This window comes from Neisseria polysaccharea (genome assembly GCF_963392925.1).
Taxonomy (GTDB): Bacteria; Pseudomonadota; Gammaproteobacteria; order Burkholderiales; family Neisseriaceae; genus Neisseria; species Neisseria polysaccharea.
Map to the genome: position 1 here is coordinate 171664 of NZ_CAUJNZ010000001.1, position 56480 is coordinate 228143.

Here is a 56480-nt window from a genome sequence, read left to right on the forward strand (position 1 = left end):
GGAAAACACGCTGAGCATCGGCAAAGACGGGGCGAAAGTCAATATCGCAAGCGGTGCAAACGGTCTGACCCTCGCCGGCACGAAAAACGCCGACGACGGCTCGACATCGGTCTATCTGAACGGTATCAAGCCGACCCTGACCGACACCTTGGCAGGCGGTACGACCGCCCATATCGTCGGCAACATTGATGCCACCGCCTATCGCCGCGCCGCCAGCGTTCAAGACGTGTTAAACAGCGGCTGGAACATCCGGGGCGCGAAACAGGCGGGCGGCAAGGTCGAAAACGTCGATTTCGTCCGCACCTACGACACCGTGGACTTTGTCAGCGGCAATAAGGCGACGACGGATGTTACCGTTGTTGCCAAAGAAGGCGGCAAAGGCGCAGTCGTTACCATTACCGCCATAAACGAAGCCGGCAGCATTACGACAGCGGACGGCAAGGTTGTCGTCGGCACAAACGGAAAGGCAGACACAGACTCTAAAGCAGGGGACAAAGTGGCAAAAACCGGCGATGTGGCAAACGCCATCAATCAGTCGGGATGGAAAACCAATGCGACCAAAATCAACGGCGCGGCGGTAACCGACGCAAACAAAACCCAATTAATCAACCCGGGCGATGCCGTCAATTACGAAAACGGCAACGGCACGGTTGCCAATGTGGAAGTTACGCAAGGTAAGGACGGCAACCCCGATACCGTCAGCGTGAAATACGATGTCAAAGCCGATGGCACGACCATCAAAGTGGGCGACGACGGCAAAGTTACAGCTGTAACGGGCGAAACCGAAGCCGTAACCGCCGATGCAAACGGCAAGAAAAAAGGGCAGCTTAAAGCCAAAGACGGCGACGGAAGCAAGCTCGCCACGGTGGAAAGCGTCGCCAATGCCGTCAACAGCGCGAAATGGTATGCGAAGGCGGACAACGACCAAACCGCCACTGTCAGCGATAAGGGTAAAACCACCAACGACGATGGCGCAGAGATGGGCGCGGGCGACGCGTTGACGCTGACGGCAGGCAAAAACCTGCGCGTCAAACGTGACGGTAAAAACTTCACGTTTGCCACCGTCGAAAAACCGGAATTTGAAGGCGTAACTCTGAAAAAAGGCGGCAACACCGTCAATATCGCGCCGACTGCAAACGGTTTGGACTTAAGCAAACAACCCGCTGCGGCAGGTGGTGCGGCTCAACCGGTGAGTATTACAGGCGTAACTAGCGGTTTAGCGACTTATCCTCAAGTTGGCAACAAAGATACGCCACAAACAGGCTTGGTTGATTTAAGCAAACCGGCTACAGGCACTCCGACAGTGGGCGACAATACCGCCGCCACCGTGGGCGACTTGCGCGGTATGGGCTGGGTGCTTTCTGCCGATAAGAAAACAGACAATCTCGCTGAGACTTACAACGCGCAGGTAAAAAATGCCGAAGAAGTGAAATTCGTGGGTGCGTCGGGCGTTATCGTTTCCGGTAAAACAGAGGGCAATGTCCGCACCATTACAGTGGGCGTGGATCACCAGCTTGCGACGAACAATTCGGTCAAACCCGTGGAATATACCAAGAAAGACGGAACAAAAGTCTATCCGAAAACCGTAACCAATGGCGGCAAGACGGAAACCAAGTTTTATCCGAATGCCGACGGTACGGGAGACGAAGTGCCGGCAGGCGACGTAATCGTTTCGGTCAACGGCGCGAACGGCACGACATCTCCGACCACTTTGTCGAATGTCAAATCAAACCTCCCTGAAACACGCAACACGGCGGATGCCGGCAATCCGGCAAGCAAATCGCAATCCGCCCCGACAATCGGTACGGCGGACGGCAATGTGAATGCGAACAACGCCGCCACTGTGGGCGACATCTTAAACAGCGGCTGGAACCTGAAGGGCAACGGAAACGCGGTTGATTTTGTCAGGGCGTATGACACCGTGAACTTTGTAAACGGCAAGGGAACGACGGTCAGCATCGAAACCGACGGCAAGGAAAGCCGGGTGAAGGTGGATGTGGATACGGGTGTAATCACTGCGGAAACCAAAGACGGTAAAGCTACGGGTAAAGTTGCAGGTCCGGTTGCTAATGCTGCGGATTTATCGAAAGCAATCAAAGATGCTCAAGATGAATTGGCGAAAGCAGTAGATGAACAGGCTAAGAAAACGGCTCAAACTAAACTTGATACGGCAAATAAAGCGGCAGATGAGGCAGGTTTGAACAAAGTGGCAACCGCCCAAAATGTTGCAGATATGATTAACAACTCCGGCTTTACGCTGAAGACTTCCGCCACTGCCGCCGCCGACAATCTGACTGCCGACAATACCCTGAAGAACGACGGGGAAGTCATCAATCCGGGTAAAACCGTTGAAATGGTTGCAGGTAAAAATCTGACTGTGAAACAGGATGCGGGCGGCAAAGTCACTTATGCGACCAAAGACGACGTTGAGTTTGCAACCGTGAAAATCGGTAAAGATGAAGACGGCAAAAAACCGGTCAGCCTGACGACGGAAGCAGCTAAAGAAGCATCCAATAACGATGTGGCAAACAAACCGGCAACGGCACTGAAAATCTCTTCAGACGGCAAACCGGCCCAACTTGTCGGCGTGGCATCGGTGTTGAATACAAGCAAGGTAACTACCAAACCGGACGGCGATAAAAAGGCGGACGGTACGTCGGCAGAGTCGAAAACGGAAAAACTGATCGACTTGGCAGGTACAGATGCCGCACCAGTCAATAAAAATGCTGCCGCAACCGTAGGCGACCTGCAAAGTATGGGCTGGGTGGTATCGACCAAAGACGGCAACGGCTACACCGATGTCGTGAAGAACGCTAACGAAGTGGACTTCAAAGGAGGCAACGGTATTGAAGTTACCGGCACAACCACCGATAAAGGTGTGCGCGAAATCACCGTCTCCATCAAAGAAGGCGAAGTAACCAACTACGTTACCGTAACCAAAGCAGACGGTAAGAAAGTCGATGCAGTCAAGATCGGCGATACGCTGTACGAACGCGATAAAGACGGCAAACCGAAACGTGACGAGTCAAACAATTTGATAACCGTTACACCGGCGGCAGGCGATACCGTTGAAAACAAAGGTTCGGGTTTTGTAACCGGCAATACCGTGGCGAACGCAATCAACAAATCCGGCTGGAACGTCGGATTGGCAAAAAAAGCCGATGCGGATGCGGCATTCGGCGACAGCAAATACGCGCAAGATGCGGGCAAGCCGGAAAAAGTGAATCCTGACGACAATGTACACTTTGCCAACGGCAACAATACCGTCGTTAAAGCGGCAACGGTTGAGAAAGTCAACAAAGATGGTAAGACCGTAACCAACACCTACATCAGAGTAGATGCCGAGTTGCCGATAAGCCAGATTTCCGCTGTCGATGAAAACGGCAATAAAGTGGTTAAAGATGCAGACGGCAACTGGTATCTCAGCAAAGCCGACGGTACTGCCGACAAGACCCAGCCTAAAGTCGATCCGGCGAAAGTCCGCCAGTCTGCCAGCATGGATCCTGAGAACAAGGGCGACCGTTATACGCCGCTTGCGAAACGTTCCGACGATACCGCGCTGACTGCCGATCAGAAAGACGCATTGTCCAAGCAGCAGAACCAATATGCCAAAGATGCTGCCGACAAGATTGCCAAAGAGCTGAAAGGTCAGCCTCAAGCCGTTGTCGAAGCTGCTCAAAAAGCCGCAGCAGAAGTCGCACGGGTTGAAGCGAAAGACAAATACCTGAAAGACAACGGTTTGGATAAAGGCATCGGCGGCACGGTCATTACCAATGTTGCTTGGGGTCAGAAACCGGACGATGCCGTAAACGTCGATCAGCTGCAAAACAGCGGTTGGAATTTGGATTCCAAAGTAGTTAAAGGTTCTTCGGGCAAAGTCATCAGCGGCAATGTTTCGCCGAGCAAGGTAAAGATGGATGAAACCGTCAACATTGATGCCGGCAACAACATCGAGATTACCCGCAACGGTAAGAATATCGGCATCGCCACTTCGATGACTCCGCAGTTTTCCAGCGTTTCGCTCGGTGCGGGGGCGGATGCGCCGACTTTGAGCGTGGATGGGGACGCATTGAATGTCGGCAGTAAGAAGGACAACAAACCCGTTCGCATTACCAATGTCGCCCCGGGCGTTAAAGAGGGGGATGTTACAAACGTTGCACAACTTAAAGGCGTGGCGCAAAACTTGAACAACCGCATCGACAATGTGGACGGCAACGCGCGTGCGGGCATCGCCCAAGCGATTGCAACCGCAGGTTTGGTTCAGGCGTATTTGCCCGGCAAGAGTATGATGGCGATCGGCGGCGGCACTTATCGCGGCGAAGCAGGTTATGCCATCGGCTACTCCAGTATTTCCGACGGCGGAAATTGGATTATCAAAGGCACGGCTTCCGGCAATTCGCGCGGCCATTTCGGTGCTTCCGCATCTGTCGGTTATCAGTGGTAAGGGCTTTTTCGCCTGTCTGCTGTTTGGGATAGGCGGAAAATCTGAAGGGAAGGGCGGCGATTTGCCGCCCTTTTTATTTGGGTGTGCCGCATTTTCAACCTATGCCGTCTGAAAGGGTCTTCAGACGGCATAGGTTTGTATGGGACAAAAGGATCGGCCTGCTTTATCGGAATTTCCCTGACGGCTGAGTTCCGCTTTGAAGGACGGGAAGGTTTGGTTTATTGGCTTCTTTCTAATTCGGGCAAGATGCTGGATGTGTTTCATTGTATTTCCTTTTCGGTTGAAACCCCGCCCTTTAGAGCGGTAGAATCAGACTTGATTTGGGAGTGTGTAACCCCTTCCAAATCAGGACGACACATAGGGCGACGCTTTATGTGTCGTCCTGTGTGTTGAAACATATGCAATCCTATGCCGAAATATTCTCAAACCATCTTTCAGTATTGGTGTTCCACGGAGAACCCTTCGGTCGGTTTTGGACATTCCTATTTCTGAAGTAAAAAAGCCGATAAAACATCTGTATTGGAGCAGGAAATCTGGCGTCCATTCCGTGTTGTTGAGCAGGGCAGTTCCATAAAAAATGCCGTCTGAAAGGCTTTCAGACGGCATTGCTTTAAAACGGCAGGTTAGAAGCGGTAGTTCAAACCGAAGACAAACTCTCTGCCGCGTTCGTAGAACGGTACACGCCCGTCGCCGTCGGGGAAGCGTTGGCTGTGTGAACGGTATTTTTTGTTGCCGATATTATTGACGGCAAAGTTGACGTTCATATTGCCTTTGCCTAAAGGCTGCCGGTTGGCATAAATGTCATGTACGCCGTAGCCTCTTTTAAGGGATTTGACTGTACCTTTTTTATTAACATATTGTTTTATTAGGAATTTATTATATCCTTACAATATTGTTTTTCTATAACCTTTAAAAAGGATGCAATATGCTTTTGATAAGTTAAAGTCGGGAAGCTGTTTTCAAATTTTATAGTGGATTAACAAAAACCAGTACGGCGTTGCCTCGCCTTAGCTCAAAGAGAACGATTCTCTAAGGTGCTGAAGCACCAAGTGGATCGGTTCCGTACTATCCGTACTGTCTGCAGCTTCGTCGCCTTGTCCTGATTTTTGTTAATCCGCTATATTGTGAGAAGCTGGATGACGGATGAGGGAAAAATAAATGCCGTCTGAATCTTCAGACGGCATCGGGAGATGATTTTCAGTTCTCGGCTTCCGGTTCGGTTACACTGGAAATTACAGAAGCGTCGGAGAGTTCGGATTCGGATTCGTCTTCGGCAACACGTTCCAGCGATACCAAGGTTTCGCCTTCATCCAAGTTAATCAGTTTCACGCCTGCTGCGGCGCGGCCGGTTTCGCGGATTTGTTCGACTTTGGTGCGGATAAGCACGCCGCCGCTGGTAATCAGCATCAAATCGTCGGTTTCGCCGACCAAGGTTGCAGCGACCAAATCGCCGTTTCGTTCGCCGGTATTGATGGCGATATTGCCTTGTCCGCCTTTGTTTTTGCGGCTGTAATCGGCAATCGGGGTGCGTTTTCCGTATCCGTTGGCGGTGGCGGTTAAAACTTGCAAACCGCTTTCTTCGGTTTCAGGAGCGAAGGTAATCAGGCTGACGATTTTGCCGTCGGCGGGAAGGCGCATACCGCGCAAACCGCCGCTGCCGCGGCCGGACGGGCGAACACCGTGTTTGCCGCTCGGCAGGGCGTTTTCGCTGTCAGCGGTTTCGTCTTCGATGCCGTCTGAAACCTCGGTTTCGATGTCGGCATCTTCCGCTTCGTCGTTGCCGGATTTTTCCCAGTATTCGTTGAAGCGGATGGCTTTGCCCAAGTTGGAGAACAGCATGATGTCGTCCGCACCGCCGGTTTGCGCGGCGCCGACGAGGTAGTCGCCTTCTTTGAGAGCGATGGCTTTAATGCCTTGGGCGCGGACGTTTTTAAAGGCGGAAAGTTGGACTTTTTTCACCATTCCCTGCGCGGTGGCGAAGAAGACGTATTGGTCTTCGGGAAACTCGCGTACTGCCAAAATCGCGCTGACTTTTTCGCCTTCTTCCAACTGGATGACGTTGTTTATCGGACGGCCGCGGCTGTTGCGTCCGCCTTCGGGCAGCTTGTAAACCTTAATCCAGTGGCACTTGCCCAAATTGGTAAAGCACATCAAATAATCATGCGTGTTGGCAACAAACAGGGTTTCGATAAAGTCTTCGTCTTTGGTGGCGGCAGCCTGTTTGCCGCGTCCGCCGCGACGCTGCGCCTGATAGTCGGTGGTCGGCTGGATTTTGATATAGCCACCATGTGTCAGGGTAACGACCATTTCGCGTTGCGGAATCAGGTCTTCATCGGCAATGTCGCCGCCGAACGGGTTGATTTCGCTGCGGCGTTCGTCGCCGAAATTGGTTTTGGTTTCTTCCAATTCTTCGCGGATGATTTGGGTGATGCGTTCCGGTTTCGCCAAAATGTCCAAATAGTCGATGATTTTTGCCATAATGTTTTTGTAGTCGCCGACGATTTCTTCTTGGTCGAGACCGGTCAGGTTGCGCAGGCTCATGCGCAGGATGGCGTCGGCTTGGATTTCGCTCAGATAATAGCCTTGTTCCTGTAAGCCGAGATTGGCGGGCAAACCTTCGGGACGCGCCATGCGCAGGTCGAGGTCGGTACGGCTCAACATGTCTTCCACCAAGCCGCTGCGCCATGCGCGGGACAGCAGTTTTTCTTTGGCTTCAGGCGCGTCAGCGGATTCTTTAATCAACCGAATCATCTCGTCGATATTGGACAAGGCGACGGCTTTACCTTCGGCGATATGGCCTTCATGACGTGCTTTTTTCAGGCGGAACAGGGTGCGGCGGGTAACGACTTCGCGACGGTGGCGCAGGAATTCCGCCAAAATCTGTTTCAGGTTCAGCAGGCGCGGCTGACCGTCCACCAAGGCAACCATGTTGATACCGAAGCTGTCTTGAAGCTGGGTGAGTTTGTAGAGTTGGTTTAAAACGACTTCGGCGTTTTCGTTGCGTTTCAATTCGATAACGACGCGCATACCGGATTTGTCGGATTCGTCGCGCAGGTCGGATACGCCTTCCAAGGTTTTTTCGCGCACCAGTTCGCCGATTTTTTCCACCAGCTTGGCTTTGTTCACCTGATACGGGATTTCGTCGATGATGATGGCTTCGCGTTCGCCGTTTTTGCCTATGGGTTCGATATGGGTCTTACCGCGCATAACAACGCGACCGCGGCCTGTTTTATAGCCTTCGCGCACCCCGCTCAAGCCGTAGATGGTTGCCCCAGTCGGGAAATCGGGGGCTTGCAGGATGTTGATCAATTCGTCGATTTCGGTTTCGGGTTCGTCCAAAAGACGCAGACAGGCGTTGATGGTGTCGGTGAGGTTGTGCGGCGGGATGTTGGTCGCCATACCGACGGCGATACCGGACGAGCCGTTGACCAACAGCGCGGGGAAGCGGGTCGGCAACACCAGCGGCTCGTGTTCGCTGCCGTCGTAGTTCGGGCCGAAATTGACGGTTTCTTCTTCGATGTCCGCCAGCATTTCGTGGGCGATTTTCGCCATGCGGATTTCGGTATAACGCATCGCTGCTGCGCCGTCGCCGTCAACCGAGCCGAAGTTGCCCTGACCGTCAATCAGTACATAACGCATCGAAAAATCCTGCGCCATGCGTACGATGGTGTCGTAAACCGCGGAATCGCCGTGGGGGTGGTATTTACCGATGACGTCGCCGACGATGCGCGCCGATTTTTTGTAGGCGGCATTCCAGTTGTTTTTCAGCTCGTGCATGGCGTACAGCACGCGGCGGTGTACGGGTTTGAGACCGTCGCGCACGTCCGGCAGTGCGCGCCCGACAATGACGCTCATGGCGTAGTCGAGATAGCTTTTTCGCATCTCGTCTTCAAGGCTGACGGGCAGGGTTTCGAGGGCGAATTTGTGGTCGTTTCGGATGGTTGCGTCGGTCATGGTTTCAATGTTTCGTATGGCAAAAAATTGTTGCTTATTTTAGCATATTTCAACATGAAACGGTGCGGCGGCCGGATATGCCGTCTGAAAGGCACGGGCAAAATGCGGCGAGAAGCGTCCGGCTTCCACAAATTTGTACAGGCGGCATTTCAGACGGCATCGGGGCATAATCCTTTCCATAGGAAAACGGGACGGAGGGGAAGATGTGGTAGCCGCCTTCGCCTTGCTTCTTTTTGTCTCTTACGCATATTGCTCCATTAATGCCACGATAGGCATTAGCTCCGGTTCTGAATCTGAGCGATAGCTGTCTATAACTGTTTCGTTTCCATTAAAAAAATGAACATTAGCACCACTATCAAGCATAGCTTTCAAAACATCTAATCGTTCGGGCATATAGCCTATCATTGCTAGAGGAATCATATTGTCTTCATCGGCTATATTCGGATTTGCTCCTGCCTCCAGCAACGCTAATGCTGCATCGCCGTTTCTGGCACGCATGGCGTAATGTAGTGGAGTCATGCCGTATATATCTTGGGCATTGACTGCTACGCCTTTGTCCAGATAGAACCGGACGGTTTCTAGCGTTGAAGGACTGTGAGGATTCATATTAATGCGGTGCAGATAGCTCCATTTTTCAGACGGCGTGATTTTCAAAGGATCAAACTGGCCGCTGTCTGCCGTTTTTTGCAGAAATTTGATATCGCCTAGTCTGTTCGCTCGAACAACCTGCATGCCGACATCATTTTTATAAGGATCTAGTCTCATTTTATTTTCCTGTCGTTAAAAATTTTTCCATATCATCTCTAATATCTTCTAAGTCATCAATACCTGGTTTCTCATAGCGATGACTCAAATTATCCTTAGCATTTTCCAGCTTAAAGATACTCGACCGCGCATTAACATAATCGTTCAATTGTTGTGATGGCGTATCGTGCCGATGACGGTGATTGGTGGGACGTATTGGCGTTTTTCGATTTGGAGGAACAGGTGGGTGAAGACGGTATATTTTCGGATGGGAATGCGAGGAGGAAAAACGGGCGGATTGAAAAAGTTTGATGTGCAGGTATGTGTGCTTTCGGGACGGTCTTTGCCGAAGCTGATGCCGATTTTGGCATGCCGTCCGAAGAAAGCTTTTCTGCCGGTAAAGGATAGAATGGGGGCAATGCCGAAACGCTGGCGCACGTCATTAAAAAACGGATGCAGGCGGAGGTTCGGCATTGCCTCCCGCAAAAATGTTATTTTTTTGATGTTCCTCCACGGCTTTTGTCTGTTGTGGGCGGGTAGCCGCTATGTTCGGACGGCATGGCGGACGAAACGGTTATGCCGTCTGAAACACGGTGCGGATTATAATGCCGAGGAAATTTCGTTGCGGAGTTTGTCGAGAAACCTGCCTTGGCGGACTTGTTGTGCGGCGGTGTCGTAATCTTGTCGGGCAAACGACTGTTTCAGACCGCAGAACAGTTTTTCTTGTTCGGCGCGGATTTCGTTGTCGAGATTTTTCAAGGATTCAAGGTCTTTGCCCGCCCGTGCCTCCATCAGCGTTTCGCGCCATTCCATTTGCTGCATAAGGAATTCGGGGGCGAAAGAGGTATGCTCCGGCGCGTCGGCATTGATGCCCGATGTTTTCAGCAGGTAGGCGGCGCGGTCGATGGGGTTTTTCAAGGTGCGGTAGGCATCGTTGATGGTGGAAGACATCATCACTGCCTGCTTTTGCTCAAAGGCGGAAGCTGAAGCGAATTTATCGGGATGGAAACGGGCGGCCAAGGCGCGGTAGGTTTGTTCCAAGTTTTCGGTGTCGATATCGAAAGCGGGTTCAATCTGGAAGAGGGTGAAATATTGGGACATAGTAGAATGATAAATGTAAGATTTTGGCAGAAAACTGTTTTTGCCTTATAATCTGCCGCTTCTTAAACGAAAGGACTGAATATGGGCGGCAAAGTGCAGCACAATAAAGGCAAAATACGCGACAATGCTTTAAAAGCCTTAGTGAAATCCGATTTGTTCCGGCACAAGGTGGAACGGAAAAGGAAAGGCAAAGGCAGCTACAACAGGCAGGAAGCGAAAAAATGGCGGGACGGTTTTGATACTGTCCCGCCGTTTTTATGCCTTAAACGTGGAAGCTCTCGCCGCAGCCGCAGGAGTCTTTGACATTGGGGTTTTCAAATTTGAAACCTTCCTGCAAACCTTCTTTGGTGTAATCGACTTGTGTGCCGTCCAGATAAACCAGGCTTTTCGGGTCGATATAAATGCGTGCGCCGTGTCCTTCAAAAATCAGGTCGTCGCCGTCGGCTTCATCGACAAATTCAAGGTTGTACGCCATCCCCGAGCAGCCGCTGGTTTTCACACCCAAGCGTACGCCCAAGCCTTTGCCGCGTTTGGCGAGATAGTCATTGATGTGTTTTGCGGCATTCTCGGTAAGGGTAATCATATTTCTTCCTTGTTGTACCGCCTCAGACGAACCCGAAGCGGCGGGCGGTTCGGACGGCATTGTGGGACGATGCCGTTTGAAGGGCTTTATCTGTTTTCCTGACGTTTGCGGTAGTCGGCAACGGCCGCTTTTACCGCATCTTCAGCCAAGATGGAGCAGTGGATTTTTACCGGCGGCAATTCCAACTCTTCGGCGATTTCGCTGTTTTTGATTGCCAGCGCGTCATCCAGGCTTTTGCCTTTAACCCACTCGGTAATCAGGCTGGACGAAGCGATGGCGGAACCGCAGCCGTAAGTTTTGAATTTCGCATCTTCGATGATGCCTTCATCGTTCACTTTGATTTGCAGGCGCATCACGTCGCCGCAGGCCGGTGCGCCGACCATGCCGGTGCCGACAGATTCGTCGTTTTTGTCGAAAGTACCGACGTTGCGGGGATTTTCGTAGTGGTCGATTACTTTATCGCTGTATGCCATGATGTGGTTTCCTTAATGTTTTGATGATTTAAGTGGTTTGTTTGCCGGTTTTCAGACGGCCTGAGTTAGATTTTGCACGCGCCGCCTTCACAGCCGTCGTCGTTTTCCGAATCGACGCCGCCTTCCACGGTAACGCCGTCGAAATCGTCAAGCAGGTTGTCGAGGTTGTCCAAATCTAAATCTTGTTCGTTCATATTTTTCTCTTGATTGCTTTGTTTTTGGAATGCCGTCTGAAGGTTCGGACGGCATGTTGGTACGCTTTAATGCGCCGCCCATTCAATCGAGTTCAAATCGATACCCTCTTTAAACATTTCCCACAGCGGAGACAGTTCGCGCAGTTTACCGATTTTGGATTTAATCAGTTCTGCTGCGAATTGGACTTCTTCTTCGGTGGTCATGCGGCCGAAGGTGATGCGTAGGGATGAGTGCGCTAATTCGTCGTTGCGGCCGAGTGCGCGTAAAACGTAGCTTGGTTCGAGACTGGCGGAAGTACAGGCGGAGCCGCTGGATACGGCGAGTTCTTTCACTGCCATAATCAGGCTTTCGCCTTCGACGAAGTTGAAGCTGACGTTCAGGTTGTTCGGAGCGCGGTGTTCGAGGTCGCCGTTGATATAGACTTCTTCGATGCCTTCGATACCTTTGAGGAAGATGTCGCGCAGTTTGCGGTAGTGCGCCATATCTTGTTCGAGTTCTTCTTTGGCGATGCGGAAGGCTTCGCCCATACCGACGATTTGGTGGGTCGGCAATGTGCCGCTGCGGAAGCCACGTTCGTGACCGCCGCCGTGCATTTGGGCTTCGAGGCGGACGCGGGGTTTGCGGCGGACGTACAGCGCGCCGATGCCTTTGGGGCCGTACACTTTGTGCGCGGACATCGAGAGCAGGTCGATTTTGGCGGCTTCGACATCGGCAGGCACTTTGCCGCAGGCTTGGGCGGCATCGACGTGGAAGACGATTTTGCGTTTGCGGCAGATTTCGCCGATGGCGGGAATGTCTTGCACCACGCCGATTTCGTTGTTTACCCACATTACGGAAATCAGGATGGTGTCGTCGCGGATGGCGGCTTTGAGTTCTTCCAAATCAATCAAACCGTTTTCTTGAACGCCGAGGTAGGTTACTTCAAAACCTTGGCGTTCGAGTTCGCGCATTGTATCTAAAACGGCTTTGTGTTCGGTTTTGACGGTGATGAGGTGTTTGCCTTTGGTTTTGTAGAAGTTTGCCGCGCCTTTGATGGCGAGGTTGTCGGACTCGGTCGCGCCGCTGGTGAAGATGATTTCTTTAGGGTCGGCATTAATCAGGGCGGCGATGTCGGCACGGGCTTTTTCGACGGCCTCTTCTGCTTCCCAGCCGAATGCGTGGCTGTTGGAGGCGGGGTTGCCGAAGGTTTCGGTTAGATAGGGAATCATTTTTTCGGCAACGCGTTTGTCAACGGGGGTGGTGGCGGCGTAGTCGAGGTAAACGGGGGTTTTGACGGTCATGGTTTGCTCTTTCTTTTTCGGGTGTTATTTAATGGATGTGTGTAAATTGGACGACGCGGCTGCCGTCGCCGTTGTTTTTCTGTTCGATGATGCTTTGCAGGGTAACGCTGCCGAGGTAGTCGTTGATGGTTTTGTTTAAATTCTCCCAAAGGTCGTGCGTCAGGCAGGGCGCGCCGTGGTGGCAGTTGGCTTTGCTGCCGCATTGGGTCGCGTCCAGCCGGTCTTCGGCGGCGGAAATGATTTGGGCGATGTTGATTTGTGCGGGAGGGGCGGCGAGGATGTAGCCGCCGCCGGGCCCGCGCAGGCTTTCAACCAGTCCGGCGCGGCGGAGTTTGCCGAACAATTGCTCGAGATAGGAGAGGGATATATTTTGGCGTTCGCTGATGGCACTGAGTTTGACGGCGCCGGTTTGCGCGTTCATCGCCAAATCCAGCATAGCGGTAACGGCGAAACGCCCTTTGGTGGTCAGTCTCATGGTGGTGGTTGCCCGTGTCGGCTTTTTTATAGTGGGCGGAATTGTCCAATATCTGAGTGTTTCAGTCAAGTATGGGGGATCTGTTGCCGATTGTTTGTTTAAATGGCGGTATAGTCTGATTTTGCTTTATTTGTTTTGTTTTTTGAATCAGTCGATTATGTTTTTTGAGGAGCGGCGGTTGGGGTGTTTTGCCGGCAAGCGGCTTTAAAACGATTTGATTTATTTTTGATATTGATATAGATTATCTAAATCTTAGTGATTTATTTGGGTATTGCCTGAAATGCCGTTTGAAGGCTCAAGCAGTTTCAGACGGCATATTCCATCAGGCTGTCAAACAGGGAAAAACAAGATGAAACGTGATTTGAGCAAAATGACCTGCATCGAAGACTTGCGCCGCGTTGCCAAGCGCAAAATGCCGCGTATGTTTTACGATTACATCGATTCAGGTTCGTGGACGGAAACGACTTATCGGGAAAATACTTCGGATTTCAAAGATATCCGCTTCCGACAAAAGGTATTGGTCAATATGGAGGGACGCAGCCTCGAAACCAAAATGATCGGGCAGGATGTGAAAATGCCGGTGGCGATTGCGCCGACGGGCTTTACCGGTATGGCTCACGCAGACGGCGAAATTTTGGCGGCGCGTGCGGCGGAGAAGTTTGGTATTCCGTTTACGTTGTCCACCATGTCCATTTGTTCGATTGAAGACGTTGCCGAAAACACCAGCGCGCCGTTTTGGTTTCAGCTTTATGTGATGCGCGACCGCGAGTTTATGGAAAACCTGATTAAGCGCGCGAAAGATGCCAAATGTTCGGCGTTGGTTTTGACCGCCGATTTGCAGGTTTTGGGTCAGCGCCACAAAGACATCAAAAACGGCCTGTCCGCGCCGCCGAAACCGACCATCGCCAATTTAATCAATCTGGCGACCAAGCCCGAATGGTGCATGAAAATGCTGAACACGGAACGCCGCACGTTCCGCAATATCGTCGGACACGCCAAAAACGTCGGCGATTTGTCCTCGCTGTCTTCTTGGACATCCGAACAATTCGACCCGCGCCTGAGCTGGGACGACGTCGCCCGCATTAAAGATTTGTGGGGCGGCAAGCTGATTATCAAAGGCATTATGGAACCCGAAGACGCGGAAAAAGCAGCGAAAAGCGGCGCGGACGCATTGGTTGTTTCCAACCACGGCGGCCGCCAGCTCGACGATACCGTGTCTGCCATCAAAGCCTTGCCCGACATCGTCAGCGCAGTCGGCAGCGACATCGAAGTTTGGATGGACAGCGGCATCCGCAACGGTCAGGACATCCTCAAAGCATGGGCTTTGGGCGCGAAAGGTACGATGATAGGCCGGGCGTTTCTGTATGGTTTGGGTGCGTATGGTGAAGAAGGCGTAACCCGTGCGCTGGAAATCCTGTATAAAGAAATGGATATATCTATGGCGTTTACGGGACACCGCGATATTCAAGATGTCGATGCCTCGATTTTAAGGGGTAAAGATTGGGGTAGGGAAACGGTTTAGATACTGAAAAATACGATGCCGTCTGAACACAGGGTTCGGACGGCATCATATTTTTCATTCCCGTTCAGGCGGCGGATACCGCCGTGTTCATCAGGCGCAAGGCTTTCAGACGGCATATTTCCTTTTGATATTCCGCCAGACCGACAAAGCGGCCGTTTTCCGTGTAAACGCGTACCGGCGTATCGGAAGGTAGGTCTTCCTCGAAACGCGGACGTTGTCCGCAGCGGAGCATATGGACGGCATAATCGTTTAAAACGGTTTGGGGAAAATGGGCAACCAATACGTCGCAGGGCAGCAGCAAGCTGTCGCGTTCTGTTTCGTTCAAATTTGCCAAGGCCTCAAGCGTGTGGCTTTGGGCGATGGTAAAACCGGCGGTTTCGGTGCGGCGCAGGGCGGTCAGGTGGGCGAACGTGCCGATGTGTTTGGCGATGTCTTCGCTCAAAGTGCGGATGTAGGTGCCTTTGCTGCAACGTACGTCGATGACGGCTTTGGGCGCGTCAAACTCGGTAATATCGATGGCGTAAACGGTAATGTCGCGCGGCTTGCGTTCGATGACGATGCCTTTGCGCGCGTATTCGTACAGCGGTTTACCTTCGTGTTTGAGCGCGGAAAACATTGGTGGCACTTGGCGGATGTTGCCTGTCAGTGCTTGGCAGGCCGTCTGAAATTCGGCTAAGGAAATATCGGCGCGGGCGGTGGCAACGATTTCGCCTTCGGCATCACCCGTGCTGCTGGCTTCGCCGAGTTTCAGCGTGGCGGTGTAGGCTTTATCGGCATCAATCAGATATTGGGCGAACTTGGTCGCTTCGCCGAAGCAAACGGGCAAAAGTCCGGTTGCCAAAGGGTCGAGCACGCCGGTGTGTCCGGCTTTTTCGGCACGGAACAAACGCCGCGCTTTTTGTAGGGCGGTGTTGCTGGAAAGGCCTTCGGGTTTGTCGAGAAGAAGAACGCCGTTGACCGGGCGTTTGGTGGGTTTATTGCTCATATTAATTAGGGAATATTAATGTTCAGACCGTCTGAAAGGGTTCGGACGGCCTGCGTGTCAGCTTAATTCTTCATTCAATAATTCACGAACAGAGTGTTTTTCATCAATTAGATCAACGCCGATTGCATCAAAGCCATTTCGTTTTAATGAGTCAAAACTAATGATTCGGCCATCAATTAAGGGGACTTGTCCTTCAGAATTGACGAAATCTTCATATTCATCTTCGTAGTCTATATTGTAATAAAGATGGATCAGAACCCGGTAAGCATACTCATCCAAATCAGTTAACGTTCTGTTTTGCTTTTGATTTGGGCTATATTTGTCGCAAAACATAGCGTTATAGCCATGTTCCGCGCCATCAAACAATACGATTTCATCGCCGCTTACAGCTTCTACCGCCACAATTTTTACCGGAGCCTTATCAGTATCGGTAATCAATCCGTCAAAAGGCTCTCCATAGTAACGGATGTGGAAAGTATCTCTACCTTGGCAGGATAATGAAAAGCAACGATGCCTGCCTTCAATTTGCAGGCTATCACTATGTGCATAGGCGGCTAAATGTTCGGGAATCAGATTGTTCATTTTAGCAGTATCAGTCTTCAACCGGTTTTTCCGCCGCTACTTGATCGATAAGGGCGGACAGGTTCAAACCGTGTTCCAAGGATTCGTCGTATTTGAAATGCAGCTCGGGGATTTTGAACAGCTTGATGCGTTTGGCCAATTCGCTGCGGAGGTGTCCGCGTGCGTGTTCCAGCACTTCTTCCGTAATTTCGCGCGCGTCTTGGTTTAAAACCGTATAGAACACGGTGGCATGGCTGTAATCTCGGGTGACTTCGACTTCGTTAATGGTGATGAAGCCGGCGCGGGGGTCTTTCAGTCCGGTACGGACGAGTTCGGCAAGCTCGCGCATAATTTGTTCTTTGACACGGTCTTGGCGGGCGTAGCCGCGTTGGGGTTTTTTCATGAATATCCTCAGATTTGGTTTCAGACGGCATTTCTGCCGCCGGGGCGGTTGCGAAGGGGCGTATTATAGCCGAATCAGCGGGATTTTAAGGTAATACGTGGCAGGATGTCCTTGGGATCACAAGAAGGCAATACAAAGACTTCAAGGGTATAAACATTGGTCTTGTGATAAGAATCAACATTTCTTGTTTTTCTATGATTTGTGGTCTAAATATACACTATGGTTTTATCGGAAAAGCGGTTGGGTTTACAGAATGGGAGTTAACAGCCGGTGCAGGAGTAGCACAGTTGAAAGATAATACTCGAAATTTGGGGGCATGGGTTTCTCAATACATTCAAAATCGGATTAGAGAACTTTGGGATGCAGATTTTTTAGCAGCTTTTGATGATGCGAGTGATATTGAGGGAACTAAGACATTGCGAGTACTCTTGATTTTGCCGAAAAGGTCATTATTCCGGTGGCAAAGCCCCAAAACAACTATTGTGACCATCAATTGCTTCTTTTAATACTGGCAATTTTTCATATCCAATTCTTTTAATTCCTGATTTTTTTATTTGTTTTAAAATTTCGTCATTCACAATAATACCTGTTAAAGCGCTTGGAAAGAAAGTGAGATTTGGGATAGATTTATCCACAATATACCAACTATTTAATGGCAAAGGAAAATATAAAACGACTCCGCACTTTTCACATATACTACAAGTTGATTCTTTCCCTCCCCTTATATAAATTCTAAATTTTGGAACAACTGAAATGTATTCTTTGGATACAGTTTTGTTTACATCATAAACCTTTCCTACAAAATATACATTCTCAATATTTTGAATGCCCAGTAATGAAACAATATCTTTATGTAACATTCCAATAAATGTACCTCTTGCGTAGGTAATTGGAGCAAAACTTTTTTTTATTTTTTCATTTAGAAAGACATCAATTGCTGTATGTTTAATGATATTTCCACAATCGCACATTATATTCTCTTGTTTCAATTGATCTATCCAAATGTCATCTCCTTCGGGAACATTTTGTGTGGGGTCGCTAATTTGATAAAATATTTTTTCCATTATGGGTGTACTTTAAAATTTCCTTTATAGATATTTTGCCAAAATTTACTTGTTCCAAATTGACCGTTTCCTTCAAGCCGTCTTTTTTGCATATGAAATATAACAGGTAATGCCCTGAACGTCGGGATCGTCGAATCCTTCCATCTCGATACGGTCGTTTTTTCCCAGCATATTGAAAACGGTGCTTGCTCGTCCGATTTTATCGGTTTCGCCGCTGCCGCAGGCAGTCAGCAGGACGGCGGCAGACAGCAGTAGCAGTCTGTTTATCAAAATTTCCTTATCGGTTAAATCCTTGTTTTCCGTGAAGGCGGCAGGGCTTGCTTTGTTTGGAGGGTCGCACGCTCCCAAATCGGGCAACATACGGTATGCGGCTTAATGTGCTACCCTGTGTGTCGGAACACAATATCTATTGCAGCATTGAAAATATGCCGCACAATATAAGGCTGTTTGAGCCGATTGCAAGTATCCGCGCAAAGAAGGTGCAAGATTGGGCAAACGGCATTTTCAGACGGCATAACTGACAGTATAATCCAAACGTCCGGCTGCTTTCGTGCAGCCTTCAGTATTATCCAACTTTTTCCGAAGGTCGAACCATGCGCTATAAACCCCTTCTGCTTGCCCTGATGCTCGTTTTTTCCACGCCCGCCATTGCCGCCCACGACGCGGCACACAACCGTTCCGCCGAAGTGAAAAAACAGGCGAAGAACAAAAAAGAACAGCCAGAAGCGGCGGAAGGCAAAAAAGAAAAAGGCAAAAATGCCACAGTGAAAGATAAAAAAACAGGCGGCAAAGAGGCGGCAAAAGAGGGCAAAGAGTCCAAAAAAACCGCCAAAAACCGCAAAGAAGCAGAGAATGAGGCAACATCCGGGCAGTCTGCGCGCAAAGGACGCGAAGAGAATAAGGAATCGAAGGCGGAACACAAAAAGGCATATGGCAAGCCTGTGTCCGAATCCAAAGAAAAAAACGCAAAAACACAGCCTGAAAACAAACAAGGTAAAAAAGAGACAAAAGGACAGGACAATCCACGTAAGGGCGGCAAGTCGGACAAAGACACTGTTTCTGCAAATAAAAAAGACCGTACCGACAAGGACGGAAAAGCAGTGAAACAGGACAAAAAACACACGGAAGAGAAAAATGCCAAAACCGATTCCGACGAATTGAAAGCTGCCGTTGCCGCTGCGACCAACGATGTCGAAAACAAAAAAGCCCTGCTCAAACAAAGCGAAGGAATGCTGCTTCATGTCAGCAATTCCCTCAAACAGCTTCAGGAAGAGCGTATCCGTCAAGAGCGTATCCGTCAGGCGCGCGGCAACCTTGCTTCCGTCAACCGCAAACAGCGCGAGGCTTGGGACAAGTTTCAAAACCTCAATGCCGAGCTGAACCGTTTGAAAACGGAAGTCGCCGGTACGAAAGCGCAGATTTCCCGTTTCGTATCGGGAAACTATAAAAACAGCCAGCCGAATGCGGTTGCCCTGTTCCTGAAAAATGCCGAACCGGGCCAGAAAAACCGCTTTTTGCGCTATACGCGCTATGTGAACGCCTCCAATCAGGAAGTCGTCAAAGATTTGGAAAAGCAGCAGAAGGCTTTGGCAATTCAAGAGCAGAAAATCAACAACGAGTTGGCGTATTTGAAAAAGATTCAGGCAAACGTGCAATCCCTGCTGAAAAAACAGGGTGTAACCGATGCGGCGGAACAGACGGAAAGCCGCAGACAGAATGCCAAAATCGCCAAAGATGCCCGAAAACTGCTGGAACAGAAAGAAAACGAGCAGCAGCTGAACAAGCTCTTGAGCAATTTGGAGAAGAAAAAGGCCGAACACCGCATTCAGGATGCGGAAGCAAAAAGAAAACTGGCGGAAGCCAGACTGGCGGCTGCTGAAAAGGCCAGAAAAGAAAAAGAAGCGGTACAGCAGAAAGCTGAAGCACGACGTGCGGCAATGTCCAATCTGACTGCCGAAGACAGGAACATCCAAGCGCCTTCGGTTATGGGTATCGGCAGTGCCGACGGTTTCAGCCGCATGCAGGGACGTTTGAAAAAACCGGTTGACGGTGTGCCGACCGGACTTTTCGGGCAGAACCGGAGCGGCGGCGATGTTTGGAAAGGCGTGTTTTATTCCACTGCACCGGCAACGGTTGAAAGCATTGCGGCAGGAACAGTAAGCTATACGGATGAGTTGGACGGCTACGGCAAAGTGGTCGTAGTCGATCACGGCGAGAACTACATCAGCATTTATGCCGGTTTGAGCGAAATTTCTGTCGGCAAGGGTTATGCGGTCGCGGCGGGAAGCAAAATCGGTACGAGCGGGTCGCTGCCGGACGGGGAAGAGGGGCTTTACCTGCAAATACGTTATCAAGGTCAGGTATTGAACCCTTCGAGTTGGATACGTTGATCGGATTGCCGAAACGGTAGGCTTTATGCGAATCGTGCCGATATGGTGCGCTGTTCCGTGAAGTCTGCCGTTTGCCGTACCTGTGTTTTCCGGTTTTTGGAAATCAAGAGAGAAAGTTAAAGAAGAATGTCGAAACCTGTTTTTAAGAAAATCGCACTTTATACTTTGGGTGCAATCAGCGGCGTGGTCGTCAGTCTGGCGGTGCAGGGTTTTGCCGCCGAGAAGGACAGGCGGGATAACGAAGTCCTGCCGGTGCAATCCATCCGTACGATGGCGGAGGTTTATGGTCAGATTAAGGCAAACTATTATCAGGACAAACCCGATGCCGATTTGTTTGAAGGTGCGATGAAGGGTATGGTGGCCGGTTTGGATCCGCATTCCGAATATATGGATAAAAAAGGTTATGCGGAAATGAAGGAATCGACCAGCGGCGAATTTGGCGGCTTGGGGATGGAAATCGGGCAGGAAGACGGTTTTGTCAAAGTGGTTTCGCCGATTGAGGACACGCCTGCGGAACGGGCGGGGGTGAAAAGCGGCGATTTCATTGTGAAAATCGATAATGTTTCGACACGCGGCATGACGGTCAGCGAAGCGGTGAAGAAAATGCGGGGCAAGCCGGGTACGAAGATTACTTTGACGCTGTCGCGTAAAAATGCCGACAAGCCGATAGTCGTCAACCTGACGCGCGCCATCATTAAAGTGAAAAGCGTCCGCCATTATTTGCTCGAGCCGGATTACGGCTATATCCGCGTGTCGCAGTTCCAAGAGAAGACGGTTGAAAGTGTCAATACTGCCGCAAAAGAGCTGGTAAGGGAAAACAAAGGAAAACCGCTCAAGGGGCTGGTGTTGGATTTGCGCGACGACCCCGGCGGGCTTTTGACCGGCGCGGTCGGCGTGTCGGCGGCGTTTCTGCCGTCTGAAGCGGTCGTCGTCAGCACAAAGGGGCGCGACGGCAAAGACGGCATGGTACTGAAAGCCGTTCCCGAAGATTATATGTACGGTATGGGCGGCGATCCTTTGGCGGGTATTCCTGCCGAGTTGAAAACCGTTCCGATGACGGTATTGGTCAATTCGGGTTCGGCTTCCGCGTCGGAGATTGTCGCAGGTGCATTGCAGGACCACAAACGCGCGGTGATTGTCGGTACGCAGAGCTTCGGCAAAGGTTCGGTTCAGACTTTGATTCCCTTGTCCAACGGCAGTGCGGTCAAGTTGACGACCGCCCTGTATTACACGCCGAACGACCGTTCTATTCAGGCGCAGGGGATTGTTCCGGATGTCGAGGTAAAAGATAAGGAACGCACTTTTGAAAGCCGCGAGGCGGATTTGGTCGGACACATCGGGAATCCTTTGGGCGGCGAGGATGTGAACAGCGAAACCCTTGCCGTGCCGGTTGAAGAAAATGCGGATAAACCCGCTGCAAAAGAAAAAGGCAAAAAGAAAAAGGACGAGGATTTGTCTTCAAGGCGGATTCCCAACCCTGCCAAAGACGATCAGTTGCGTAAGGCTTTGGATTTGGTCAAATCGCCCGAACAGTGGCAGAAGTCTTTGGGGCTGGCGGCGAAAAAGCCGGTTTCAAATAAGGATAAGAAAGACAAAAAAGATAAGAAGTAGGTTTTGACGATGCCGTCTGAAAGGGTTTCAGACGGCATATTATGTTTGAAAGGACAGATTATGAGCGATTTTTTACCGGAATTTGAACCGTTTGCAGAGAAAATTGCAGCCACGGCAAAACCCGTCGTGCGTTTTTCTTTGAAGAAAGAGACAGTAGAACTGTGGGACAGCAAGGTCGGTGGCAGACCTTATCTGCCGGAGGGTATGGAATATCCCCAAAACGACCAAGGACAACCGCTTTCCCTGCTGGCACAAATCAACTTTGCCCAAATGCCGCATCTGCCGGGCTATCCGACCGAAGGCATCGTCCAGTTCTTTGTCGACGGTTACGACGATTTGTCGGGCATGGATTTCGACGACTTGCGCGCCCAAAAGGGATTCCGTGTTTTGTACCATCGCGAAGTGCGGCAGGAAGGTTTGCGTTCGGATGTTCCGGCATATTCCGATTTCGGGGATTTCGGAGTCGGTCTGCCGTTTGATGCAGAGGAAGAATTCCGCATGGTTTTTTCCGAACCGGAGACGCAATATCTGTCTTTCGACGATTACCGTTTCGATCGGACTTTTCCGGAAATGCGCAAGCTGATTCTCGAAAGGGTTACGGATACGGGTAACAACGATTGGCGGCTTTACGAGAACTATCGGGAAGCCTCCAATCAGGCGGGACACTGTATTGGCGGTTATCCCTGCTTTGCCCAATACGATCCGCGCGACGGCAGTTTGGAAGGCTATGAACTGCTGTTCCAATTGGAAAGTCAATATGATGAGAACGAAGGAATAGACATCATGTGGGGCGATATGGGGGTCGGCAATTTCTTTATCGCTCCCGAAGATTTGGAAAAATGCGATTTTTCCAAAACGGCATTCACTTGGGATTGCGGTTGAGTTCAGACGGCATACGGTCGGGAATGTCTTTTATTCCATGCCGTCTGAAAGACGTTTCCGATCCGACCCATCCCTACTACACGCTTTGTCCGCAAACGCATCACAGGCAAGATTATGGAAGTCATCCGATACCCCGATTCCCCCTTCAAACTCCACCAACCCTTCCCGCCTGCAGGCGACCAGCCCACCGCCATTGCCGGCCTGCTCGAAGGGCTTTCAGACGGCCTTGCCTATCAAACCCTGCTCGGCGTAACCGGTTCGGGTAAAACCTACACGATGGCGAACGTCATCGCCCAAAGCGGCCGACCCGCCATCATTATGGCGCACAACAAAACCCTTGCTGCCCAGCTCTACGCCGAAATGCGCGAGTTTTTCCCCGAAAACGCAGTGGAATATTTCGTCTCCTACTACGATTATTACCAGCCCGAAGCCTATGTGCCCAGCCGCGACCTGTTCATCGAAAAAGACAGCGCGATCAACGAACACATCGAGCAGATGCGCCTTTCTGCCACCAAAAACCTGATGACGCGCGACGACGTGATTATCGTCGCCACCGTGTCCGCCATTTACGGTATCGGCGACCCGACCGAATATCAACAAATGGTATTGTCCGTCAAAGAAGGCGACACCATCGAGCAGCGCGACATCATCGCCACGCTCGTTTCCATGCAGTACGAACGCGGCGATTTGGATTTCAAACGCGGCAGCTTCCGCGTGCGAGGCGACGTGATTGACGTGTACCCCGCCGAAAACTCCGAAAACGCCTTGCGTATCAGCCTGTTTGACGACGAAATCGACCGCCTCGATATGTTCGACCCGCTTTCAGGCAGCCTGCACCAACGCGTCGGCCGCTATACCGTCTTCCCGTCCAGCCACTACGTTACCCCGCGCGACACCGTCTTGCGTGCCTGCGAATCCATCAAAGAAGAATTGCGCGAACGCATCGAGTTTTTCACCCGCGAACAACGCCCTGTTGAGCAACAACGCATCGAACAGCGCACCCGATTCGACCTCGAAATGCTCTACGAAATGGGCTTCTGCAAAGGCATCGAAAACTACTCCCGCCATTTCTCCGGCAAAAAAGAAGGCGAACCGCCGCCCACACTGATGGACTACCTGCCCGACAACGCCATCATGTTTATCGACGAAAGCCACGTTACCGTCACCCAAATCGGCGGCATGTACAAAGGCGACGCATCGCGCAAACAAAACCTCGTCGATTACGGCTTCCGCCTCCCTTCCGCCCGCGACAACCGCCCGCTCAAATTCCACGAATTTGAAAAAGTCATGCCGCAAACTGTCTTCGTTTCCGCCACTCCCGCCAAATACGAAGAAGAACACGCCGGACAAGTGGTCGAACAAGTCGTCCGCCCCACAGGGCTAGTCGACCCCCAAATCATCATCCGCCCCGTCGCCACCCAAGTCGACGACTTAATGAGCGAAATCAACGACCGCATTCAAAAAGGCGAACGCGTACTCGTTACCACCCTTACCAAACGCATGGCGGAGCAACTTACCGACTATTACAGCGAACTCGGCATCAAAGTGCGATACCTGCACAGCGACATCGACACCGTCGAGCGCGTTGAAATCATTAGAGATTTACGGCTCGGCCTGTTTGACGTACTCGTCGGCATCAACCTCTTGCGCGAAGGCTTGGACATCCCCGAAGTCTCCCTCGTCGCCATCCTTGATGCCGACAAAGAAGGCTTCCTACGCTCCCACCGCAGCCTGATTCAAACCATAGGCCGCGCCGCACGCAACGTGAACGGCGTCGCCATCCTGTACGCCGACAAAATCACCGACTCCATGAAAGCCGCCATCGACGAAACCGAACGCCGCCGCGAAAAACAGATGAAATTCAACGAAGAACACGGCATCGTGCCGCAGCAGATTAAAAAACAGGTCAAAGACATCATCGACGGCGTGTACCACGAAGAAGACAGCGGCAAAGGTCGTAGACAAGGCAAAAACAAGGTTAAAGTCGGCGAAATCCACAACGAAGAAGACGCGATTAAAGAAATCGCCAAACTGGAAAAAGCCATGCAGCAGGCGGCTAGGGATTTGCAGTTTGAAGAGGCTGCAGTGTTGAGGGATAGGATACGGAATATTAAGGAAAGCATGTTGTTTGGGGCGGAGTGATGATTTTAATATTTGAAATTTTAGAAAGGATTATGTAATGGAAAATCTAGAAAAACGGACTCAAGAAGTTGTCTTTCAAACTTGTTTGTTATTAATTAAACATTTCAGAAACTTAATTGAATTTCAAAATGAAACCAATCAAATTCGTCTTGGGTACAATTCAAGAATTTTTGAACATATGTTGCACAAAGAAGATTCTTTTGTGTTTTTGGGGGAGTCAGAAAAAGCAGCAGCTACTACAGATCGATGTCGTCTCGAGCATGTAGTTCCCTGCTCTTATATGATTGATGAGTTAGATAAATTGATTAAACAAAAAGATTATTCTGATGAAGAATTAGCTACAGCACTTCAGAAAAATTGGAAAGTAGCACGTATTACTCTGGAAGAGGCTGGATACTTAGATGCTAAATCGGGAGCAGGATTGAAGAGTAAAATGCCAGATGGTTGGGATTTTATGGTAGGGCGACCGGAGGAAAGATTGGAAGTAGCCGGTATTAAATTGCTCCCTAAACAATCCTAGCAAGCGTGGGTCGGATACTTGTATCCAGCAAAACCTTTAATATTCCCGTCGTTGCAATCCATTGCAGCAATGCCCAAAATGTCGGATTCGAGAATCTGACCTACGGAAAACTAAAGATTTCATGCTGGCTACGGCTTACTTGTTGAGTTTAGATTTCATATGGGCTATAGCTTGCTTCTTAATTGTCTCTGAAGAAATTTTGAGCCTACCTACGTAATTTATTTATTATCTAATATTCTTATAGGTATTAATGGATTATTTTCCTCCCATGGAACTTCATAATCTAGGAAAATAGATTCTAGAGCTAGAATGAACGAATGATTAAGCTCAAATGGCAAATCTTCGCATTCGAATAGTTCGGGAATATAAAATTTAACTAAATCCAAACCTTTTTTTGTTAATGTAATTTCCCCAGAATACCATAATTCATTATTTTCCGTACCAAAAGGATTTTGTTTTGCAAATTCCTGGCAAAACAGGAATATCTCTTGTTTTTTATCAAATGTAAAAGGCCATAAAATAGCCAATTCACATACTAATAGTCGATATATAAATTCAACTGCAAATTGCCATTGCCATGTTTGCGGTTCGCGCTCTAGTGGTGCAAAAGATATCGGAGTAAGATCATCAAAGGCCAAATATTCAAATCCGCATTGTATTTCTTCTGCTGTTTCTTTATTCATAGTAAAACCTCTTTAGCTGGGAATTTAAATTTTAAACTTGTGGGCTTTCCTTTTTTACCAATATTTAATCGGCGGCAATCTCAGGCTTTGGCAAAACGCTTTGGGGAACATACTATCCGCGATGAGGCCGATTTTGCCTGCCATTTTGATTATCTGCATTTCAATCCGGTCAAACATGGCTATGTAGGACAAATTTCCGATTGGCGGTTTTCTACGTTTCACCGTTATGTCAAATAGGGTATTTATCCGCATCATTGGGGTGGCGGCAATGCGGACTTTTCTATTGAATACGATTAAAGTAATGTCGGATTCAAGCATCCGACATACGGAAAACTAAAGATTTCATGCGTGTTACGGCTTGCTTGTTGAATTTAATCATATTTATTTGAATTGAATTCTTTTATTTTATTGTGAGATGAAAATAGTATTTTCGATGAGAAACCCATGACTAAAATAGTATAGTCTTTATCATTCTTTACGAAGTAACAATTACCATATCCTGCAATATTTTTATCCCAAAAATCACAATATGATTCAGTGGTAAAATCAGTTTTAGTTGATATAAAATCAAAATTATTTGGGTAAGACCCATATTGCTGGTAATATTTATCTATATTTTCTACTAAGAAATCAATTCTTTTTTCTAACATTTTGAGATTAATTTGTAATAATAAAATGTATAAAACTATACTAGTTATTATTATTTTTAAATAAGTCATTTTATTTTCCAGTAAATAGAAGTTTAGTTGTTTTGTTAACTATGCCTGAATGTATACCTAAGTCTTCTTTTGGTAACGATGAATAATTAGCAAGCGGTAGCCCGCATCTCCGCCAAACGCGTGCCACTATCTGCGAGTGGCACAAACTTTAAAACCGATGTGCATAAAACCTACAAGGATGCGTGCGGTACGCAGGTGTTTTGCCGTTCAAACCATTGTTTTAAAACTTGTATCGAAATATCACTCGCTGCTTTGCATGAGCCAGAAGTACTTGGTTGGAGTGGTTTTACAGAAATTTTAGGAGCAGTATATGATAAATGGTTGAATAATTCCACATTATGATGGTATTTATAAAGGAATTAGCGAAGTAACAGGTATTCCAAATATTTCTGATAAATATAAAGAACAAGGAGTAAAAAAATGAAAGTAATCACTATTACATTGTTTACTAGCTGCATACTATCTGGATGCTATGGGCTTGAATATGGAATGAGTGGCGGCATTCCTCATGATGACTGGGCAAGAGGCAGCCATGTTAGTCAAGCCAAAGCAGATGCTGCGTGGAAAGAATGTTCTGACAAATATATGAAAAATGGTGGTTCAGTATTAGTAGAACAATGTATGAATGATAAAGGATTAATACGTTTATCTGAAATACGTCGTAGGCAAAAGAGAGCAGAAACACAAAGAGCAGTAATTAAGTAACAATAATGAAATACTACTGTTCCCGAACAAAGCGGCATTTACGCAGGTGATGACGGCTATATTTTGAAAAAATGCCGTCTGTAAGCAAATGTGCTTCAGACGGCATTTTCAAACGGCGGTTTGTTATCCGATCCGTTTGAATACCAAGTCCCAAACGCCGTGTCCGAGGCGTTTGCCGCGCGCTTCGAATTTGGTTTCGGGGCGGTAGTCCGGTGTGGGGGCGTAGTCTGCCGCCGTATTTTGCAGGCTGTCGAAGCCGCTGAGGACTTCAAGCATCTGCTGTGCATATTCTTCCCAGTCTGTCGCCAGGTGGATATAGCCGCCGGTTTTGAGTTTGGGCAGTAGTTTGGCGATGAAGGGGGCTTGTATCAGACGGCGTTTGTGGTGGCGTTTTTTGTGCCACGGGTCGGGGAAGAATATGTGGATGCCGTCGAGCGAGCCGTCTTGCAGCATATTTTCGACAACTTCTACGGCATCGTGCCGCATCACGCGGATATTTTCCAAATGGTTTTCGTTGATGAGTTTGAGCAGGTTGCCTACGCCGGGGCCGTGTACGTCGATGGCGAGAAAGTCGGTTTCGGGCAGCCTGCGGGCGATTTCTGCGGTTGCCGTCCCCATACCGAAGCCTATTTCGAGGATTTTGGGTCGGTTGCTTCCGAAATTGGCATCAAGATCGGCCGGTGTTGCTTGGTAGCCGATGCCGAAGCTGTCCCATAAGGTATCGATGGCGCGTTGCTGCGCGGCGGTCATGTGGCTTTGGCGGAGGACGAAACTGCGGATGCTGCGGGGATGTTCGGCTTGCCAGTTGTTTTGTGTTTGGTTTTCGGCGGTGTCTGTCATAATGCTTTCGTGCGCTTGTGCAATCAGGATGCCGTCTGAATGTGAAAGGCCTGTTCGGACGGCGGGAAAGGAAAGGGGCGATTATACCTGTTTCGTTTTGGCAGGGTAGGTGTAACGGTGTTCAGACGGCATTTTGCCACTGTTGCAACAGTTCTTGCAGAAAGCTTTTTTGCCCGTATCCGTTGTTTATGGCTTCTTGCAGGTAGCGGCAGGCTTTTCCTTTGTCCGGACCGACACCGTGTCCGCTGTAATGGATGCAGGCAAGGTTGTAGAACGCCATACTGTCTTTTTGCGCGGCGGCTTGTTCAAACCATTTTCGGGCTTTGCCGTAGTCGGCGGCTATGCCCTGTCCGAAGTAGTACATACTGCCCAGATTGGTTTGGGCTTTGCTGTGTCCGAGTTCTGCAGCTTCTGTGTAGAGTTTGAGCGCGGCTGCGTATTCGGGCGCACATTGTAATCCGTAATGCAGGGCTTGGGCTTTTTGATAAAGCTGTTCTGCCCTTTGCCGCCTGATGGCGGAATCTTTGATGCCGCCGTATTGGTCGGGATGGTTTAACGCGCTGTCGGATATGAGTTTCTGATAGGCGGAAAGGCTGCCTGCTTCGGCTGCCTGCCGATAATAATGTAGGGCTTTTTCTTTATCGGAAGCCATGCCCAGCCCGTAGCGGTAGATGTCGCCCAGTATCCGCAAACCTTCGGGATGGCGTTCGGCTGCGGCTGCTTCGGCATGACGTAGGGCAAGTTTGTGGTTTCTTTCCAGATGTTTGCCTTGTAGGTAGATGTCGGCAAGTGCGGCATGCGCTTTATGGTCATTTTCCTGTGCGGCCTGTTGAAACCAGTGAACGGCTTCATCGGGAGCCGTAGGTAGGATGAGCTCAGCAAGTGGGGTGTAGGCGGGAATGTATCCTTGTTGTGCGGCGGCGCGCAAATGATTGATGGCTTGGGTCGTGTCGGTTGGTGCACCTTGTCCGAAACGGTATTGGAGGCCGAGCTGCCATTGTGCCGCCGCCAAGCCTTGTGCTGCAGCCTCGCGGTAGAGAAGGTGTGCCGTTTCAAAATCCGGTGGCGTACCGTACTGGCAGTATTGGGCAAGCAGATATTGTCCGTGGGGGTTGTTGTTTTTTGCGGTCGTTTTTGCCCATTTCAGGGCTTCTTCAAAATGTCGGGACGCATACAGCAGGTACATCAGGCGGACTTGCGCTTCGGGCAGACCTGCTTCTGCCAGAGGCTTGTAAAGCGGTATCAGGGTTTCCGGGGGTGCACCTTCCAATTCTTGGATATATGCCAAATTATAACGCGCGTAGGGATGCCCCTGTTCGGCGGCGATGCGGAGCATGTCCATACCTTGTTCGCGGTCTTGGTGCGGGCTATCCGCGTCCATCAGGTGTTTTGCCAACTCGAATGCGGCGGCGGGATGGCCTGCAGAGGCCGCTTCTGTCAGCAGTCGGCGGACTTCGGTAAAGTTATATTGTTTTTGAGAAAGGCAGTCTAAGGCCTGCCGATAGGGTAAGTCGGGATTGTTCATATCAGATCGTTTTCCGTTTTGTCGAATCATCGTTATTCGTTATGAAGTTAGGTTTATATCGGCACGCCGGCCTGCTGTATCATATTTTTTTACAGATGGTTTTTGCTTGGGCGGCACACTAATGCAGATGATTGTAAATGGTTTCTGCCAATGCCTTGCTGATGCCTTCCACTTGTTCCAAATCTTCTTTTCCGGCGGCAATCACGCCGCGCAGGCCGCCGAATCGGGTGAGCAGGGCTTGGCGGCGTTTGCTGCCTACGCCAGGAATGTCGCCGAGGGACGAGGTAACGCGTGCTTTGTCGCGTCTTTTGCGGTGGCCGGTGATGGCAAAGCGGTGTGATTCGTCGCGCACGGTTTGCAATAAATGCAATGCCGGGCTGTTGGGCGGCAGGCGGAAGGTTTCGCCGGTAAAAGGCAGTATGAGTTCTTCCATGCCGGCTTTGCGTTCGGGGCCTTTGGCAATACCGACCAAAGGAATGTGCAGCCCGAGTTCTTCCCATACCGATACGGCTACGCCGATTTGTCCTTTGCCGCCGTCAATCAACACGACATCCGGCCATTTGACGGTCTCGCCGTTGGCTTCGGCTTCCTGCATTTTGCCGTAACGGCGCGTCAACACTTCGCGCATGGCGGCGTAGTCGTCGCCGGGTTTGGCGGTCGTGATGTTGTAGCGGCGGTATTGCGAGGGTTGGATGTTTTGCTCATCGTATACGACGCAGGACGCAATAGTGGCTTCGCCTTGGGTGTGGCTGATGTCGAAGCATTCGAGGCGGTTGAGGCCGTCTGAATCCATGCCGAGGATTTTGGCGAGTTCGTCGATACGGTGTTGTTGGCTGCTTTGTTGCAGGCGGCGTTGGGCAATCGCCATTTGCGCGTTTTGTTCCGCCATTTTCAGCCAGACTTTGCGTTCGCCTATGGTTTTGGTAACGAACTGCATTTGTTTGCCGTGTTCTCCTTCCAAAGCCTCTTTCAACGCATCGGGAACGGGAAAGTTGCTGATGATGATGTCGGGTTTGCTTTTGCCCAGATAGTGTTGGGCAACGAAGGCTTCGGCGTAGTCTTGCCCGTTTGGTTCGGGGTCGTTTTTGGTGTCGGGGAAAAAGCTTTTGTCGCCGACGTGCCGTCCGCCGCGTATGCTGACCCAGTGTACGCAGACGATGCCGTCTGAAACCGCCAGCGCGAGCAAATCGATATCGTTGGGGTTGTTCGGGTTTTTGCTGTCGATAAACTGATTACTCTGCATAATGCCGAGTGCTTGGATTTGGTCGCGGTAGCGGGCGGCTTCTTCAAATTGCAGGCTGGCGGCGGCGGTCTGCATTTTGTGTTGCAGGGTGCGGGTCAGTTCGTCGGTTTTACCGTTGAGGAAGGTGGCGGCTTGGCGCACACTGTCGCGGTAGTCTTCTTCGCTGATGTGTCCGACGCAGGGCGCAGTACAACGTTTGATTTGGTAAAGCAGGCAAGGGCGGTCGCGGTGTTCGAATACGCTGTCTTCGCAGGTACGCAGCATAAAGACTTTTTGCAACACTTGAATGCTGTCGCGCACGGCGTTGCTGTTGGGATAAGGGCCGAAGTATTGGTTTGGCTTTTTCAGCGTGCCGCGGTAATACGCCATCTGCGGATATTGATGGCCGCTGAGCATCAAATAAGGATAGCTTTTGTCGTCGCGGAAAAGGATATTGTATTTCGGCGACAAGGCTTTGATGAAGTTGTTTTCGAGAATCAGTGCTTCGGCTTCGGAACGCGTGATGGTGGTTTCGATGTGGCGAACCTGTTTCACCATCAATGCAATGCGCGGCGAATGGTCGTTTTTTTGGAAATAGCCGGACACGCGCCGCTTGAGGTTGACCGCTTTGCCGACGTATAAGACTTTGCCGCCTTCGTCGAAAAAACGGTACACGCCCGGCAGCTTGGGCAGGTTTTTGAGGAAGAGTGGGATGTCGAATTGTTCCGGAGGACGGTTTTCTGTATTCATATCAATCATTTGAAAAACGGCTTCAGACGGCATATTACCATATCGCTGGAGGCAGCCTTATCCGTTCGGACAAGGCTGCAGGGCGGTTACATGCTGCTAATTGATTTTTACCCGTTTCAGGCGCAAGGCATTGCCCAATACCGAAACTGAGCTTGCCGCCATTGCTGCGCCTGCGATAACAGGGTTTAAAAAACCGAGCGCGGCAAGCGGAATGCCCAAAATATTGTAGAAGAAGGCGAAAAACAGGTTTTGCTTGATGTTTTTCAAAGTCGCCTGCGACACCAGCAGGGCATCGGCGAGTTGGTTGACCGAATGCTGCATCAGCGTGGCGGACGCGGTGTGTTCGGCAACGTCCGCACCGCCTTTCATCGCGAAGCTGACGTTGGCGGCGGCGAGTGCGGGCGCGTCGTTGATACCGTCGCCGACCATCGCCACGGTTTTGCCGGCGGCTTTGAGTTTCTGCACTTCGGCAGCTTTATCGCGCGGACTCATATTACCAAAAGCGTGTGCGATGCCCAGTTGTTTGGCGACGTATTCGACCGTACCTTGGTTGTCGCCGCTCATAATATAGACATCGATATTGTGTTTTTTCAGACGGCCTATGGCTTCGGCGGTATCGGCTTTCAATGCGTCGGCAAGTGCGAATGCGCCGATAGGTTTGTTATCGACTGAGACTGCAACAATGCTTGCAATGTCCCAAACGCCGTCTGAAAATTTCGGCAAAGTCAGTTCGGCAAATTCGGCTTTGCCTGCTTTCACCAAACCCACGCCTTCCACTTCGGCGGTAATGCCTGCGCCGACAACGGTTTGCGCGTTTTGTGCTGCGGGGATTTCCAAACCGCGCGCTTGGGCGGCGGAAACGATGGCTCGGGCGAGCGGATGAGCGGCGTTTTGTTCGACGGCGGCGGCGATGCGGTACAAAGCGTCTTCGTCAAAGCCGCTGTCGGGAACGCAATAAACGGCGGCAACCTGCGGCCTGCCTTCGGTCAGCGTGCCGGTTTTGTCCAACACGACGGCATCAACGTGGGCAGCTTCTTCCATTGCCGCCGCATCTTTAAACCAAATGCCGTGTTTCACCGCTTTGCCCATGCCCACCATAATTGCAGCAGGGGTTGCCAAACCGAGCGCGCACGGGCAGGCAATCACCAAAACGGCAACGGCGTGCATCAACGCAACCGTCCAATCGCCCTTAATCAGCCAAGTGGCGATAAAAGTCAATAACGCAATGCCCACAACAGTCGGCACAAATACCGCCGCCGCCTTGTCTGCCACACGTGCAATCGGTGCCTTGCTGCCTTGCGCTTCGGAGAGCGCGTTCATCATGTCGCCGAGCAGGGTTTGACTGCCGAGCTGCGCGGCGCGGTACACCACGCTGCCTTCAGTCATCAGCGCGCCCGCCAACACTTTGCCGCCTGCTTTTTTCTCTTCGGGATTGGATTCGCCGGTGAGGTGGCTCTCGTCCGCCCAGCCGCTGCCGCTTTCGATAATGCCGTCGGCGGCAATACGTTCGCCGTGGTTGGCGCGGATAAGGTCGCCGATTTGTACTTGGTCGATGGGCACTTGTTTCCATTCGCCGTTGCGTTGTACATTGACTTGGGTCGGCGTGAGTTTCAGCAGCAGGCCCAAGCTGTTCAGGCTGGATTTTTTGGTGCGGTGTTCCAAAAATTTGCCCAGCGACACAAAACCGATCACCATCACGCCTACTTCAAAATACACATGCGCCATACCGTGCGCCGCGTGCGGGCTGAAAAACAGCATATAGACGGAATACAGGTAAATCGACACCGTACCGATGGTAACCAACACGTCCATATTCGCCAGTCCGCCCTTAATGCTCGCCCACGCGCTTTTGTAAAACTGAATGGCCAGCCAAAGCTGCACCACACTCGCCAATGCGAACTGCCACAACGGCGGAATCATCCAATCGTGTCTGCCGATCATCATCCCCGTCATACCGATAAGGAAGGGGATATTGATGACCAGCAAAAGCCACAACCTCCAGCCGATATGGTGTTCTGCTTCGGGTTGCGGCAATGTATCTTCCGTTTTTTCCTTCGCGCCGTAACCGGTTTTCTCAATGATTTTGGCAATGTCGGCTACCGACGTTTTGCTGTCGTCAAACGTAATCTGCGCCTCCTCGCTGGCGAAGTTCACCCCTGCCGATTCGACAAAATCTTTCTTGTTCAACACTTTTTCAATACGCGAAGCGCAGGCCTGACAGGTCATGCCTTCGATTTGGAAACGGATTTTTTGTTGCATAAGTTTGATTCCTTCTTTGATGTTCAGACGGCGGTCAAGGCTGCGGGATGCCGTCTGAACGCCGGTATGGTCGAAATTTCTCAAACGCGCCGATAATTCGAGTAGAATCCGAAAACTTGACACAGCAAAGGAAAAACGATGTCCCAACACCGCAAACTGATTATTTTGGGTTCCGGCCCCGCCGGATACACCGCCGCCGTCTATGCCGCGCGCGCCAATTTAAACCCCGTCATTATTACAGGTATCGCGCAAGGCGGGCAACTGATGACCACCACCGAAGTGGACAACTGGCCTGCCGATGCCGACGGCGTGCAAGGGCCGGAGCTGATGGCGCGGTTTCTCGCCCACGCCGAACGTTTCGGGACAGAAATCATTTTTGACCAAATCAACGCCGTCGATCTGCAAAAACGCCCGTTCACACTCAAAGGCGATATGGGCGAGTACACTTGCGACGCACTGATTGTCGCCACCGGCGCGTCCGCCAAATACATTGGTTTGCCGAGTGAGGAAGCGTTTGCAGGGAAAGGCGTTTCCGCCTGCGCCACCTGCGACGGTTTCTTCTACAAAAACCAAGATGTTGCCGTAGTCGGCGGCGGCAATACGGCAGTTGAGGAGGCACTCTACCTTGCCAATATCGCCAAAACCGTTACGCTGATTCACCGCCGCAGCGAGTTCCGTGCCGAAAAAATTATGATTGACAAACTGATGAAACGCGTAGAAGAGGGCAAAATCATCCTCAAGCTGGAAAGCAACCTGCAAGAAGTCTTGGGCGACGATCGGGGCGTAAATGGCGCATTATTAAAAAACAACGATGGTTCTGAGCAACAAATTGCCGTTAGCGGCATCTTTATTGCCATCGGGCACAAGCCGAATACCGATATTTTCAAAGGGCAGTTGGAAATGGACGAAGCCGGATACCTGAAAACAAAAGGTGGTACGGCGGACAATGTCGGTGCAACCAATATCGAAGGCGTATGGGCGGCGGGCGACGTAAAAGACCATACCTACCGTCAGGCAATCACCAGTGCGGCCTCCGGATGCCAGGCGGCTTTGGACGCGGAACGTTGGCTGGGCAGCCAAAACATTTGAATGCCGTCTGAAACCGAAATTTTCGGCGGAATGCAAGTTTTTCGCACCAAATCCTTGATTCCGTCGGCAAACCCCAATATAATGCCTGTTCTTTGAACCTTGCCTTCTGCTTTCGCATGGCGGAAGGCTGTTTTTACCATCCATAAGGAGATAACATGCGTCATTACGAGATCGTGTTTATCGTTCATCCTGATCAAAGCGAGCAAGTGCCCGCTATGGTTGAACGTTACAAAACCATGATTACCGAGGCAAACGGTAAGATTCACCGTCTGGAAGATTGGGGTCGCCGCCAACTGGCTTACCCGATTAACAAAATCCATAAAGCACATTATGTTTTGATGAATATTGAAACCACTCCCGAAGTGGTCGAAGAGTTGGAAACCGCGTTCCGTTTCAATGATGCGGTATTGCGTCATCTGACCATCAAAACCAAACACGCCGTTACCGAAGCCTCCCCTATGTTGGGTGGCGAAAAGGCTAAGAACCTGCTGAGCGGTGCGTCTGAAGAAGCGGTTGCCCAATAATTGGGATTCAATAATCTTGTTTCGCTTGCCGCGTTAATTGAAAAGGTTTTCCCTATTCGATATACGCCTGCCGGAATCCCTGTTTTAGATATTGTTTTAAAGCACGAATCTTCGCAGGAGGAAAACGGGCAGCAATGCCTTGTCCAGTTGGAAATTCCGGCACGGATTTTAGGCAGGCAGGCGGAAGAGTGGCAGTATCGGCAAGGTGTATATGTTCACGTCGAAGGTTTTTTAGCTCAAAAAAGCAGACGTTCTCTTATGCCGATGCTCAGAATACAAAATATTCAAGAATATAAAGGTTAAACGACAATGGCTCGTCAATCATTCAAACGTAGAAAATTCTGCCGTTTTACGGCTGAAAAAATCCAAGAAGTCGATTACAAACAAGTTGATTTGCTGAAAGACTTTATCTCTGAAAACGGTAAAATCATTCCTGCACGCATCACAGGAACGAAGGCATTCTACCAACGCCAATTGGCTGTTGCCGTAAAACGCGCGCGCTTCTTGGCTCTGCTGCCTTACACCGACCAACACAAATAATTTTGGAGATTAAATCATGCAAATTATTCTGTTAGAAAAAATCGGCGGTCTGGGCAACTTGGGCGACATCGTAACCGTTAAAAACGGTTATGCCCGCAACTTCTTGATTCCCGCAGGTAAGGCAAAACGTGCTACTGAAGCGAACATGAAAGAGTTTGAAGCACGCCGTGCCGAATTGGAAGCCAAACAGGCCGAAATTTTGGCAGATGCCCGAGCCCGTCAGGAAAAATTGGACGGTCAAACCGTTACCGTTGCACAAAAAGCCGGTGTGGACGGCCGCCTGTTCGGTTCCGTTACCAATGCCGACATTGCTGCTGCAATCGTTGCTGCCGGCATCGAAGCCGTGAAAGCAAATGTACGTCTGCCGAACGGTCCTCTGAAAGCCGTTGGCGAGTACGAAGTGGAAGTGGCTTTGCACACTGATGCCGTTGCTAAAATTACCGTTGCCGTCGTTGCCGCAGCCGAGTAATTGAAATTATCAGAATGCCGTCTGAAACCCTGCCGATTATCGGAATGTGGTTTCAGACGGCATTTGTTTTGTTTTCTGTATATTCTGCAAAGGTTTCGGTCAGGTTGTCTGTCCTTTTGTCGGAACAGAAGGCTGAGCAGCTAATTGCTTGTGCAAACGGTAAGAAGGTTTTTAAAGCAGGTTGTACAGCATTTTTCCGGCAATCAAAAGCAACATAATGCCGAAGGATTTTTTGAGTTTGGCAGAAGAAAGTTTGTGGGCGGTTTTGACACCGAGCGGGGCAAAGGCACTGGTTGCCGCGCTGAGGACGGCGACGGCGGGCAGGTAAAGGAAGCCCAGCGACCCTTCGGGCAATCCTGCAATATTCAGGCCGTTGAGCAGATACGATATTGCGCCAGAGAGTGCAATCGGCCAGGCAAGGCCGGATGATGTGCCGATGGCTTTATGGGCGGGGAAGCCGCAGTGGATTAAGAAGGGGACGGAAAGTGAACCGCCGCCTATGCCGACCCAGCTCGACATTGCGCCGAACAGTGTGGAAACCGCAGTCAGTCCGGGCAGCTTGGGCAGCGGGCGGGATGCCGTCTGAGGGCCGGTATGCAGTGTTTTGAATGCGACGGCAGTTAAAAACAGGATGAAGAAAATTTGAAGCCCGAATGCGGGGATATATTTTGCGGAGAGTGCGCCCGCGAATACGCCGAATATCATACCCGGCATCATCGCAAATACGGTTTTCCAGTCGACCGCCTGTTTTTTGTGCTGCCCCAACATACTGGAAAAGGCGGTGAAGACCATGACGGCGAAGGATGTGCCGACGGCGAGGTGTTGCGCGTAAGGATGTTGTGCCAAACCCTGCAAATCAAGTACCCATAAAACGACAGGGACAATCAGCGTGCCGCCGCCTACGCCGAACAGGCCGGCGACAAAACCTGCCGCACTGCCTACGGCAAGCAGGATTAAGATAATGTCCCAATGCCACATTTAATCCGCCTTTCTGTATTTTTTCCAGAATCGGTGTGCCGCCATAATGTAGCCGGACAGGCTGTATCCGAGAAAGAACAGGAAGAGGACGAGCGACGGTTCCCAAGTGACCAGAAGCAGCAGTAAGACGGCAAGCAGCATTCCGACAAAGGGGACTTGTCTGCGGATGTTGATTTCTTTAAAACTCCAAAAAGGGATTTGGACAATCATCGACAGGCCGGCAAACAGTGTGATGCCCAATGCCCACCAGTGGACGGCGGGGAATTTTTCGACGCTGTGGTTGACCCAAATCAGCCCGACAATCAGCGCGGCGGCGGTCGGACTGGGCACGCCGATAAACCAGCGTTTGTCCACCTTGCCGATGAGCGTGTTGAACAGGGCGAGGCGCAGGGCGGCGCAGGCGCAGTAGATGAAGGCGACGGAATAACCGATTTTGCCGAACTGCCAAAGCTGCCATTTGTAGGCAATAAGTGCGGGGGCAACGCCGAAGCTGACCATGTCGGCAAGGCTGTCGAGCTGCTCCCCGAACGCGCTTTGGCTGTTGGTCAGCCGCGCCACGCGCCCGTCCATACCGTCCAAAAGCATGGAAATGAATACGGCAATAGCGGCGGTTTCATAACGTCCGTGCATGGATTGGGTGATTGCGTAAAACGCGGAAAACAGCGCGGCGATGGTAAAGGAATTGGGCAGCAGGTAGATACTGTTTTGACGCAGGGAGCGTTGCGGGGTGTTTGGCGGGATTTCCATAGCTGAAGTGTCTCACGGACGTGGAGAATTGATGTTCGGATTATAACGCAAACGCTTATCGAACAATACGCCCTGCTGGTTTAAGCCTCTGATAAGATGTTTGCATGAAAGGCGGAAACAGAAGCCACGGGCGGCTTTGCCATTGCTATCGGTAATGTCAGCAAGTCCAACTTGATTAGAAGTACGGTATTGGCTCCGAACTCAACCATTGATGATAAATCTGACAGCAGCCTTTTGTTGGGTAATAGTGCGACCATTACAAAAAGTACAAATTCGGTTGCATTCGGTCTGCTCTCTAAAATCGAAAATTCACAAAATGCCATTGCGTTTGGTCGAAGCACAAATGCAACAAATGCCAACAGAGGGATGGCAATCGGTTCAACGTCGACGGTTTTATCTGAAAACGGCGTTGCAGTAGGTGCGTTCTCCGAAGTAAAAAACTCGGAAAGTGCCGTCGTATTGGGTAAAAGTGCCAATGCAAAAGATGCTAACAATGCGATGGCATTGGGTGCTGATGCCACTGTTTCGGCTGAAAACGCCGTAGCACTCGGTAACGGTGCCAATACCAGCGGCAAAAATGCCGCTGCTGTCGGTAAAAATTCTAAGGCAAGCGGTAAAGATGCGGTTGCCATCGGTCATCAGGCAACAGCAGGCAAACACTCCGGATTCGGTGTGTCGATCGGTACGCATTCGTACATCAGTGAACAAAATACGAAACTGACACCGGAACGCTCAGGCTCATCCACACCGGAAGTTTTTGTAACCAGCGTGGTGAAAGAAATCGCGAAAAACCAGGCCAATGAAGGCAAATATTTCTGGTCGATAGTTGTCGGTACGGACTCCCGTTCCTATGGCTATCAAAAACACCGGGATTGGTGCTGGGGCTGGAGCCTATGCGGCCAACGGCGTTGCCATCGGTTTATCCGCCCGTACAAAGGAGATTTTGCTAGTGCAATCGGTTACAGATTACGTGCAAGCGGCAAACACGCCAGTGCTTTCGGCACAGGCAGCACCGCTACCGCAGAAGGCGGCTTGGCATTGGGTAACTTTGCCGTTGTGACAGAAAAAGGCGGCGTAGTGTTAGGTTCACATTCCAAAACCTCGGTTGCCGGTAATGTTTGGGGATACAATCTGCTGAAAAGTGCGGCTCAAACCCAAGACGATTTGATCGGCGGCAATAACGTTACTGCCTATGATACTGCCGTTTAAGAATTGGCAACGTTGAAATCCGGCGGCAGCGAAGTGGTAACGGAAAACAACTTTAAAACCATCTTCAACAAGTTTTATGAGTTTAAAGACGGCTTGAAAACCGAAGCCGATACAACGGATACCGACAAAACCATCGTTACCCTCGGTAAAAACGGCCTGAAAAATAATCCTGATTTTAAAGGGGATAAGGGCGATAAAGGTGAATCTGGTCAGGGCGTTTCACCCGGAAAATCGGTTAAAGTGGCTTCAGACGGCAGCGGCAACATCCGTGTCGAAGAGAAGGCAGACCATATCGAAATTTCGCTGAATCCGAAACTTGGCAATCTTGAGATAGGTTGTGCGTTTCGGGGACGGCTAAAGCGGTTTCCTTATCTGCATGAATGGCGATGTCCCAAACGTTCATTTCCGTAAAGGTTTTGGCTGTTCCTTTTTCTTCCCCGTATTTTCCGGCGATCAGCCGCAAACTTCCTGCACCTTCGGGAATCGCCGCAACGGGAATGGCGGCTTTGGCAAGGTGTAGGTAGCGGGGCGGAGTGTTCTTGTATCGGGGGGCAGATTGACCCCAAGCTGTACCATTTCAAAAAGCCCGCCTGTTTTGTTGAAGCGTTTGGAATGGAATTCTTCATGGATGATGCCCGAATCGGCAGTCATCCATTGCACGCCGCCTCCGCCGCTTGAGTCACGGTGTACGGCTTCGCCGCGATAGGCGATGGTTACGGTTTCAAAATCTTTGTGGGGGGGGGAGACACCTCGGGAGGTGCGGTTCGGATTGGGTGCAAATTCATAAGGTACGGCATAGTCGAGCATTAAAAACGGATTCGTTCCCTTGTCGTCGCCCATGTAGGAAAACAGAGACCGGACAGGGAAGCCGTCGCCTACCCGGTGTTGCCTGTCGGTACGGTAGATTTGTCTGACATTTCTCATGATGTATTCCTTTTTTAGTGTTATGCCGTCTTGAACGCTTTTTCAGACGGCATTTGAAGTGTTATTATGGGGTATACATGGGGCGTGCAGTATGCGGATGCCTGCCGGAAACGGCAATCCGTTTTGGAAGGCTAAACCGGCAAAGCAGGGATGTATTCTGTCTTTTTGTTTATAATGCAACAGAATTTGGACGAACCGTCGGGAATTTATCATGATGAAAAAGATACTGGCAGTATCGGCACTATGCCTGATGACTGCGGCAGCACAGGCTGCCGATACTTACGGCTATCTCGCCGTTTGGCAGAATCCGCAGAATGCGGACGATGTTTTGCAGGTTAAAACCACAAAAGAAGATTCGACGAAAAGCGAAGCGTTTGCCGAGTTGGAAGCCTTTTGCAAAGGTCAGGACACGCTTGCGGGCATTGCTGAAGACGAGCCGACCGGATGCCGGTCGGTCGTGTCGCTGAACAATACCTGTGTCGCGCTGGCATACCCGAAAGCCTTGGGCGCAATGCGCGTTGAAAACGCCGTTGTGATTACTTCTCCGCGTTTTACGAGCGTTCATCAGGTCGCACTCAACCAGTGCATCAAAAAATACGGCGCACAGGGACAATGCGGTTTGGAAACAGTGTATTGCACATCTTCTTCTTATTACGGCGGAACTGTGCGCTCTTTGATTCAAAATCTCAAATAAAACGGAAAATGCCGTCTGAAAGATGTTCAGACGGCATTTCCATATCAGCGGTCAGGATTCTTTCGGATCGGGCAGCAGGCTGTTCAACACAATGGCAAGTACGGCGCACAAGCCCACGCCGGCAAAGCTGAAGCTGCCCAATTTGAGCGTCATGCCGCCGATGCCCGTGGTCAGTACCGAGCTGACGATGACCAGGTTTTTCGGCAGCATCAAATCGACTTTGGCATCAATCAGCGTTTTCACGCCCAAAGAAGCAATCGTGCCGAACAGCAGCAGCATAATGCCGCCCATTACTGGCATCGGAATGGAAGCCAAAAACGCATTGAATTTGCCGAAAAACGCCATACAGACGGCAAAAACCGCCGCCCAAGTCATGATGACGGGGTTGCTGTTTTTGGTAATCATCACCGCACCCGTTACTTCGCCGTAGGTCGTAACCGGCGGGCCGCCGATCAGACCCGCAACGCATACGCCCAAACCGTCGCCTGCAAGGGTTTTGTCCAAGCCCGGGTCTTTCGTATAGTCTTTCCCCGTCACATTGCCGATTGCCATGATGCCGCCGATGTGTTCGATGGCGGGGGCGACGGCAACGGGCAGCATAAACAGTGCAGCCTGCCAGTTGATCTGAGGCGTTTCAAAATGGGGAACGGCGAACCAGGGCGCGTGTGCAATGCTTGCCGTGTCCACCAGTCCCATCAGCAGTGCCAAAACATAACCCGAAGCGACACCGATCAAGATGGGAATCAGCTTCATCATCCTGCTGCCGAAAACCGATACGATGGCGGTAACGGCAAAGGTAAAGCCGGAAAGAATCAGCGAATCGGTATAGTCGATGACCTGTTTGCCGTCCGCCTGACCCATTGCCATGCTGCTTGCCGCCACGGCAACAGACAGACCGATGACCATAATGACCGGACCGATGACGACCGGCGGCAGCAGCCTATGAACGGCAGCAAGTCCACGCCAGCGGATTAGTGCGGCAAATACAAAATACATAAATCCCGCAGCAAACAATCCGAACATGGTGGAGGGCAGACCCCATTCGCCGATAGCGTAGATAATCGGCGCGATAAACGCAAAAGAAGAGCCTAGAAAAATAGGCACTTTACGTTTGGTGGTAATTTGGAACAATAAGGTTCCTATGCCTGCCCCTAAAAGAGCAAGTGCCGGGTTCAGTCCCGTCAGCAGGGGAACCAGCACCATTGCGCCGAATGCAACGAATAAAATCTGAGCACCGGAAACGGCAAGTTTCAGTTGGTTCATACCATCTTCTTTCAATCGGTTCAAACGGCACGGATTATACTGGTTTGCCGAGGGTCTGCGTAAAAATACATATGGCGGGCAACAGATATGCCGTCTGAAAGGCAATGTCTGTCTGTTGCAGGATGAAAGCAGGAGAAATGGAGTATAATCCGACACTTTCCATATTCAATCCGCAAGCCGTCCGGCTTCCTTATTTCAGACGGCATTTTCCGGTAATACGGCATGACAGAAAAATCCCATAAAAAAACAGCAAAAGGCAGGGCGGGAAGCCCGTCCCCAACGTCCGCACGCAACAAGAAAGCCGACAACGGCGCACGGGGCAATAAAGTTTCCGAGCGGCTCAAGGCGGTCAAAGAGTTGCAGAAAACCGAAACCAAAAAGGCGCGTCCCGAACATGTCGTCAACCTTATCGGCGACGCACTGTGGCTGATGGGTTTGGCGGCAACCTTGTATTTGGCGATTTCCCTGATTAGTTTCGATATGGGCGATCCGTCTTGGTCGCACAGTTCGCCGGTTGTGGAAGATGTCGCCAATTGGGGCGGACTGTTCGGCGCGTATGTTGCCGATGTCGGCTATTATCTTTTCGGCTGGTCGTTCTGGTGGTGGATAGCGGCTGCCTGCGTCATGCTGTATAAAAATTTTCGTCTGCACGCAAAACGGACGGAAAACGAGGCATACAACCACAAAATCGCTGCCGCCGCGCTGTTTGTCCTGACGGTCTTCAGCCCTGTTTTGGAATATTTTGTGCTGGGCGGAAAATACAGTGAATCCTTGCCGGTCGGTGCGGGCGGTATGGTAGGTATACGTGTCGGCGCTATATTTGCATGGTTATTGGGAAAATCGGGCAGCCTTTTGATTATTTTGGTTGTTTTGTTGTTATCAGTGTCTTTGCTGGTACAGGTTTCATGGTTGGAAGTGTTGAACGGTACAAGTAGGACGATTCAAAATTGTCTGGCCGTATCGGGTAGAAAAATATCATCACTGGGAAAACGCCGTCCTCATACCAAAAAAGACAGTGTCGATACCCTAAACACCCGCCGTATGGTAAAAGAGGCTAAAAATATTACCGCCAAGCCCGTTGTTTCACTCGAAGGCAGTACCAGCAACCGCAAATCTGTAGCAGTCTCTGTTGCGCCGCTGCCTAAAATCCAAGCTTCGCTGTTTGAAGATAACGAAGTCCAGAGTAATGGAGAATATCACAAGCCTGCGTTGAATCTGTTGCGCCTTCCCGACAACGAGCCGGTCAGCATCAATCCTGCCGAATTGGAGCGCACTGCCGAACTGATTGAATCCAAGTTGGCAGAATTCGGCATCGGCGTGCAAGTCGTTTCTGCCACTTCCGGCCCTGTAATTACGCGTTATGAAATTGAACCCGCGCAAGGCATAAAAGGCAGCCAAATCGTTGCTTTATCTAAAGATTTGGCGCGTTCCATGTCGCTGCAATCCGTACGTATCGTAGAAACCATCGCAGGCAAAAACACGATGGGCATCGAGTTGCCCAACGATAAACGCCAAGACGTGATGTTGAGCGAAATCTTGTCTTCGCCCGTGTTTACCGAAGCCAAATCCAAACTGACCGTTGCATTGGGCAAAGACATCGCCGGTACGCCCGTCGTCGGCGACTTGGCGAAAATGCCGCACCTTTTGGTCGCCGGTATGACCGGTTCGGGCAAATCCGTCGGCGTGAACGGCATGATTATGTCCATGCTTTTCAAAGCTACGCCGGAAGAAGTCCGCTTCATCATGATTGATCCGAAAATGCTCGAATTGAGCATTTACGACGGTATTCCGCACCTGCTTTGCCCGGTCGTTACCGATATGCGCGAAGCAGGGCAGGCGTTGAACTGGTGCGTTGCCGAAATGGAAAAACGTTACCGCCTGCTCTCGCATGCAGGTGTGCGCAACTTGGAGGGCTTCAATCAAAAAGTCGAGGCTGCCAAAGCGGCCGGTAAGCCGCTGTTGAATCCTTTCAGCCTGTCTCCGGATAATCCGGAACCCTTGGAAAAATTACCATTGATTGTGGTCGTTATCGACGAGTTGGCAGATCTGATGATGACCGAACGCAAATCTGTTGAGCAGCAAATCGCACGCCTTGCCCAAAAAGCGCGCGCGGCAGGTATTCACATGATTGTCGCGACCCAACGTCCGAGCGTCGATGTCGTTACCGGCTTGATTAAGGCGAACATTCCGACGCGTATGGCGTTTACCGTACAAAGCAAAATCGACAGCCGCACCATTCTTGACCAGATGGGTGCGGACGAGCTGTTGAAATACGGCGACTCACTGTTCCTACAGCCGGGCAGCGCCGAGCCAACCCGACTGCAAGGCGCGTTTGTTTCAGATGACGAAGTTCATCAAGTCGTCAACTATGTCAAGTCGCAAGCCCACGCCGACTATATCGAAGGCTTGCTCACCGGCGAAGCTGCACTGGAAACCACCAATATCGTCAATCCGAATGCGGGAAGCGACGAATTGTTCGACCAAGCCGTTGCCTACATTTTGGAAAGCAAAAAAACTTCCATCTCTTCCCTGCAACGTCAGTTGCGCATCGGCTATAACCGCGCAGCAAACCTGATGGAAGCACTCGAAAATGCAGGTGTCGTTTCCCCTGCCGATATGAATGGCAGCCGTAAGATTTTGGCGCACAAGGACCATTTATAGCCCATATCGCAAAATGCCGTCTGAACGGCGGAATTGGCGTTTCAGACGGCATATTATGTTTCAGGCGGAACATTGTGATATACTTGCCAGCTAAAATTTCCCCTTTGCGGCAATGCGGTTCAAATATCCGTACCGTTGCGCTGTTTGCTTCCCCATGCAGGGAAGAAGGTTTATCATTTTATCAACACAACAAATTTAAGGGCTTATGATGAGCGTAACTGTTGAAACTTTAGAAAATCTGGAACGCAAAGTAGTGCTGTCTCTGCCTTGGTCCGAAATCAACGCAGAAACCGATAAAAAACTGAAACAAACCCAGCGCCGTGCAAAAATCGACGGTTTCCGCCCGGGTAAAGCACCTTTAAAAATGATTGCCCAAATGTACGGTGCAAGTGCTCAAAATGATGTCATCAATGAGATGGTTCAACGCCGCTTCTACGATGTTGCCGTTGCTCAAGAATTGAAAGTTGCCGGCTATCCGCGTTTCGAAGGCGTTGAAGGACAAGATGATAAAGAATTCCTGAAAATTGCTGCGATTTTCGAAGTATTCCCTGAAGTCGTTATCGGCGATTTGTCTGTACAAGAAGTTGAAAAAGTAACCGCTTCCGTCGGTGATGCCGAAGTGGATCAAACCGTAGAGATCCTGAGAAAACAACGCACCCGCTTCAACCATGTCGAACGCGAAGCCCAAAACGGCGACCGCGTCATCATCGACTTTGAAGGCAAAATCGACGGCGAACCTTTTGTCGGCGGCGCATCCAAAAACTACGCCTTCGTATTGGGCGCAGGTCAAATGCTGCCTGAATTTGAAGCCGGTGTAGTCGGCATGAAGGCAGGCGAGGGCAAAGACGTTACCGTCAACTTCCCTGAAGACTACCACGGTAAAGACGTTGCCGGTAAATCCGCTGTCTTCACCATCACATTGAACAACGTATCCGAACCCACTCTGCCTGAAGTTGACGCCGACTTCGCCAAAGCATTGGGTATAGCCGACGGCGACGTTGCTAAAATGCGCGAAGAAGTGAAGAAAAACGTAAGCCGCGAAGTGGAACGCCGCGTAAACGAACAAACCAAAGAATCCGTAATGAACGCGCTGCTCAAAGCCGTAGAGTTGAAAGTTCCGGTTGCTTTGGTCAATGAAGAAGCCGCCCGTTTGGCAAACGAAATGAAACAAAACTTCGTCAACCAAGGCATGGCCGATGCCGCGAACTTGGATTTGCCTTTGGATATGTTCAAAGAACAAGCCGAACGCCGCGTGTCTTTGGGTCTGATTTTAGCCAAACTGGTTGACGAAAACAAACTGGAACCGACTGAAGAGCAAATCAAAGCCGTTGTTGCCAACTTTGCAGAAAGCTACGAAGATCCTCAAGAAGTGATTGACTGGTACTACGCAGATCTTTCCCGCCTGCAAGCCCCGACTTCTTTGGCAGTAGAAAGCAACGTCGTTGATTTCGTTTTGGGCAAAGCCAAAGTAAACGAAAAAGCTTTGTCTTTTGACGAAGTGATGGGCGCGCAAGCCTGATTGTTCAAAAAATGCCGTCTGAAGGCAGTTTTTGAAAGCACCGAAGCCGCTTTTAAAGCCCGCTTTGGTGCTTTTCCATCATGAAAGGAGACGAAATGTCTTTTGATAACTATCTTGTCCCTACCGTTATCGAGCAGAGCGGTCGCGGTGAGCGTGCATTCGATATCTATTCCCGGCTTTTGAAAGAGCGCATCGTATTCTTGGTCGGACCGGTAACCGACGAGTCTGCCAATCTGGTGGTTGCCCAACTGTTGTTTTTGGAAAGTGAGAATCCGGATAAGGATATTTTCTTCTATATTAACTCGCCGGGCGGTTCGGTAACGGCCGGTATGTCGATTTACGACACCATGAATTTCATCAAGCCCGATGTATCGACTTTGTGCTTGGGGCAGGCGGCAAGTATGGGCGCGTTCTTATTGTCGGCAGGCGAGAAAGGCAAACGTTTTGCCCTACCCAACAGCCGGATTATGATTCACCAGCCTTTAATCAGCGGCGGTCTGGGCGGTCAGGCATCCGACATTGAAATTCACGCACGCGAACTTTTAAAAATCAAAGAAAAACTCAACCGCCTGATGGCGAAACATTGCGACCGCGATTTGGCAGATTTGGAACGCGACACCGACCGTGATAATTTCATGTCTGCCGAAGAAGCCAAAGAATATGGTTTGATTGACCAGATTTTGGAAAACCGCGCTTCTTTGCGGCTTTAATAAAAGAAACCTGAGAGAAACCGATGCCGTCTGAAACGTTCAGACGGCATTTGTTTCAAGCTGCGTTTGATATGGTATCGATACCGTCATCCACGGGACGGAAGAAGGATTTGGAGTTTTTTAAAGGATCCCCGTTCCCGCCTGTGATGGACGGATGCCGTCTGAAAGCCGAATGGGGCAGCAGTTTTTGCAAGGGCGCGACACCCGCATCCGCCTGAATCTGCCGGTACGGTTATTGAGAAAAGACAAGGGCAGGAAGCGGTATCCCGCCTTCCTTATTTATACCTGCAATTCATCTCCGTATTTGCCGATTGTATTTTCATATTGCGCCTCCATTCCTTATCGGTTTAAAAAATGCCTTTTCCAATGGGATGGGTTTTATATCAATGAAAATAAACGGTTTTTATTTAAAAATAGCCAAGGTAGGCTGGCGGTTGGATTTTATAGGGAGTGTATCGGGATAACCTTCCCTTGATGGCGTTTGAGTCCGTTCTCCCCATAATTGGTTTTGACATACTCTTCAACAATAGCCAGAAATTCCGTTGCAATGTTGTCGCCTTTCAGTGTTATTTTGCGCTCCCCATCTACATAAACCGGCGCGACGGGTGTTTCCCCCGTACCGGGCAGGCTGATGCCGATGTCAGCCAGTTTGCTTTCACCCGGTCCGTTGACGACACAGCCCATCACGGCGACATTCAAGGATTCCACGCCGGGATAAGCAGTACGCCATACGGTCATTTTTTGGCGCAGGTAGTTTTGCACATCTTGAGCCAGTTCTTGAAAAACGGTACTGGTGGTACGGCCGCAGCCGGGACAGGCAGTAACCATCGGCGTAAACGAGCGCAAACCCATAGTCTGTAAAATCTCTTGCCCGACGACGACCTCCTGAGTACGCGGGCTGCCAGGTTCCGGAGTGAGTGAAATGCGGATAGTGTCGCCGATTCCTTCTTGAAGCAAGACGGATAATGCCGCCGTTGATGCGACAATGCCTTTGCTGCCCATTCCCGCTTCGGTCAAACCCAAATGCAGCGGATAGGCGCAACGGCTGCCCAGTTCGCGGTAAACCTGAATCAAATCCTGAACCGCGCTGACTTTGCATGACAGGATGATTTTGTCTTCGGGCAGCCCTAATAGAACGGCTTTTTCGGCAGATTCCAAAGCGGAGACAATTAGTGCTTCCTTCATCACTTCTTCGGGCGGTTTCGGCGCGGAAGAAGCGAGGTTGGCATCCATCATACGTTTGGCGAGGCTCTGATCCAAAGAACCCCAGTTTACGCCGATGCGGACGGCTTTATCGTTTTCGGCAGCAGTCCGAATCATAAAGGCAAATTTTTCATCGCCTTTTACGCCTTTGCCAACATTGCCAGGATTGATGCGGTATTTGGACAGGGCTTTTCCACATTCGGGAAATTCCGCCAACAGGCGTTCGCCGTTGAAGTGGAAATCGCCAATCAGTGGTGTGGCATAGCCCATATCGTCCAAGCGGCGGCGGATTTCGGCAACTTTGGACGCGGCTTCGGGGCTGTTGACGGTGATCCGCACCATTTCCGAGCCGGCGTCACTCAATTCCTTAATCTGCAATGCGGTGGCTTTTGCATCGGCAGTGTCGGTGTTGGTCATAGATTGGATAACGACGGGTGCTTCTGAACCGACGGTAATATGATCGATGCGGACTTGATGCGTCCTGCGGCGTTGGAGTGTGTTCATATGGTTTGAATCTGTTTATTGACCGGTGAGGACGGTTTGCAATTCTTCCGAGTAGGGGAAATTTGCCTGCAGTTGCGCTTCGTATTCGAATGCCGCCTGCGCGTTGCCGAGGGCTTTGGCAATTTTCCAGCCAAGCAGCAAATCATCGGCCTGAAGGACTTCTACCCTGCTTTGGTATTTTTTAAAGTAGTAATCGGCATCGCCCAACTGCCCGGCCAGCATTTTGGTGCGCGCCAGTTCTTTAAATGCGGGGGGAAACTGCGGCTGCGAGGCGAGCGAGCGTTCCAAATAGGCTTCCGCCAATCCGAATTGCCCCTGTTTGGCACTGCATATGCCTTTATTCAGGTTGGCAATATAAGGGGTCGGGTAGGTGGGGTCGGCCAGGGCTTTGTCGAAATATGCCATAGATTCGGCAGGGCGGTTGAGCCTGCCGCACAGGAACCAGCCGTAGTTGTTGTTGATTTCGGCACTGTCGGGTTTGATGGAGAGGGCTTGCCGGAAACTTTCCTGCGCCTTGTCGTTAACTTTCAGGTATTGATAGATTTCGGCACGGACCAGCCAGGCAAGCTCGTTTTTAGGGTCCGATTTCAGGGCATCTTCAATACTTGCCGTCGCCTGACGGTAGTCCTGACCGCGCATATATTCCATTGCCAACTGGGTTTTGATATTGGAAACCTGATTGGCTTTTTCTGCCCGCGAGGGGCGGTAGGAAGTGCTGCACGCGCCCAAGGCAAGGACAAGTAATAAAGAGATTCGTTTGGATGGCTTAAAAGGCATAATTACCCCTGTTGTCCGATTAAAATCTGCTGCCATTTTTGTTGGCGGCGCGTTTTATCCTGAACCTGCCCCGCCAACTGTCCGCAGGCGGCATCGATGTCGTCGCCGCGCGTTTTTCGTACGGTAACGACAAATCCTGCCTGCTGCAAAATATCGCGGAACACACGGATGTTCTCATTGCTGGAGCGTTCGTATCCGGAGTTTGGGAAGGGATTGAACGGAATCAGATTGAACTTGCAGGGAACATCTTTGACTAGTTCGATCAGTTCGCGCGCATGTTGCGCCCTATCGTTTATTCCGTCCAACATGACGTATTCGAAAGTGATGAAATCCCTGGGTGCTTTGACCAGATAGCGCCGGCAGGCCGCCATCAGTTCTTTCAAGGGATATTTTTTGTTCAACGGTACGATTTGGTTGCGGACTTCGTCATTGGAAGCGTGGAGGGAAACCGCCAAAGCCACCGGCATGACATCGCGCAACCTGTCCATTTGGGGCACCATACCTGAAGTGGAAACCGTTACGCGGCGGCGGCTCAAACCGTAGCCGTGGTCGTCCAGCATAATGCTTAAGGCGGTAACGACATTGTCGAAGTTCGCCATCGGCTCGCCCATACCCATCATCACTACATTGGAAATCACACGTTCGTTTTTCGGTGTAACGCCCATTGCTTTGTTTGCCCACCACAACTGTCCGATGATTTCGGCAGCAGTCAGGTTGCGGTTGAAGCCCTGCCGGCCGGTCGAGCAAAATGTACATTCCAAAGCGCAGCCGACTTGCGAGGAAATGCAGAGCGTGCCGCGATCCGATTCGGGGATGAAGACGGTTTCCACCCCGTTCCCCGTCCCGACATCTAGCAGCCATTTTCGAGTGCCGTCTGAAGATTCTTGAGACATCATCAGCTTGGGAATTTCGATGCTTGCCTGTTCGTTCAGTTTATGGCGCAGGGATTTTGCCAAATCGGTCATTTCGTCAAAATTTTGCGCGCCGGATTGGTGCATCCAACGCATAACCTGTTTGGCACGGAAAGGTTTTTCGCCCATATCGGCAAAATGTCGGGTCAGCCCTTGAAGGTCGTAGTTGAGCAGATTGGTTTTCATGTGTTTGTGTTTTTCTTAAATTAAGGCTTCAAATAAAAAATTGCAGGGCAGGCAAGTTTGATTTGAAGCCTTTTGCAACAGAGTTTTCAGACGGCATGGATGTATTCTATGCCGTCTGAAGAGGAGTTGTGCGGTGTATTGTATCAACGGGGGCAGATTTCGGTTTGGCTGAAAAAGTAGGCAATTTCCAAAGCGGCATTTTCCACGCTGTCGGAACCGTGTACGGCATTAATGCTGACCGAAGTGGCAAAGTCCGCGCGTATCGTGCCTTCTGCGGCTTCGGCGGGATTGGTCGCCCCCATCAGTTCTCGGTTTTTCAGAACGGCGTTTTCGCCTTCCAGAACTTGAATCATAACCGGACCGCTGGTCATAAATTCAACCAATCCGGCATAGAAGGGGCGGTCTTTGTGAACCGCATAAAATTCTTGCGCTTCTTTGAGGGTAAGCTGCTTCATTTTGGCGGCAACGATTTTCAGACTGTTCTCCTCAAAGCGGCTGTATATTTTGCCGATAACGTTTTTTTCGACGGCATCGGGTTTGATGATGGAGATGGTGCGTTCAATCGCCATGCTATATCCTTATTTTTACTTAAGAAGAATCAAATCGGTATTCTATCAAAAAAATAACTTATCCGCCTGACGCCTTGGGAGATAGGGTCAGGTGCGGCTGTTCCAAATAAACTTCGGACTGCATTTCGACCATCCGGCTGGCGGTGCGGGTAAATTCTTCGGCAAAATCGCCTTCTGTATAGATATGGTTGACATCTACCGCGCCGGTGGCACACAGTTTGACCCGGAAATCGTAGAGTACGTCAATCAGCCAAGTCAGCCGCCGCGCCTCCGCCTTTTCTTGCGGTGAGAGTTGTTCCAAACCTGAAATAAAAACCATTTCATAATGTTCGGCCAAATACAGATAGTCGGACTGTGAGCGGGGGCCGAAGCACAGTGCGCGGAAATCAAACCATATGGCACGGGCGGACTCGGCTTTGTGGGGAATTTCCCGGCCGTGGATGGTGCTGATGCCGGGGTTCAAATCGGTAATGCCTGTCATTTCTTTGAACAGTTTTGCCAGTTTTGCCTCATTTTCTTCATTGGCAGGCGTAAAGAAAATCTCGGCGGGGCGGAGGGTACGCAGCCGGTAGTCTTCCCCGCCGTCAACGTTTAAGACGGTCAGGCTGGATTCGATGAGCGCGATTGTGGGAAGAAAACTGCTCCGGTTTTGTCCTTGGGGGTAGAGTTCGGAAGGCGCGTAGTTTGAAGTCGCCACCAAAACAACGCCCTCGTTAAGCAGGTTTTCCAGCAGACGGCCTAAAATCATTGCATCCGCAATATCGCTGACATGAAATTCGTCAAAACACAATACGCGGGTTTCTTTGGCAATCTCGGCGGCAACGGATTTCAACGGGTTGCTTTCGCTTTTCAGGGCTTTCAGCCGCCGGTGGATTTCTGCCATAAAGGCATGAAAGTGGACGCGGCGTTTGCGGCGGTAAGGGAGGCAGCCGAAAAAAGCGTCCATCAAAAAGCTTTTACCCCGGCCGACTCCGCCATAGAAATAAAGCCCTTTGGGGACTTGCGGGGAACGCAAACTCCTGCCTAAAAAACGGTTTCTTTTGCGTTTGAACATCATCAATTCGGTCCAAAGCCGATCGAGGTGTTCGATGGCGGCTGCCTGCGCGTCGTCACGGATGAAGTTGGGCAGTTGTGAGGCAGCCTGATACCAAGTCAGCGGGCTGTGGTTTTCAAACGGCGGAGCTTGAAAAAGTTGGTCTCTATTACTCATATTTAACCTTGTTATACTTCTTGCGGCAAAGAAAGAAAATGCTTACCGCCAGTATTATAAATGATTTCCTTCAAACTTGGCGTTTTCCGTAGAAAAGAATAATGAAGCGTGCAAGGGGGTATGAGCAAAGGCGGCGTTCCAATATGGTGCAGATATGAGCCCAAATGCCTTTTATTTCAGGCTGTGTTTTAATATTGAAGAAGGACAGATTAAACAGATGGTGAATCGCGAAGCTGTTACGCCCCCATCGGTTTGGAGGGATCGAAAACACAACAGGAACAGGCTGCTTATGCAAATTCGACAATGAAAATAAAAGTGAGCTAGGAAATACGGGCGATTTTAATGTTTGATTAAGCTCAAAAATCATACTAATCAAATCAAGGGCAGGGTTTGGTAATCCGTAGGACAGGCTTCTTTGGGTTCAGACGGCATACGTTGATGTCGGTATTTTGCCGGCACTTCTTACTACCCTCGTGCCGGCTATTCCAAACTGCTTTGCTTTAGCTTACTTCAAAAATGCCGCGTGATAGGCAATATGCTCGCCAATAAAACCGGCGATGAAGTAATAGCTGTGATCGTAGCCTTTGTGGAAGCGCACATCGGCCGGTTGGTTTGCCGCACGACAGGTTTCGATAAAATCTTCGGTACGCAATTGTGTCGGCAAAAACTCATCTTCCAAGCCCTGATCAATGCGCATACCTTGCACTTTATAGCCTTGTTGAATAAGCGAGTTGGCATCATATTGCTGCCATTTTTCACGATTGTTTCCCAAATAGGCAGTAAAGGCTTTTTCTCCCCAAGGCACAAGGCTTGGCGATAAAATAGGCGAAAAGGCAGAAACACTTTGATAACGTTCCTGATTCCGCAGCGCCAATACCAATGCGCCGTGTCCGCCCATCGAATGCCCCATAATGGAACGTTTGCCGTTGGTAGGAAAATTTTCCTCAATCAGACTAGGCAACTCATTCAAAATATAATCATACATTTGATAATTCGTCGCCCAAGGCTGCTCGGTCGCATTAAGATAAAAGCCCGCACCCTGCCCTAAATCGTAAGCATCATCGTTCGGCACTTGCTCTCCGCGAGGGCTGGTATCGGAGGCCACCACAATTACTTGATGTTCTGCCGCATAACGCTGAAAGCCTGATTTGGTAATGAAATTTTGTTCCGTACACGTCAAGCCGGAAAGCCAATAAATCACACCAAGCGGTCGATTTTCTGGATTATTTGGCAAATAGACGGCAAATTTCATTTCGCATTGCAGCGTTTGGGCATGATGCGCCCAAACTTGTTGCGAACCGCCAAAAATTTGATGTTGTTCAATCAGTTTCATCGCATACCTTAGTAGTGAATAACGGCGCGGATCGATTTACCTTCGTGCATTAAGTCAAAGGCTTTATTGATTTGATCGAGTGTCATTGTGTGGGTTACAAACGGTTCTAACTCAATGTCGCCTTTCATTGAATCTTCCACCATTTTCGGCAGTTCAGAGCGACCTTTCACACCGCCAAATGCTGAACCTTTCCAAACACGACCTGTTACCAACTGGAACGGACGCGTTGAAATTTCTTGTCCTGCACCTGCTACGCCGATGATAATGGATTGTCCCCAACCACGGTGCGCACTTTCTAATGCCTGACGCATTACGTTTACGTTGCCGATACATTCAAAGGTGTGATCAATGCCCCATTTATTGATGTCTAACAACACATCTTTAATCGGTTTATCGTAATCGTTCGGGTTCAAACAATCCGTTGCACCAAACTGTTTTGCCAACTCGAATTTTGAAGGATTAGTATCAATGGCGATAATGCGGCCGGCTTTGGCTTGACGCGCACCTTGCACCACCGCCAAACCAATCGCGCCTAAGCCAAACACGGCAACAGAGTCGCCTTCTTGCACTTTTGCCGTATTATGTACCGCACCAATACCTGTGGTAACGCCGCAGCCGAGCAAACATACATGTTCGTGGTTGGCTTCTGGGTTGATTTTCGCCAGTGAAACTTCGGCAACAACGGAATATTCACTGAAAGTCGAACAGCCCATATAGTGATAAATCGGCTGACCTTGATAAGAAAAACGCGTCGTGCCGTCCGGCATTAAGCCTTTACCTTGTGTATCACGCACTGAGACGCATAAGTTGGTTTTACCTGAACGACAAAACTCACATTCACCACATTCAGCGGTATAAAGAGGAATGACGTGATCACCTGGTTTTACGCTTGACACACCTTCGCCCACAGCAACAACCACACCCGCACCTTCATGCCCAAGTACCACAGGAAACACGCCTTCAGGATCGCTTCCTGATAACGTAAATGCATCAGTATGGCACACGCCCGTGTGGGTATTGCGGATTAACACCTCGCCTTTGCGCGGCATTTCTACGTCGATTTCCACAATTTGTAAGGGTTGGTTAGGGGCGAATGCCACCGCCGCACGAGATTTGATGGTTGAATTGGTTTGTTTCATTTCCATTGTCTTTCCTCTTAATTCATTGACAAAACAGCCTTGCCTGAGCAACATAGCAACAGTTTACACTTTAGAGTTAACTCTAAAGCAAGTGTTTTTTACTGTTTTTGTTTAGAAGAAGGGAAAATGACTTATATCACTGCCAAAGCCGCCGAAAAAATAGGCATCTCCGCCCACACCCTACGTTTTTACGACAAAGAAGGCTTGTTGCCTAATATCGGACGTGATGAATATGGTAACCGCTGTTTTACCGATAACGATTTGCAATGGTTGGGCTTATTGCAATGCTTGAAAAATACGGGAATGAGTTTAAAAGACATCAAACGCTTTGCGGAATGTACCGTCATTGGCGACAATACCATTGAAGAACGCCTTTCCTTGTTTGAAAATCAAATAGAAAATGTGAAGTGTCAAATTGCCGAATTAAAACGCTATTTAGATTTGCTTGAATACAAATTAGCGTTTTACCAAAAAGCGAAAGCATTAGGTTCGGTAAAAGCCGTAAATTTGCCGCAAATTCCTGAAACGGCTTAGTTTTAGTGCAATAAGCAGGATTTTTGTCCTGTTCGTAATAGAAATCAACAATTTGTTGTTTAAAAAGCGGATTGTAAGCAATGATAAAAAAATCCACGCTCTAATCCGTTGCTTGCTTGGCTTAAGGTATTGAAGCAGCGGATGAAGTTAAACCACAGAAAAAAACGCCGCTTGGAAGCGGCGTTTTGATGCTAAGGTTTAATTGGCATTTTCTTTTAAAGCCAAATCGACCCGCTCGCGCAATTCTTTACCGGGCTTGAAGTGGGGTACATGTTTTTCAGGTACTTCCACACGCTCGCCGGTTTTGGGATTGCGACCGATGCGGGCAGGACGATGGTTCAAATCGAAGCTGCCGAAACCGCGAATTTCGATGCGTTGACCTCGGGCAAGCGATCGGGTCATGGTGTCAACCAAGACTTTTACGCTGTACTCTACGTCTTTTGCCAGAAGATGCGTGCCGTTTTTGGCGGCAAATACTTCTGCCAAGCGAACCATTAACTCAGACTTTGTCATGTCTGCAACCTTATTCTTGCTCGCCGGAGAGTTTGGCTTTCAGCAGGTCGCCCAAGCTGGTGGTACCGGCATTCGCATTGGCAGCGGCATTGACGGAGTTCAGTGCTTCGCGGCTTTCTTTGGCATCTTTGGCTTTAACGGAAAGTTTGATGCTGCGGTTTTTGCGGTCAACGGTAACGATGACGGCTTCAACTTCGTCGCCTTCTTTCAGTTTGGTGGTCAAGTCTTCAACGCGGTCGGCT

Annotated in this window: 56 protein-coding genes and 5 pseudogenes (2 of these 61 only partly in view); 26 read left to right on the forward strand and 35 right to left on the reverse strand. The window is 50.2% G+C overall.

Features of this window, described 5'->3' with window-relative positions; translation table 11 throughout:
- Positions 1–3109: pseudogene (locus RDY34_RS00780) on the forward strand (ESPR-type extended signal peptide-containing protein) (its annotated part extends 5042 nt beyond the left edge of the window); the annotation flags it as partial.
- 387 nt (positions 3110–3496) lie between these two features.
- Complete coding sequence (locus RDY34_RS00785) at positions 3497–4444, forward strand: YadA family autotransporter adhesin (RefSeq protein WP_301000209.1); 948 nt, start codon at positions 3497–3499, stop codon at positions 4442–4444.
- Positions 4445–5067: 623 nt separating this feature from the next.
- Here RDY34_RS00785 and RDY34_RS00790 read toward each other — a convergent pair.
- From RDY34_RS00790 to hscB, 6 genes and pseudogenes are all read right to left on the reverse strand, one after another.
- Positions 5068–5268, reverse strand: a pseudogene (locus tag RDY34_RS00790) (hypothetical protein); the annotation flags it as partial.
- A 373-nt stretch (positions 5269–5641) separates the two neighbouring features.
- On the reverse strand, positions 5642–8398 hold the full coding sequence (gene gyrA, locus RDY34_RS00795; RefSeq protein WP_003751074.1) for a DNA gyrase subunit A: 2757 nt from the start codon (positions 8396–8398) through the stop codon (positions 5642–5644).
- 39 nt (positions 8399–8437) lie between these two features.
- Entirely contained in the window at positions 8438–8566 is a 129-nt protein-coding gene (locus RDY34_RS00800; protein WP_265094118.1) for a hypothetical protein, read from the reverse strand.
- A gap of 72 nt (positions 8567–8638) precedes the next feature.
- Complete coding sequence (locus RDY34_RS00805; RefSeq protein ID WP_308074673.1) at positions 8639–9163, reverse strand: ankyrin repeat domain-containing protein; 525 nt, start codon at positions 9161–9163, stop codon at positions 8639–8641.
- 144 nt (positions 9164–9307) lie between these two features.
- Complete coding sequence (locus RDY34_RS00810) at positions 9308–9616, reverse strand: hypothetical protein (protein ID WP_003751092.1); 309 nt, start codon at positions 9614–9616, stop codon at positions 9308–9310.
- A 126-nt stretch (positions 9617–9742) separates the two neighbouring features.
- Positions 9743–10243: a Fe-S protein assembly co-chaperone HscB gene (gene hscB / locus RDY34_RS00815; RefSeq protein ID WP_003751093.1), complete on the reverse strand. Its 501-nt coding sequence runs from the start codon at positions 10241–10243 to the stop codon at positions 9743–9745.
- A gap of 81 nt (positions 10244–10324) precedes the next feature.
- Here hscB and RDY34_RS00820 point away from each other — a divergent pair, with 81 nt between their 5' ends.
- The gene (locus tag RDY34_RS00820) at positions 10325–10546 is read left to right on the forward strand and encodes an alternative ribosome-rescue factor A (protein ID WP_003751095.1); all 222 of its coding nucleotides are present in this window, start codon (positions 10325–10327) and stop codon (positions 10544–10546) included.
- Here the strand turns inward: RDY34_RS00820 and iscA are convergent.
- The 5 genes from iscA to iscR form a co-directional block, all read right to left on the reverse strand.
- Positions 10506–10826: an iron-sulfur cluster assembly protein IscA gene (gene iscA / locus RDY34_RS00825; protein WP_002216984.1), complete on the reverse strand. Its 321-nt coding sequence runs from the start codon at positions 10824–10826 to the stop codon at positions 10506–10508. The two genes, RDY34_RS00820 and iscA, sit on opposite strands and share 41 nt — an antisense overlap.
- Positions 10827–10912: 86 nt before the next feature.
- Positions 10913–11299, reverse strand: coding sequence for a Fe-S cluster assembly scaffold IscU (gene iscU / locus RDY34_RS00830; protein WP_002213175.1), 387 nt, complete (start codon positions 11297–11299; stop codon positions 10913–10915).
- Between the two features lie 65 nt (positions 11300–11364).
- Positions 11365–11493 carry a hypothetical protein gene (locus RDY34_RS00835; RefSeq protein WP_002216985.1) on the reverse strand — a complete coding sequence of 43 codons (129 nt, stop codon included), beginning with the start codon at positions 11491–11493 and terminating at the stop codon, positions 11365–11367.
- A gap of 66 nt (positions 11494–11559) precedes the next feature.
- Positions 11560–12774, reverse strand: coding sequence for an IscS subfamily cysteine desulfurase (locus tag RDY34_RS00840; protein WP_003751101.1), 1215 nt, complete (start codon positions 12772–12774; stop codon positions 11560–11562).
- 28 nt (positions 12775–12802) lie between these two features.
- Positions 12803–13249, reverse strand: a complete 447-nt coding sequence (gene iscR / locus RDY34_RS00845; protein ID WP_003688879.1) for a Fe-S cluster assembly transcriptional regulator IscR — start codon at positions 13247–13249, stop codon at positions 12803–12805.
- A gap of 349 nt (positions 13250–13598) precedes the next feature.
- Between iscR and RDY34_RS00850 the strand changes: the two genes are divergently transcribed.
- Positions 13599–14771, forward strand: coding sequence for an alpha-hydroxy acid oxidase (locus RDY34_RS00850; RefSeq protein ID WP_308074674.1), 1173 nt, complete (start codon positions 13599–13601; stop codon positions 14769–14771).
- A gap of 64 nt (positions 14772–14835) precedes the next feature.
- Here the strand turns inward: RDY34_RS00850 and truB are convergent, their stop codons facing one another.
- The 3 genes from truB to rbfA are packed head-to-tail and all read right to left on the reverse strand — an operon-like array spanning position 14836 to position 16720.
- Positions 14836–15756, reverse strand: coding sequence for a tRNA pseudouridine(55) synthase TruB (truB, locus tag RDY34_RS00855; RefSeq protein WP_308074675.1), 921 nt, complete (start codon positions 15754–15756; stop codon positions 14836–14838).
- 57 nt (positions 15757–15813) lie between these two features.
- The gene (locus RDY34_RS00860; protein WP_308033687.1) at positions 15814–16338 is read right to left on the reverse strand and encodes a hypothetical protein; all 525 of its coding nucleotides are present in this window, start codon (positions 16336–16338) and stop codon (positions 15814–15816) included.
- 10 nt (positions 16339–16348) lie between these two features.
- On the reverse strand, positions 16349–16720 hold the full coding sequence (gene rbfA / locus RDY34_RS00865; RefSeq protein ID WP_308033674.1) for a 30S ribosome-binding factor RbfA: 372 nt from the start codon (positions 16718–16720) through the stop codon (positions 16349–16351).
- A 194-nt stretch (positions 16721–16914) separates the two neighbouring features.
- On the opposite strand from rbfA, the gene RDY34_RS10615 reads away from it, so the two are divergent.
- Complete coding sequence (locus RDY34_RS10615) at positions 16915–17226, forward strand: polymorphic toxin type 44 domain-containing protein (RefSeq protein ID WP_369422235.1); 312 nt, start codon at positions 16915–16917, stop codon at positions 17224–17226.
- Here RDY34_RS10615 and RDY34_RS00870 read toward each other — a convergent pair.
- Positions 17170–17784: a hypothetical protein gene (locus tag RDY34_RS00870; RefSeq protein ID WP_025458084.1), complete on the reverse strand. Its 615-nt coding sequence runs from the start codon at positions 17782–17784 to the stop codon at positions 17170–17172. The two genes, RDY34_RS10615 and RDY34_RS00870, sit on opposite strands and share 57 nt — an antisense overlap.
- A 49-nt stretch (positions 17785–17833) precedes the next feature.
- A pseudogene (locus RDY34_RS00875) lies at positions 17834–18051 on the reverse strand (CreA family protein); the annotation flags it as partial.
- 326 nt (positions 18052–18377) lie between these two features.
- Between RDY34_RS00875 and RDY34_RS00880 the strand changes: the two are divergent.
- The 5 genes from RDY34_RS00880 to RDY34_RS00900 all read left to right on the forward strand — a co-directional run bounded on the left by RDY34_RS00880 (position 18378) and on the right by RDY34_RS00900 (position 25329).
- Positions 18378–20174, forward strand: a complete 1797-nt coding sequence (locus RDY34_RS00880) for a peptidoglycan DD-metalloendopeptidase family protein (RefSeq protein WP_308073074.1) — start codon at positions 18378–18380, stop codon at positions 20172–20174.
- A gap of 126 nt (positions 20175–20300) precedes the next feature.
- Positions 20301–21785, forward strand: a complete 1485-nt coding sequence (locus RDY34_RS00885) for a S41 family peptidase (protein WP_308074677.1) — start codon at positions 20301–20303, stop codon at positions 21783–21785.
- A gap of 60 nt (positions 21786–21845) precedes the next feature.
- Positions 21846–22667 (forward strand): YwqG family protein, encoded by an 822-nt coding sequence (locus RDY34_RS00890; RefSeq protein WP_308074701.1) that lies wholly within the window; start codon positions 21846–21848, stop codon positions 22665–22667.
- A 114-nt stretch (positions 22668–22781) separates the two neighbouring features.
- Positions 22782–24809, forward strand: coding sequence for an excinuclease ABC subunit UvrB (gene uvrB, locus RDY34_RS00895; RefSeq protein WP_308074678.1), 2028 nt, complete (start codon positions 22782–22784; stop codon positions 24807–24809).
- Between the two features lie 37 nt (positions 24810–24846).
- On the forward strand, positions 24847–25329 hold the full coding sequence (locus tag RDY34_RS00900; protein WP_003710116.1) for a hypothetical protein: 483 nt from the start codon (positions 24847–24849) through the stop codon (positions 25327–25329).
- Positions 25330–25547: 218 nt separating this feature from the next.
- Here RDY34_RS00900 and RDY34_RS00905 read toward each other — a convergent pair whose 3' ends face one another.
- Positions 25548–26012: a hypothetical protein gene (locus RDY34_RS00905; protein ID WP_308074679.1), complete on the reverse strand. Its 465-nt coding sequence runs from the start codon at positions 26010–26012 to the stop codon at positions 25548–25550.
- A gap of 58 nt (positions 26013–26070) precedes the next feature.
- On the opposite strand from RDY34_RS00905, the pseudogene RDY34_RS00910 reads away from it, so the two are divergent.
- Positions 26071–26249, forward strand: a pseudogene (locus RDY34_RS00910) (REP-associated tyrosine transposase); the annotation flags it as partial.
- Between the two features lie 134 nt (positions 26250–26383).
- Here RDY34_RS00910 and RDY34_RS00915 read toward each other — a convergent pair.
- Positions 26384–26731 (reverse strand): hypothetical protein, encoded by a 348-nt coding sequence (locus RDY34_RS00915; RefSeq protein ID WP_003710113.1) that lies wholly within the window; start codon positions 26729–26731, stop codon positions 26384–26386.
- A gap of 420 nt (positions 26732–27151) precedes the next feature.
- Here RDY34_RS00915 and RDY34_RS00920 point away from each other — a divergent pair, with 420 nt between their 5' ends.
- Positions 27152–27436 carry a hypothetical protein gene (locus tag RDY34_RS00920; RefSeq protein ID WP_003713620.1) on the forward strand — a complete coding sequence of 95 codons (285 nt, stop codon included), beginning with the start codon at positions 27152–27154 and terminating at the stop codon, positions 27434–27436.
- 123 nt (positions 27437–27559) lie between these two features.
- On the opposite strand, the gene trmB is transcribed toward RDY34_RS00920, so the two are convergent.
- The 4 genes from trmB to RDY34_RS00940 all read right to left on the reverse strand — a co-directional run bounded on the left by trmB (position 27560) and on the right by RDY34_RS00940 (position 34032).
- Positions 27560–28276, reverse strand: a complete 717-nt coding sequence (gene trmB / locus RDY34_RS00925; RefSeq protein ID WP_308074680.1) for a tRNA (guanosine(46)-N7)-methyltransferase TrmB — start codon at positions 28274–28276, stop codon at positions 27560–27562.
- Between the two features lie 121 nt (positions 28277–28397).
- Positions 28398–29801 carry a tetratricopeptide repeat protein gene (locus RDY34_RS00930; protein ID WP_308073084.1) on the reverse strand — a complete coding sequence of 468 codons (1404 nt, stop codon included), beginning with the start codon at positions 29799–29801 and terminating at the stop codon, positions 28398–28400.
- Positions 29802–29919: 118 nt separating this feature from the next.
- On the reverse strand, positions 29920–31806 hold the full coding sequence (gene uvrC, locus RDY34_RS00935) for an excinuclease ABC subunit UvrC (RefSeq protein WP_308074681.1): 1887 nt from the start codon (positions 31804–31806) through the stop codon (positions 29920–29922).
- A 63-nt stretch (positions 31807–31869) separates the two neighbouring features.
- Positions 31870–34032 (reverse strand): heavy metal translocating P-type ATPase, encoded by a 2163-nt coding sequence (locus tag RDY34_RS00940; RefSeq protein ID WP_308074702.1) that lies wholly within the window; start codon positions 34030–34032, stop codon positions 31870–31872.
- 138 nt (positions 34033–34170) lie between these two features.
- Between RDY34_RS00940 and trxB the strand changes: the two genes are divergently transcribed.
- The 6 genes from trxB (at position 34171) to RDY34_RS00970 (ending at position 36872) form a co-directional block, all read left to right on the forward strand.
- Positions 34171–35121, forward strand: a complete 951-nt coding sequence (gene trxB / locus RDY34_RS00945; protein ID WP_002239799.1) for a thioredoxin-disulfide reductase — start codon at positions 34171–34173, stop codon at positions 35119–35121.
- A 155-nt stretch (positions 35122–35276) separates the two neighbouring features.
- Positions 35277–35645, forward strand: a complete 369-nt coding sequence (gene rpsF / locus RDY34_RS00950) for a 30S ribosomal protein S6 (RefSeq protein ID WP_003752587.1) — start codon at positions 35277–35279, stop codon at positions 35643–35645.
- A complete protein-coding gene (gene priB, locus RDY34_RS00955) occupies positions 35646–35948 on the forward strand; it encodes a primosomal replication protein N (protein WP_003752589.1) in 303 nt (100 codons plus the stop codon).
- Between the two features lie 6 nt (positions 35949–35954).
- Positions 35955–36185, forward strand: coding sequence for a 30S ribosomal protein S18 (gene rpsR / locus RDY34_RS00960; RefSeq protein WP_002213306.1), 231 nt, complete (start codon positions 35955–35957; stop codon positions 36183–36185).
- Positions 36186–36201: 16 nt separating this feature from the next.
- Complete coding sequence (gene rplI / locus RDY34_RS00965; RefSeq protein ID WP_003710103.1) at positions 36202–36654, forward strand: 50S ribosomal protein L9; 453 nt, start codon at positions 36202–36204, stop codon at positions 36652–36654.
- 14 nt (positions 36655–36668) lie between these two features.
- Positions 36669–36872: a hypothetical protein gene (locus RDY34_RS00970; RefSeq protein WP_240002724.1), complete on the forward strand. Its 204-nt coding sequence runs from the start codon at positions 36669–36671 to the stop codon at positions 36870–36872.
- Here the strand turns inward: RDY34_RS00970 and RDY34_RS00975 are convergent.
- Together RDY34_RS00975 and pssA are read right to left on the reverse strand one after the other, a co-directional pair.
- A complete protein-coding gene (locus RDY34_RS00975; RefSeq protein WP_003752591.1) occupies positions 36826–37632 on the reverse strand; it encodes a sulfite exporter TauE/SafE family protein in 807 nt (268 codons plus the stop codon). The genes RDY34_RS00970 and RDY34_RS00975 overlap by 47 nt on opposite strands.
- A complete protein-coding gene (gene pssA, locus RDY34_RS00980) occupies positions 37633–38379 on the reverse strand; it encodes a CDP-diacylglycerol--serine O-phosphatidyltransferase (protein ID WP_003752593.1) in 747 nt (248 codons plus the stop codon).
- A gap of 189 nt (positions 38380–38568) precedes the next feature.
- Between pssA and RDY34_RS00985 the strand changes: the two genes are divergently transcribed.
- Both RDY34_RS00985 and RDY34_RS00990 read left to right on the forward strand, forming a co-directional pair.
- Positions 38569–39588: a hypothetical protein gene (locus tag RDY34_RS00985; protein ID WP_155811409.1), complete on the forward strand. Its 1020-nt coding sequence runs from the start codon at positions 38569–38571 to the stop codon at positions 39586–39588.
- A gap of 3 nt (positions 39589–39591) precedes the next feature.
- Positions 39592–39999 carry a hypothetical protein gene (locus RDY34_RS00990; RefSeq protein ID WP_003752599.1) on the forward strand — a complete coding sequence of 136 codons (408 nt, stop codon included), beginning with the start codon at positions 39592–39594 and terminating at the stop codon, positions 39997–39999.
- Here RDY34_RS00990 and RDY34_RS00995 read toward each other — a convergent pair.
- Positions 39917–40512: pseudogene (locus RDY34_RS00995) on the reverse strand (pirin family protein); the annotation flags it as partial. The gene RDY34_RS00990 and the pseudogene RDY34_RS00995 overlap by 83 nt on opposite strands.
- Before the next feature lie 211 nt (positions 40513–40723).
- Between RDY34_RS00995 and RDY34_RS01000 the strand changes: the two are divergent.
- Positions 40724–41206: a DUF4189 domain-containing protein gene (locus RDY34_RS01000; protein ID WP_003752604.1), complete on the forward strand. Its 483-nt coding sequence runs from the start codon at positions 40724–40726 to the stop codon at positions 41204–41206.
- Positions 41207–41257: 51 nt separating this feature from the next.
- On the opposite strand, the gene RDY34_RS01005 is transcribed toward RDY34_RS01000, so the two are convergent.
- Positions 41258–42469 (reverse strand): uracil-xanthine permease family protein, encoded by a 1212-nt coding sequence (locus RDY34_RS01005; protein WP_003752606.1) that lies wholly within the window; start codon positions 42467–42469, stop codon positions 41258–41260.
- Positions 42470–42691: 222 nt separating this feature from the next.
- Here RDY34_RS01005 and RDY34_RS01010 point away from each other — a divergent pair, with 222 nt between their 5' ends.
- From RDY34_RS01010 to RDY34_RS01025, 4 genes are all read left to right on the forward strand, one after another.
- Positions 42692–45130 (forward strand): DNA translocase FtsK, encoded by a 2439-nt coding sequence (locus RDY34_RS01010; RefSeq protein ID WP_003752609.1) that lies wholly within the window; start codon positions 42692–42694, stop codon positions 45128–45130.
- 208 nt (positions 45131–45338) lie between these two features.
- Positions 45339–46649 (forward strand): trigger factor, encoded by a 1311-nt coding sequence (gene tig / locus RDY34_RS01015; protein ID WP_308074682.1) that lies wholly within the window; start codon positions 45339–45341, stop codon positions 46647–46649.
- 95 nt (positions 46650–46744) lie between these two features.
- Positions 46745–47359, forward strand: coding sequence for an ATP-dependent Clp endopeptidase proteolytic subunit ClpP (gene clpP, locus RDY34_RS01020; protein WP_002225167.1), 615 nt, complete (start codon positions 46745–46747; stop codon positions 47357–47359).
- 154 nt (positions 47360–47513) lie between these two features.
- The gene (locus tag RDY34_RS01025) at positions 47514–47834 is read left to right on the forward strand and encodes a hypothetical protein (protein ID WP_196428164.1); all 321 of its coding nucleotides are present in this window, start codon (positions 47514–47516) and stop codon (positions 47832–47834) included.
- On the opposite strand, the gene ispG is transcribed toward RDY34_RS01025, so the two are convergent.
- The 7 genes from ispG to RDY34_RS01060 all read right to left on the reverse strand — a co-directional run bounded on the left by ispG (position 47801) and on the right by RDY34_RS01060 (position 55197).
- A complete protein-coding gene (gene ispG, locus RDY34_RS01030) occupies positions 47801–49066 on the reverse strand; it encodes a flavodoxin-dependent (E)-4-hydroxy-3-methylbut-2-enyl-diphosphate synthase (RefSeq protein ID WP_196428165.1) in 1266 nt (421 codons plus the stop codon). The two genes, RDY34_RS01025 and ispG, sit on opposite strands and share 34 nt — an antisense overlap.
- Before the next feature lie 15 nt (positions 49067–49081).
- Entirely contained in the window at positions 49082–49843 is a 762-nt protein-coding gene (gene pilW, locus RDY34_RS01035) for a type IV pilus biogenesis/stability protein PilW (protein WP_025457070.1), read from the reverse strand.
- Positions 49844–49845: 2 nt separating this feature from the next.
- Positions 49846–50940, reverse strand: a complete 1095-nt coding sequence (gene rlmN, locus RDY34_RS01040; protein ID WP_003752621.1) for a dual-specificity RNA methyltransferase RlmN — start codon at positions 50938–50940, stop codon at positions 49846–49848.
- Positions 50941–51083: 143 nt separating this feature from the next.
- Positions 51084–51509 carry a nucleoside-diphosphate kinase gene (gene ndk, locus RDY34_RS01045; RefSeq protein ID WP_003752625.1) on the reverse strand — a complete coding sequence of 142 codons (426 nt, stop codon included), beginning with the start codon at positions 51507–51509 and terminating at the stop codon, positions 51084–51086.
- A 58-nt stretch (positions 51510–51567) separates the two neighbouring features.
- Complete coding sequence (zapE, locus tag RDY34_RS01050; protein ID WP_003752627.1) at positions 51568–52719, reverse strand: cell division protein ZapE; 1152 nt, start codon at positions 52717–52719, stop codon at positions 51568–51570.
- Between the two features lie 505 nt (positions 52720–53224).
- Positions 53225–54052, reverse strand: coding sequence for an S-formylglutathione hydrolase (gene fghA / locus RDY34_RS01055; protein WP_003752632.1), 828 nt, complete (start codon positions 54050–54052; stop codon positions 53225–53227).
- 8 nt (positions 54053–54060) lie between these two features.
- Positions 54061–55197, reverse strand: coding sequence for an S-(hydroxymethyl)glutathione dehydrogenase/class III alcohol dehydrogenase (locus tag RDY34_RS01060; protein WP_025456815.1), 1137 nt, complete (start codon positions 55195–55197; stop codon positions 54061–54063).
- Between the two features lie 120 nt (positions 55198–55317).
- On the opposite strand from RDY34_RS01060, the gene RDY34_RS01065 reads away from it, so the two are divergent.
- The gene (locus RDY34_RS01065) at positions 55318–55725 is read left to right on the forward strand and encodes a MerR family transcriptional regulator (protein WP_003752636.1); all 408 of its coding nucleotides are present in this window, start codon (positions 55318–55320) and stop codon (positions 55723–55725) included.
- A gap of 198 nt (positions 55726–55923) precedes the next feature.
- Here the strand turns inward: RDY34_RS01065 and RDY34_RS01070 are convergent, their stop codons facing one another.
- Positions 55924–56238: an integration host factor subunit beta gene (locus RDY34_RS01070; RefSeq protein ID WP_002213349.1), complete on the reverse strand. Its 315-nt coding sequence runs from the start codon at positions 56236–56238 to the stop codon at positions 55924–55926.
- A 10-nt stretch (positions 56239–56248) separates the two neighbouring features.
- Positions 56249–56480, reverse strand: the end of a protein-coding gene (gene rpsA, locus RDY34_RS01075) for a 30S ribosomal protein S1 (RefSeq protein ID WP_003752638.1). Its footprint extends 1454 nt past the window's final position; 232 of the gene's 1686 nt are visible here — the last part of the coding sequence; the start codon falls outside the window, past its right edge; its stop codon occupies positions 56249–56251.

Coding starts and splice junctions, on each gene's coding strand:
- RDY34_RS00805 (WP_308074673.1), bottom strand. CDS start 9,163: ATGAGACTAGATCCTTATAAAAATGATGTCGGCATGCAGGTTGTTCGA.
- trmB (WP_308074680.1), bottom strand. CDS start 28,276: ATGACAGACACCGCCGAAAACCAAACACAAAACAACTGGCAAGCCGAA.
- RDY34_RS00900 (WP_003710116.1), top strand. CDS start 24,847: ATGGAAAATCTAGAAAAACGGACTCAAGAAGTTGTCTTTCAAACTTGT.
- RDY34_RS00970 (WP_240002724.1), top strand. CDS start 36,669: ATGCCGTCTGAAACCCTGCCGATTATCGGAATGTGGTTTCAGACGGCA.
- tig (WP_308074682.1), top strand. CDS start 45,339: ATGAGCGTAACTGTTGAAACTTTAGAAAATCTGGAACGCAAAGTAGTG.
- rpsR (WP_002213306.1), top strand. CDS start 35,955: ATGGCTCGTCAATCATTCAAACGTAGAAAATTCTGCCGTTTTACGGCT.
- uvrC (WP_308074681.1), bottom strand. CDS start 31,806: ATGCCGTCTGAAGCCGTTTTTCAAATGATTGATATGAATACAGAAAAC.
- trxB (WP_002239799.1), top strand. CDS start 34,171: ATGTCCCAACACCGCAAACTGATTATTTTGGGTTCCGGCCCCGCCGGA.
- truB (WP_308074675.1), bottom strand. CDS start 15,756: ATGAGCAATAAACCCACCAAACGCCCGGTCAACGGCGTTCTTCTTCTC.
- rbfA (WP_308033674.1), bottom strand. CDS start 16,720: ATGAAAAAACCCCAACGCGGCTACGCCCGCCAAGACCGTGTCAAAGAA.
- RDY34_RS00860 (WP_308033687.1), bottom strand. CDS start 16,338: ATGAACAATCTGATTCCCGAACATTTAGCCGCCTATGCACATAGTGAT.
- iscA (WP_002216984.1), bottom strand. CDS start 10,826: ATGATTACCCTTACCGAGAATGCCGCAAAACACATCAATGACTATCTC.
- RDY34_RS01025 (WP_196428164.1), top strand. CDS start 47,514: ATGCCGTCTGAAAGCCGAATGGGGCAGCAGTTTTTGCAAGGGCGCGAC.
- clpP (WP_002225167.1), top strand. CDS start 46,745: ATGTCTTTTGATAACTATCTTGTCCCTACCGTTATCGAGCAGAGCGGT.
- RDY34_RS00850 (WP_308074674.1), top strand. CDS start 13,599: ATGAAACGTGATTTGAGCAAAATGACCTGCATCGAAGACTTGCGCCGC.
- RDY34_RS01000 (WP_003752604.1), top strand. CDS start 40,724: ATGATGAAAAAGATACTGGCAGTATCGGCACTATGCCTGATGACTGCG.
- RDY34_RS01065 (WP_003752636.1), top strand. CDS start 55,318: ATGACTTATATCACTGCCAAAGCCGCCGAAAAAATAGGCATCTCCGCC.
- RDY34_RS00930 (WP_308073084.1), bottom strand. CDS start 29,801: ATGAACAATCCCGACTTACCCTATCGGCAGGCCTTAGACTGCCTTTCT.
- ispG (WP_196428165.1), bottom strand. CDS start 49,066: ATGAACACACTCCAACGCCGCAGGACGCATCAAGTCCGCATCGATCAT.
- RDY34_RS00975 (WP_003752591.1), bottom strand. CDS start 37,632: ATGTGGCATTGGGACATTATCTTAATCCTGCTTGCCGTAGGCAGTGCG.
- RDY34_RS00915 (WP_003710113.1), bottom strand. CDS start 26,731: ATGACTTATTTAAAAATAATAATAACTAGTATAGTTTTATACATTTTA.
- RDY34_RS00870 (WP_025458084.1), bottom strand. CDS start 17,784: ATGGAAAAAATATTTTATCAAATTAGCGACCCCACACAAAATGTTCCC.
- RDY34_RS00885 (WP_308074677.1), top strand. CDS start 20,301: ATGTCGAAACCTGTTTTTAAGAAAATCGCACTTTATACTTTGGGTGCA.
- RDY34_RS00940 (WP_308074702.1), bottom strand. CDS start 34,032: ATGCAACAAAAAATCCGTTTCCAAATCGAAGGCATGACCTGTCAGGCC.
- fghA (WP_003752632.1), bottom strand. CDS start 54,052: ATGAAACTGATTGAACAACATCAAATTTTTGGCGGTTCGCAACAAGTT.
- RDY34_RS00905 (WP_308074679.1), bottom strand. CDS start 26,012: ATGAATAAAGAAACAGCAGAAGAAATACAATGCGGATTTGAATATTTG.
- RDY34_RS10615 (WP_369422235.1), top strand. CDS start 16,915: ATGATTTGTGGTCTAAATATACACTATGGTTTTATCGGAAAAGCGGTT.
- RDY34_RS00920 (WP_003713620.1), top strand. CDS start 27,152: ATGAAAGTAATCACTATTACATTGTTTACTAGCTGCATACTATCTGGA.
- iscR (WP_003688879.1), bottom strand. CDS start 13,249: ATGAGACTGACCACCAAAGGGCGTTTCGCCGTTACCGCTATGCTGGAT.
- rpsF (WP_003752587.1), top strand. CDS start 35,277: ATGCGTCATTACGAGATCGTGTTTATCGTTCATCCTGATCAAAGCGAG.
- zapE (WP_003752627.1), bottom strand. CDS start 52,719: ATGAGTAATAGAGACCAACTTTTTCAAGCTCCGCCGTTTGAAAACCAC.
- RDY34_RS01010 (WP_003752609.1), top strand. CDS start 42,692: ATGACAGAAAAATCCCATAAAAAAACAGCAAAAGGCAGGGCGGGAAGC.
- RDY34_RS00890 (WP_308074701.1), top strand. CDS start 21,846: ATGAGCGATTTTTTACCGGAATTTGAACCGTTTGCAGAGAAAATTGCA.
- RDY34_RS00840 (WP_003751101.1), bottom strand. CDS start 12,774: ATGACCGTCAAAACCCCCGTTTACCTCGACTACGCCGCCACCACCCCC.
- iscU (WP_002213175.1), bottom strand. CDS start 11,299: ATGGCATACAGCGATAAAGTAATCGACCACTACGAAAATCCCCGCAAC.
- RDY34_RS01005 (WP_003752606.1), bottom strand. CDS start 42,469: ATGAACCAACTGAAACTTGCCGTTTCCGGTGCTCAGATTTTATTCGTT.
- hscB (WP_003751093.1), bottom strand. CDS start 10,243: ATGTCCCAATATTTCACCCTCTTCCAGATTGAACCCGCTTTCGATATC.
- pilW (WP_025457070.1), bottom strand. CDS start 49,843: ATGCCTTTTAAGCCATCCAAACGAATCTCTTTATTACTTGTCCTTGCC.
- uvrB (WP_308074678.1), top strand. CDS start 22,782: ATGGAAGTCATCCGATACCCCGATTCCCCCTTCAAACTCCACCAACCC.
- RDY34_RS00880 (WP_308073074.1), top strand. CDS start 18,378: ATGCGCTATAAACCCCTTCTGCTTGCCCTGATGCTCGTTTTTTCCACG.
- rplI (WP_003710103.1), top strand. CDS start 36,202: ATGCAAATTATTCTGTTAGAAAAAATCGGCGGTCTGGGCAACTTGGGC.
- RDY34_RS01070 (WP_002213349.1), bottom strand. CDS start 56,238: ATGACAAAGTCTGAGTTAATGGTTCGCTTGGCAGAAGTATTTGCCGCC.
- gyrA (WP_003751074.1), bottom strand. CDS start 8,398: ATGACCGACGCAACCATCCGAAACGACCACAAATTCGCCCTCGAAACC.
- rlmN (WP_003752621.1), bottom strand. CDS start 50,940: ATGAAAACCAATCTGCTCAACTACGACCTTCAAGGGCTGACCCGACAT.
- RDY34_RS00785 (WP_301000209.1), top strand. CDS start 3,497: ATGGATCCTGAGAACAAGGGCGACCGTTATACGCCGCTTGCGAAACGT.
- RDY34_RS01060 (WP_025456815.1), bottom strand. CDS start 55,197: ATGGAAATGAAACAAACCAATTCAACCATCAAATCTCGTGCGGCGGTG.
- RDY34_RS00835 (WP_002216985.1), bottom strand. CDS start 11,493: ATGAACGAACAAGATTTAGATTTGGACAACCTCGACAACCTGCTTGAC.
- pssA (WP_003752593.1), bottom strand. CDS start 38,379: ATGGAAATCCCGCCAAACACCCCGCAACGCTCCCTGCGTCAAAACAGT.
- RDY34_RS00800 (WP_265094118.1), bottom strand. CDS start 8,566: ATGCCCCGATGCCGTCTGAAATGCCGCCTGTACAAATTTGTGGAAGCC.
- RDY34_RS00820 (WP_003751095.1), top strand. CDS start 10,325: ATGGGCGGCAAAGTGCAGCACAATAAAGGCAAAATACGCGACAATGCT.
- ndk (WP_003752625.1), bottom strand. CDS start 51,509: ATGGCGATTGAACGCACCATCTCCATCATCAAACCCGATGCCGTCGAA.
- RDY34_RS00810 (WP_003751092.1), bottom strand. CDS start 9,616: ATGCCGAACCTCCGCCTGCATCCGTTTTTTAATGACGTGCGCCAGCGT.